Here is a 54,394-nt window from a genome sequence, read left to right on the forward strand (position 1 = left end):
GATCGTCATGCAGCGTCAGGACCTGAACCCCCGAGTCACCTTCGATCTTGAGCTCGTAATGCGTAGGTCTCGGGTTCGAATCCCGAAGGCGGCTCGGATCAGCCCCAGGACTCACTCGCCGTGACCTGGGGCTTTTTCATGTCCGGGTCCGGCGTGGGACGCCTCATCCGGCATTCTGCCGGGGCAGGGGACCGTTATGGAGGATCACGCCTCGCGTCAGAAGATTCACGCCGTCCCCCGACAGTTGAACCAAGGCGCTGTGGGGCGGATGGAGGGAGTCCGTGGCCCTTCCGTAGCAGTTGATCCAGTCGAGGCGTAGGGATGCCGGGTCGCCCAGTGCCTCGTCGTTCAGTCGAGGCCTGAACAGCCGGCCGGTGCGCACGACGCCGCCTACGCAGCGGACAGCGCATGTCGCGGTCCCGGCGCTCCTTTCCTCTACCGCGTAGATCTGGAGTTCGCCGGGAGTGCTGTCATCCATTCGCGTCAGCCTCTGTCGTTGTCCTACGTCGTTCCGTGGTGAAGAACTCCAGCGCGTTGCCGGTGCAGCGCTCGCCGCAGGCGGGGCTGTCGAAGCCGGGATCGGTTCGTCGGCCGTGACAGGTTCTCCCGCCGGAAAGTACTGCGTGTCCCACGCGCCAAGAGTCACTGTCGATCTGCTCATGGCCTGGTCTTATTGCGGGGCGTCGGAGAACGGGTGGACGGTTTTTCCCCAAGTGAAGGTGAGTTGGTCTCGTGAAACTTCGTACGTGACGGCAGCGCCCGAGTGCTCGATGTCGAACTGTGTATGCAGCCACCTGTCCATGGCCAGAGCCGCCGCCTCGGACCGGTAGTCGCTCAGGGGATAGTCGAGTGAGGATGCGCGAATGAAGACTCCATCGGGCAGCAGTTCACTCAGGGCGGGTGCGTTGAGGGAGACTCCGAAGGCCAGCCAGGCGGCGTCCTTCCAGTGCAGGCCGGATGCAGGCAGGCCGAGCCAGACCTTCTTGTGGATCTGCATGCTGTGTGGCGGGATGCCGTTCTCGACAGGAGCGGATTCTGCCCGCAGGTCCACCGCGAGATTGCCCATGCCTGCGGTGCCGCGATGACGGAACTTGAATACGTGGGTCACGATGTCCTTCAGTCCCCGAAGTTGGGGCGATCGAAAATGCGCCGGTGGGAATAGTGTTCGTCGCCCATTCCTATGTGGCCTCGGATGTAGTCGAATTCGTGAGGATTTCCTTCTGGCAGGTAGGCCCGGCGGCCACAGGCTCCGCCCGGCAGGTCGCCGGGGCTGCTCGTCAGGTCGCCCGGTCCGAGGGGTCCGGGGCGACGCCCCGGAGGAGGTTGGCGATCAGCCGGTCCGCGAACTCTCTGCTCAGTGGTTGCGCGGGCATCAGCAGCCGGTGGTAGACGGCGCCCCAGAGCTGATCGACGATCGTCTCCAGGTCGGCCTCCGCACGGATCTGGCCCACCTGCTGTGCGCGGGTGAGGCGTTCGACGGCGAGGGCGCGCCGCTGAACGACGTAGTGGGCGGAGAGCGCCTCCGCCAGGCCGGGGTCGCCCTGGGCGGCTCCGATGATTCCGGCGATGACGGGGCCGTTGCGGTTCAGGAGATCGACGAAGCTGTGCAGCTGCGTGGTCAGGTCACGTCCGATGTCGCCGGTGTCGGGGAAGGCGAGGGTCTCCTTGAAGGTGTTGAAGTAGGCGTCGAAGGCCAGGGCGCCGGGGGAGGGCCACCACTTGTAGAGGGTCATCTTGCTGACGCCCGCGCGCGCGGCGACCTTCGAGAAGGTCAGGGCGTGGACCCCCTCGGTGAGCAGTAGCTCGGCTGCCGCCGTCAGCGTCGCGTGGCGGACGTCCTCCGCCCGGCGGCGTCCGCGCCCCGGCTTGAGCGGGTCGGTTCTCTCGGCCTCTGGTCGCTCCATGTGCCCGCTCCTGGTCCGGCGTGGCCGACCGGGTGGCGCGGCCCTGGGAGGGATTATATGGACTCACTGACCATATCTATATGGACGATGAGTCCATATAGCGGTAGTGTACTCACCGTCCACAAAGATGAGAGGGAGGTCGCTATGGCCGCCGTTGAGGAATCCGCCACCCGTGTGGCGATCGTGACCGGGGGCTCCGGCGGGATCGGCGGCGCCGTCGCGTCCGCGCTGGCCGCGCGGGGCACGGCGGTTGTCGTGCACTACTCCGGGGGCCCCGAGCGCGCCGGAAAAGTGGTGGCCTCGATCCAGGAGGCCGGTGGTCAGGCCGTCGCCGCCCGCGGCGACATCGCGGACGAGGCGGAGATGGCGGCCCTGTTCGACACCGCGGAGGAGCGCTTCGGCGGGGTGGACGTGGTGGTCAACACCGCCGGGATCATGCTGCTCGCGCCGGTGGCCGAGATGGACCTCGACGCCTTCGACCGGATGCACCGGGTCAACGTGCGCGGCACGTTCGTCGTCTCGCAGCTCGCCGCCCGGCGGCTGCGCCCCGGCGGAGCGCTGATCAACTTCTCGACCTCGGTCACCAGGCTCCAGCAGCCCACGTACGCCGCCTACGCGGCGAGCAAGGGTGCGGTCGAGGCCATGACTCTGATCCTCGCCCGCGAACTGCGCGGCCGGGACGTCACCGTCAACGCCGTGGCTCCCGGGCCGACCGCGACCCCGCTCTTCCTGGAGGGCAAGAGTCCCGAGCTGGTCGAGCGGATCGCCGCCGCCTCCCCGCTGGACCGGCTCGGTGCGGGCGAGGACATTGCGAGCACAGTCGCCTTCCTGGCCGGCCCCGACGGGCGGTGGGTCAATGGCCAGGTCCTGTTCGCCAACGGTGGCATCGCCTGACTGGTCGCGGGGCCCCCGTGTCCGTGGGGCTCCCGTGTTCGCAGGGCTCCCGTGTTCGCAGGGCTCGCGTGTGCAGGCATGCGGGAGTGCGGGTGAGCGGGCCTGTGGGCCGAGTGCGTGACTGCGTGACATGCTTCACCTGGTACATTGCCATGCATGGAACCAGGTGAGGCAAGTGGCCGGGCCTCGGGCAAGGCCGAGAGCCAGCTGCTCAAGGGCGTGCTGGAGTACTGCGTTCTCGCGCTGATGCGGGACGAGCCGAGGTACGGCGTCGAGCTGCTCCGTGAGCTCGGGGCGACCGGTGCGCTGGCGACCAGCCAGGGCACCGTGTATCCGCTGCTGGCGCGGTTGCGGCGGGACGAGCTGGTCGTCACCACCTGGCGAGAGTCGACGTCCGGTCCGCCGCGACGGTATTACGAACTGTCCGGGTCCGGCCGGGCCGCGCTCGCGGAGTTCACCGCGATCTGGCCCGGCTTCCGTGACGCCGTCGACCGACTCCTCACGCCGGGCAAGGAGCTCGGCGCGCACCTGGAAGGGCACACTCTTGAAGACCGATGAAACGCTCGTGCGGGACTACCTCGCGGCAGTCGAGCGTGAGACGTCGATGCTGCCGCCGGCCGCCCGCCAGGAACTCATCGCCGACCTCGGCGAACACATCGAGGTCTCGCTCGCCGAACGGCCCAGCAGCACCCGCGAAATCCTGGACGAGATCGGTGACCCCCGCGCGATCGCCGCGACGGCGTTCCAGGAGCTCGGCGGCGACGCGGGCGCGGCGGGGGCGGCGGCCCGGAAGCCGGGCCGCCGCCGTTCTCCGGTGTGGCTGCCCCTGGTACTCCTGTTGGTCAGCGCAGTCGTGCCTTACCTGGGGCAGGGCGTGGTCCTGGACTGGATAGCCTGCGCGTGCATGGTCAGCGGAGTCGTGATCATCTTCCGCGCCCGCTACTGGACCCTGGCCGAGAAGTGGACCGGGGTGGCCGTGACCTTCATCGTCCCCGTCGTCATGAGGGTCGGCTGGTACGTCTTCGTCCTCCCCGACGACGGAAGCGGTGCGGACCCGGCGCTGCGCTGGACGGTCGTCGCCCTGACGTTCGTCGTGACGCTGGCCGGAACCGGGTACCTGTGGCGGACCAGGCGTCCGTGAACCAGCTGAAGGCCCGCTACTTGAAGGCCCCGATGTTCCGGCCGGCCCACTCGGTGAAGGTGCGGGCCGGGCGGCCGAGGAGCTGTTCGACCGTGGGGCTGACCCGTTGCTCGGCGGGGGTGGGCTCACCGAGGATCGCGAGCGTCGTCACGACCACCGCCTCCGGCATGAACCGCAGCATCTCCGCACGGGCTTCGTCGCGGCTCTGCTCGACGAACGTGACCGGCTCACCGAGCACCTCCGCGAGGTCCCGGGCCCGTTGCCGGGGTGTGCTGAGAGCCGGGCCGGTCAGCTCGTACGTGTTCCCCGCGTGGCCGTCCTCGTGCAGGGCCGCGGCGGCTACCTCGGCGATGTCGGCCGGGTCGACGACCGGCAGGCCCACGTCCGCGAACGGGGCCGCGGCGGTTCGGTGAGCGCGGACCGAGTCCGCCCAGGCGTAGGCGTTGGAGGCGAAGCCGCCGGGGCGCAGGATCGTCCACCGGACGCCCGACTGCCGCACGGCCTCCTCCAGCGACCGCGCCACGCCTCCGTGCGAGGCCGACTCCGGTCGGGTGGCCACGCCCTGGGAGGACAGCAGCACGATCCGGCCCACCCCGGCGGTTCGGGCGGCGCCGAGGATCTCCGGTACGTCCAGGAGGTGGGCGCCCGCCCCCGTGTCGTGCAGGAACAGCGCGTCGGCGCCGTCGAGGGCGGGGCGCAGGCTGCCGGGGCGGGCGAGGTCCGCGCTGTGGTGCCGTACCGACGGGCCGGCCCCGGCGAGCCGGTCCGCCGGGGCGTTCCGGGACACCGCCGTCACGTCCTGGCCGGCTGCGGCGAGTGCCTGGACGAGCGGGCGTCCTACGTTTCCGGTTGCTCCGGTCACGACGATCATGTGGTCAGGTCCTCCGGTTCTTGTGCGGTTGTCACTGCTTCTTCTGTGCCGGGTACGGCGGTCACGGCTTCCGGCCGTACCAGGAGACGAGCCGGTCGATGTCCTCCGCGTCCGCGCCCGTCTCCACCACGGGGCCGAACGGCACCCGGCCGCCGCGCGGTTCGGCCGGCAGGGCGCGCCCCATCGCGGCCAGCGATCCCGCCAGCACCTCCGGGTCCCAGGCGGGGCGCAGGCCGACCGCCTTCGCCAGGTCCCAGGTGTGCAGGGTGAACTCGGTCGTGAACACGGTGGCGGCCGCCGCTCCGGGCAGGGTGCCGAACGGCAGGCGCAGCGGGCGGCTCAGGATCGCGGGGTCCGACCAGGCGTCCTCGGCCTCGCGGGCGGCGCTCTCCCACGCCGCCGCCCGGTCCGCGTCGGTGACGTCGTCCGCGATCACCGGGAAGCCCAGCGGATCACCGCCGCGCCCGATCAGGGCGACCTTGCGCAGCCCGGCGATCAGGTGCCCGGCGAGCTGCCGCACGGTGTAGTCGGGGCAGGGCGTCGGACCGTCCAGCTGTTCCGGGGGAAGTGCGGCAAGGGTTGTCCCGGCCAGGCCGACGGCCTTCCAGAGGGTGGTGCGGGTGTCGGTGAGGTGCGCGGTGTTGTTGGTCATGACCTCATCCTGAAAGCTAAAGTGGCCATCTTCTGGCCACTTTGAATCAGAGAATGATCGGTATGAGAGCTGACCGTCTGGTGGCCCTGCTGCTGTTCCTCCAGTCGCGCGGCCGGGTGACCGTCGCGGAGGTCGCGGTGGAGCTCGGCGTGGCCGAACGCACGGCCCGGCGCGATCTGGAGGCGCTGGCCACTTCCGGAGTTCCCGTCTACTCGCAGCGCGGGCGGGGCGGCGGCTGGTCGCTCGTCGGCGGCGCCCGTACCGACCTCACCGGGCTGACCGCCGACGAGAGCCGCGCCCTGTTCCTGCTCGCCGGGCCCTCCTCCGCGACGCCCGAACTGCGTACCGCCCTGCGCAAGCTGGTACGGGCCCTGCCGGCGACCCTGCGCCCGGACGCGGAGGCGGCCGTACGTGCCGGGGTCGTCGACGCCACCGACTGGTCGCGGACCGAGGTCACCACCGACGCGCCCCGGCTCGACGCGCTCCAGCGGGCGGTGATCGACGGGGTGCGGGTCAGGCTCGGTTACGCGGGTCCCGGCAGGCCCGGGAGCGAGCGGACGGTGCATCCGCTCGGGATCGCGTCCAAGGCGGGCGTGGCGTATCTCGTCGCGGACACCGAGCGCGGCCTGCGGACCTTCCGGCTCAGCCGCGTCACGTCCGTCGAGCCGACCGGGGAACCCGTCGTGCGGCCGGACGGATTCGACCTCGCCACGGCCTGGCGTTCCCTCGCCGGGCCGGTGGAGGACCGCATGCACGCGGTGACGGCGCGGGCTCTGGCGGACCCCGGGACCGAAACGGTCCTGCAACGGCTGTTCGGCGGCCGGCTGCGGATCGGCGCGGTGGGCGCGGACGGGCGGCTGGAGATCGAGGTGGACGGCCCGACACCGGAGGTGCTGGCCGCCCAACTGGCGGGCCTGGGCGCCGGGGTGGAGGTCCTCGGCCCGCCGGGCACGCGGGCCAGACTCGCGGAACTGGCGGCGGAACTGGCGTCCGTGTACGGGGTCCCGGACGGCGGGGGTGCGGACGCGGATGGGGATGGGGATGGGGGTACGGGTGCTGCGGAGGTGGTTCAGGGTCCGGCCGGGTGATCCCGCAGGGCCTTCGCGATCAGGTCGTGGATGAGGTATTCGCCGGGGGCGCGGTTCTCCGTCAGCCGGGGGAGGTCGTCGGGGCCGAACCAGTCGTAGGCGGTGTGCTTGGCCCACTCAAGGGCGGGGCGGCGCAGATCTCCGTCGACCTCGACGAGGTAGTCGGCCTCGTGCCGCGTACCGGCCCCGTCGTCGCCGGTCCAGGTGGTGATCCCGAAGAGGCGGCGGACGCGGCGCAGCCGCCAGCCGGTCTCCTCCGCGATCTCGCGGGCGAGGGCGTCCAGCAGCGATTCGCCGGGCTCCACGTGGCCGCCGACGATGTCCCAGCAGTCGGGGAACAGCCGCCGGTGCGGGCCGCGCCGCTGGGCGAAGGCCTTGCCGTCCGGGTCGAGGACCACCGCGCCGACCGCCCAGACCTCGCCGTCCGCCGGGACCGGGAACTCGACGCCGTCGTCCACGACCACGTTCGCACCCGCACCGGAGACGCCACCGCTGTCGTGGCCGGGTGCGCTCATGACGGTCCGGGCAGGCCCTGGCGGGCGGCCAGCCGTTCCATCAGGGCCGCGCTGCGCGCGAGCGACCTGCGTTCCTCGTCCGAGAGTTCGGCCTCGATGGCCAGGGCCAGCCAGCCGGCCCTGCGGCCGCGCTCCGCTTCCAGCGCGGACCGGCCGGCGTCCGACAGTTCGACCAGGGACTTGCGTCCGTCCGTCGGGTGGGACCTGCGGGTGACCAGGCCCTGATCGAGGAGGAGGCCGACCGCGCGGGCCATCGACTGCGGGCGTACGCGCTGGTCGGCCGCGAGATCGCTGGTGGTCATGGCGCCGTCGCGGTCCAGGACGCCGAGCACGGCGATCTGCCCCACCGGGATCAGGTCCTCGCGCTTCACGCGCCGGCTGAGCTTGCCCATCGCGGTACGCAGTTCGGTGGCGACGGTGGCGGCTTCCGGGGTCGGCATAGGGCACTTTAACCCGGAAACGCCGTCACGCAGCATAACTGAACAGCTGGGGTGCACAGCTATGCTGTACAGCATGACTGAACAGCAATGCTGTACAGTTTCCAGGTGTCGGGCCGAGCGCCAGCGTCGTCGCAGCCAGGGTCCGGCAGGCGACAAGGGAAGGAACTCCCATGCCCGTAAGCACAGTTGAGCCGACCGCCGTCCGTAACGTCACCGCCCGCGCCGTCCTCGACAGCCGAGGCAACCCCACCGTCGAGGTCGATGTCGTCCTCGCCGACGGATCTCTGGGCCGCGCCACCGTCCCTTCCGGCGCCTCCACCGGAGCCCGCGAGGCGGTGGAGCTGCGGGACGGTGACCCCGGGCGCTGGCACGGCAAGGGCGTCGACCGGGCCGTGGCTCATGTGAAGGGCGAGATCGCGGACGCGGTCACCGGGCGCGATGCCGATGACCAGACCGGCCTCGACGCCGCGCTCGTCGCGCTCGACGGCACCCCCACCAAGGCGCGGCTCGGCGCCAACGCCCTGCTCGGGGTCTCCCTCGCCACCGCGAAGGCCGCCGCCGTCTCGCACCGGGAGCCGCTGTACCGCTACCTCGGCGGCGCGGGCGCCCGGGTGCTGCCGGTGCCGATGATGAACATCATCAACGGTGGCGCCCACGCCGACAACCCGCTGGACTTCCAGGAGTTCATGATCGCGCCCGTGGGCGCGGACTCGTTCGCGGAGGCCGTCCGGATGGGTTCCGAGGTCTTCCACACGCTCCGCCGCGACCTGTTGGCCGCGGGCCACTCCACGGGCGTCGGCGACGAGGGCGGCTTCGCGCCCGCGCTGCGTACGGCCGAGGAGGCGCTCGACTTCGTCATGGCGGCGATCGAGCGGGCCGGCTACCGGCCCGGAGCGGACATCGGCCTCGTCATGGACCCGGCCTCCTCGGAGTTCTACCGGGACGGCGCGTACGTGTACACGGGTGAGGGCGTCCGGCGTACGTCCGCCGAACAGGTCGACTACTTCGCCGAGTTGATCGACGCGTACCCGATCGTCTCGGTGGAGGACCCGATGGCGGAGGACGACCTCGACGGGTGGCGCGAGCTGACGGCGCGGGTCGGGGCCGGGTGCCAGCTGACCGGGGACGACGTGTTCTGCACGAACGAGGCGCTGGTGCGGGAGGGCATTCGTACCGGGGTGGGCAACGCGGTCCTGGTCAAGGTCAACCAGATCGGGACGCTGAGCGAGGCGCTCGCGACGGTGGACGCCGCGCGGCGGGCCGGGTGGGCGGCGGTGATCTCCCACCGCTCCGGCGAGACGGAGGACACGACCATCGCGGATCTGGCCGTCGCCACGGGGTGCGGGCAGATCAAGACCGGGTCCCTGTCCCGCTCCGACCGCACGGCCAAGTACAACCAGCTCATCCGGATCGAGGAGGAGTTGGGGGATTCGGCGGTGTACGGATACGCCGCCCGGCCCGCGCCGTCCGCCGGGTGAGGGGCGGCACCGTCCTCAGCGAAGCCGGCGCAGCGCCGCGGTGCGGACCTTCAGGAGATTCGGCACCATGGCGTAGACCACGGCCGGGACGACGATGCCGGTGATGACCAGCGTGCGCAGGAGCATCGGGAAGCCCGCGACGTAGGGGCCGATCGCCAGCTGGACAACGGTGAGGGCCGTGAACACGGCCAGCCAGGTGAGCAGAACCCGCACGTGCACGGAGGGCAGCGGGACCGGCTGTGCCTGGGGCGTGGGAGCGGTGGAGGTGGTGGCGGGCATCGGTGGTCCTTCCGGTGGCGGGGGATCCTGCGGTGCTGCCGCCGGGGCTGTGCGGCTGCCCCCGGTGGCGGGTTCCACTGAACCAACCAACTGGTTGGATGTCAACCATCCAGTTGGTTGGTTCAGTGGTGAACTCGTTCTACGCTGGTGCCATGACCTCGGACACGCCCCCCACCAAGGAACGGCTCCTCGCTGCGGCGAAGGAGGAGTTCGCGGCCCACGGCATCGCCGGGGCCCGCGTCGACCGGATCGCGGAGCTGGCCGGCGTGAACAAGGAGCGGATCTACGGCTACTTCGGCAACAAGCAGAAGCTGTTCGACGCCGTCGTGGGCCGTGCGCTCGACGAGCTGGCCGAGGCCGTCCCGCTCCGGAGCGGCGACGACCCCGCGGAGTACGTGGGGCGGGTGTACGACTTCCACCGGGACAACCCGGTCCTGGTCAGGCTCTTCTTCTGGGAGGGGCTGCACTACCGCGACGGGGTGCTGCCCAACGAGGAGCTTCGCCGCAGCCGCTACGAGGAGAAGATCGCCGTCCTGGCCGAGAGCTTCGGGACCGAGGCGTCTCCACAGGTCGCGGCCTGCCTGCTGAGCCTGATCGGGCTCGCCGCCTGGCCCAACGCGGTACCGCAGCTCGCGCGGCTGATCATCGGTACGGATACGAGGACGGGTACGGGTACTGAGACAGGTGCGGGCGCGGCCGGGCTGGATCTGCGCGGCCACGTGGTGGCGTTCGCCCGGCAGGCGCTGTCCGGGCCGGGGGCCGTGACCGTATCCGGGGCTGTTCCCGGGTCCGGACCCGTCGCTGGTCCGCCGGCGCCCTAACCGCGCAGGTACGCCAGCACCGCCAGCACCCGGCGGTTCGTGGTGTCGTCCAGCGACAGGTCGAGCTTGCCGAGGATGCTGCCGAAGTGCTTGCTGACCGTGCCCTCGCTGACCGTCATCGCCGCCGCGATCGACGCGTTCGACCTGCCCTCCGCCATCAGGGCCAGCACCTCCTGCTCCCTGGCGGTCAGCCGGGACAGCGGATCCCGGCGGTGCCGGATCAGCTGGCGGACCACCTCGGGGTCCACCACCGTGTCCCCGGCGCCGACCCGGTGCAGCGCGTCGACGAACTCCTCGACGTGGCCGATCCGTTCCTTGAGCAGATAGCCGACGCCCCGCCCGTCCGCGGAGTCGAGCAGATCCTCCGCGTAGGCGCGCTGGACGTACTGGCTGAGTACGAGAACGGGCAGGTCCGGCTGGAGGGTGCGCAGTTCGACCGCGGCGCGCAGCCCCTCGTCGGAGAAGCCCGGGGGCATCCGGACATCGGTCACGACGATGTCCGGGCGGTGCTCGGTGACGGCCGCGATCAGCTCGCCGGCCGTTCCGGCTCCCGCCACCACCCGGTGCCCGAACCGTTCCAGCAGGCCGACCAGTCCCTCCCGCAGGAGCACGCTGTCCTCTGCCAGTACGATCCGCACGGTCAGGGCCTCCCGGACGACGGCGTGGACGGGGCGGGCACCTCCAGCCGGAACACCGTGGGCCCGCCGGGGGGACTGGACAGTAGCAGGTGGCCGCCGAGCACCGAGAGGCGGTCGGCCACCCCCTCAAGTCCCGTTCCGCCGCTGGTCACCGCGCCGCCCACGCCGTCGTCCGAGACCTCCACCACCAGCCGGCCCCGCTCGGTGCGGCCGGTCACCCGTGCCCGTCCCGCCCCGCTGTGCTTGGCGACATTGGCCAGCGCCTCGCAGACCGCGAAGTAGACCCCGGTCTTCACCGCTTCGGGCAGCCGGTCCGGCAGGTCGAGGTCCACGTCCACCGGCACCGCGGAGCGGTCCGCGACGTCCTCCACGGCGGCCCGCAGCCCCCGGTCCGTGAGGACCCGGGGGTGGATGCCCTGGATCAGCTCCCTGATCTCCACCAGGGCGACCCCGGCCTCCGCATGGGCCTTGGCCAGCATTCCGGCCAGCGGCTGCGCGGGGTTCTCCAGCCGGGCCAGGCCGAGCGTCATGGACAGGGCGACGAGCCGTTGCTGGGCGCCGTCGTGCAGATCGCGTTCGATACGGCGGCGCTCCGCCTCGAAGGCGTCCACCAGGCGCATCCGGGACCGCCCCAACTCCCGCAGCCTGGAATCGAGTCCGGCATCCGGCGGGGAGAGCAGCTGCCGGGTCAGCGCCGCCCGCCCGGCCGCCAGCAGTCCCAGCGGATATGCGAACACCGGCAGCAGGACCACCCCGGCGAGCAGCGCCGCGAAGGCGGGCGGATAGGAGTGGGCGAGCCAGATCTTGAGCACCCGGACCTCCTCACCGCCGCTCGCCGCCAGTACCGCGGGCGCCGCGATCAGCCCGCCGCAGACCGAGAGGGCCGTCCCCACCGCCAGTGCCTCCAGCGGCCACAGCACCAGGGCGAACAGCAGCGCGTACCCCAACTCCCGCCAGGTGGAACGTTCCTGGAGGCGGGTGCGCAGCCAGGACGGCAGCCCGGTGCCGTCCGGTTCGCGGTGTGCCGGGGGCAGCGGCCGGGGGTCGAGCAGTCGGAGCCTGCGCCGCTCCAGCGCGGCCAGCGGAATGCCGGCGAGTACCAGGGTCAGCAGCAGCGGTATCCCGATCAGGACCACCGACAGCGCACCGCCCACGACCGTCAGCAGGAGCAGGGCGGTGAGCGTCGCGATGCCGAGGGGCACGCTGGTCAGCAGGTAGAGCGCGGCCCGCCAGGGCCACCCGCCGAGGACGTAACGGCGCTGTCGCAGTGCCTGCGGGAGGCCGGGGGAGGAGGGCATGGGGGAACGTTAGGGCGCGTCCCGGAGCCCGGACCACCCAGTGGTGTCGACCTTCGTGGTGGAGCTACCTCCACCATGAGGACTCCTCCTCGCTGCGATGTGCCGGGAGCGCGGAGGCGGTTGGCTCCTGTCCATGAACCAAGCAGCTGTCCGACTCCGTTCGGTCACCCGGTCCTACGGCAGGAAGTCCGGCGCGGTGACCGCGCTGGACGGAGTGAGCCTGGACATCCCGCGCGCCACCTTCACCGCCGTCATGGGCCCGTCCGGCTCCGGCAAGTCGACCTTGCTCCAGTGCACCGCCGGCCTCGACCGGCCGACCGGCGGCCAGGTGTTCCTCGGTGACACCGAACTGACCGGGCTCAGCGAGCGGCGGCTGACGCTACTGCGCCGCAGCCGCATCGGCTTCGTCTTCCAGGCGTTCAACCTGCTGCCCTCCCTCACCGCGGAGCAGAACGTGGCGCTTCCGCTGCGGCTCGCCGGCCGCCGGCCGGGGCGGGCCGAAGTCCTCGACGTACTGGAGCGGGTGGGGCTGCGCGATCGGGCCGGGCACCGGCCCGGGGAACTGTCCGGCGGCCAGCAGCAGCGGGTCGCCCTGGCCCGCGCGCTGGTCACCCGGCCCGATGTCCTCTTCGGCGACGAACCCACCGGAGCGCTCGACTCCACCACCGGTCAGGAGGTGCTCTCGATGATGCGCACCATGGTCGACGACGGCCAGACCGTGGTCATGGTCACCCACGACCCGGTCGCGGCCGCCCGCGCCGACCGGGTGCTCTTCCTCGCCGACGGCCGGGTCCGGGACGAGCTGCACGCGCCGGACGCCGGGGAGATCGCCGCGCGCATGACGGGATTGGCGGCGGTCCCGTGCTGAGTCTCGTGCTCCGGGGCATCCGGACCCGCTGGGTCACCTTCGCCGGCTCCTTCGTCGCGCTGGCCCTCGGCGTGGGGATCGTCGCCGCCACCGGTCTGGCGCTCGCGGCGACGTTCGACGCGCCGCACCAGGGCCCGGAGCGGTTCGCCGCAGCCCCCGTCCTGGTCCGGGGCGAGGACCGGCTGCGGGTGGACACCCCGATCGGCGTCCGTACCCGGCCGCTCACCGATCCGCGCCCGGTCCCGGCGGAGCTCGCCGGGGAGCTCGCCCGCCTGGGCCGTACGGAACTGGACCGCACGTTCCCCGTGACCCTCGGGCCCGCCCGCCCGGCCGGTGACGGCGGGCGGGCCGTCGGCCACCCCTGGCCGGTCGCGGCCGCCGCCCCCTACCGGCTGGCCTCCGGGCGGGCCCCGGCCGCGCCCGGCGAGGTCGTCGTGACGGCGGCGGACGGCTCGGACCCGCATCGCGGGACGGGAGAGCGGATCACCGTCAGGACCCCGGCGGGCAGCGGCACCAGGACGGTGGTCGGGACGGTGCGCCCCGCCCACGGCTCCGCGGGCTTCGAGACCGCCGTGTTCTTCACCGAGGCCGAGGCCGCCAGGATCTCCCCGGACATCGACGCCGTGGTGGTGCACGCGGATCCGGCGGCGGTGCGCGCGACCGTGCGCAGAACCGCGGCCAACGGCTCCGGTACGGGCTCCGGCATGGCGGTCCTCACCGGCGACGAGCGGCGCCTGGCCGACCCCGATCCGGACCGGGACGCGGAGGCGCTCGCCTCGGTCAACGCCCTGCTCGGCACGGCCGCGGGCATCACCTCCTTCGTCAGCGTCTTCGTGATCGCCTCGACGTTCTCGTACGGAGTGGCCCAGCGCCGCCGCGAGTTCGGCCTGCTCCGCACGGCGGGCGCCACGCCCGGCCAGGTGCGCCGGCTGGTGTACGCCGAAGCCGTCCTCATCGGCGTACTCGCGTCGGCGGTCGGCTGCCGGCTCGGCCTGTCCGGTGCGCCCCGGCTCGCCTCCTGGATGGCCGGTGAGGGGCTGGCGCCCCGCTGGTTCGAGATCGGTGACCAGACCTGGCCGCTGCACACCGCGTTCTGGACCGGGCTCTCGGTGGCCCTGATCGGGGCGGTCACCGCCGCGTACCGGGCCGGCCGGACCGGACCGGTCGAGGCGCTGCGCGAATCCGCCGTCGACAGCGGCTCGATGCCGCTGAGCCGGATCCTGCTGGGCCTGGCCGTCCTGCTGACCGGGGCCGTGCTGGTGGCCGTCGCGCTCGTCCAGGACCCCGGCGGGCTCCTCAAGCGGAAGACCTACATCACCCAGCCGATGCTGCTGATCGTCGGGTTCGCCCTGTTCGCACCCGTGCTGGTCCGCCCCGCCATCCGGTCGCTCACCTGGCTGCCGGCCCGGCTGCCCGGCGCCACATGGCTGCTGACCAGGGAGAACGCCTGCGCCGGGCTGCGCAGGACGGCCGCCGTCGCCGCTCCCGTGATCGTCACCGTCGGCCTGGCCGTGTCGCTCATGGGCACGACGGCCACCATCGACGCGGCCAAGTCCGCGGAGGTGCGTACCCAGGCCACCGGGGACTTCGTCGCCACGACCGACGGCGGGGCGGTCTCCGCACGGTTCGTCGAACGGGCCCGGCGCATCCCCGGCGCGGTGGTCAGCGCCTCGCGCTCCACCTCCGTGACCGTTCTGGAGGAGGGCGTGGCGCTCGTCGGCTCGGAGGCCAGGGCGGTGGACCCGGCGGACGCGGCAGCCGTGTCCGCGCTGCCGGTGGTGGCGGGCCGGTTCGCGGACCTCGACGACGGTGGCATCGTCGTCAACGAGGAGTGGCTGACCAGGACGGTCGGCGAGCGCGTCGGCGTCTGGCTGGGCGACGGCCGCAAGGTGACCCTGCGAGTGGTGGCCGTGCTCGCCACCGGAACGGGCGGCAACGGCGTCTACGTCACCCCGCGCAACGCCGCCCGTGCCGCGATCGACCGGGTCGACATCGGGATCCGGGCCGGTGCCGAACGGTCCGCCGTCGCGAAGCAGCTGTACGCGGACGGGCGGGCGACCGGCACCGATGTGCTGACCACGGCTCAGTGGGTGAAGAGCGACCGTCCGGCGACCGGCTCCGCCACCCGGACCGGGATGCTGATGATTCTCGCGATCGCCCTGCTGTACACGGGGATCGCGCTGGCCAACACGCAGGTGATGGCCACCTCCGACCGGGTGCGGGAGCTGGCGGTGCTCCGGCTCGCCGGGGCGACGAAAGCGCAGGTGCTGCGGCTGGTCGGGGTGGAGGCGCTGGCCGTGGTCGCGGTGGGCGCGGTGCTCGGCGGGGTCGTCGCCGCGCTGAACCTGCTCGGCGTGCGCACCGCTCTCGGGCTGCTCGGCGCCGGATCGGGCGTTGTCGTCCCGTGGGGCGCCATCGGCCTCGTGGCGGGGGTGAGCGCGGCGCTGGCCGTGGTCTTCGCCGTGCTGCCCGCGTCCCTCGCGCTGCGCACCCGGCCGGTCGAGCCGGCGGGTACGCGCGACTGACCGGGCCCGCGCGGATGCGGTCGAGCCCTGTGTGAACGGGACGGGGGAGGGGGCGGGGGCGGGTCCGGGGCCTATGCCGACAGTGAGCCGACCAGCTCCGACGCCTTCCCGATGAGGGCCAGTTCGGCCGGGCTCATCGTCGGGTTGGCGGCCCTGCGGGACGCCGCCCCGGCGAGGTGGCGGGCCGGGATGCCGTCGTCGGCGGCCAGCAGCGGCACCAGGATGTCCACCAGCGCGCGGGCGCCCGACGCCGCCGGGTCATGGGGATCGACCGCGACCTGGGCCAGGATCAGCGCGGTCATGGCCCGGTCCAGGGCGGGCGGGCCCTCCTCCGTGTTGCTCCAGTCGATCACCACCGGGCCGCCTGCCGTCAGCATCACGTTGCCCGGGTGCAGGTCCAGGTGGAGGATCCGGTCCTCGGGGTCCGCCGAGAGCCGGGCCGGGACGGTGTGCAGGTCCGCGAGCAGACCGGCCAGCATGACGGAGCCCTCCTGCCCGCCGAGTTCGCCGGACATCAGGGAATCCAGCATCGTCGTACCGCTCAGGCGCTGCAGCACCAGGTCGCCGGGACCGGCGGAGACGGGCAGCGGGCCGAGCCGGGGGACCGGGTAGCCGGAGGCCGAGAGATAGGACATGACGGGCATCTCGCGCCTGGCGTCCAGCCCGTCGCGATAACGCCGCAGGACCCACTGCTCGTCCAGTTCGTATACGTCGGCGGAGCGTCCGGTGCCCAGCAGTTGGCCTATTCGCATGAGGGGAACCTACTCGGGCCGGGCGTGAACGGGGAGGCCGGAGCGCGGGTTTCACCGTATCGCCGCCGGTCACGGCCGCCCCATAACGTGATGCGATGGGGCGGACGGGATCTCCTGGAGCCGGGCGCGCGCGGCTACGTTGTCGGCAATTCCCCCGCAACGAAGGAGAGTTCCATGGATATTTCCGTGGAGAGTCCGGTGGAGAGATCCGTACTCCGAAGACGTGCGCCGGCCGCGTTCGCCGCCGCCGTGGCCGTCGGCGCGCTCGCCCTGGCCGGACTGACCGGCACCGCGTCCGCGGACCCTTCCCCCGCCTCCCCCGCCGCTCCCGTCGCCGGGGCGGACCGGCTCTCTCCCGGTCTGATCGAGGCGATGCGGCGCGATCTCGGGCTGACCGCCGACGGTGCGCGGGCCAGGATCGGCGCGGAGTCCCGTGCGGCGGCCACGGCCGCCGGGCTGCGGCACTCCCTCGGCGCCGGTTTCGGCGGCGCCCGGGTGAGCGGTGACGCGGCGGAACTGACCGTCGCCACCACCGACGCGGCGGACACCGCCAGGATCACGGAAGCCGGTGCGCGGGCCGTCGTCGTATCCCACAGCCTGGCCGAACTCACCTCGGCCAAGGCCGCCCTCGACCGGGTGGCGCGGCAGCGACCGCCGAAGGACGTACCCGCCTGGTACGTCGATGTGCGCACCAACCGCGTCGTCGTCGAGGCCGGCCGGGGCGCCGCCGCCGACAGCTTCCTGGCCGCGGCCGGGGTGGACGGCGATCTGGTGACTGTCGGCCGATCGGCCGGTCAGCCGCGCACGTTCACCGATCTCCGGGGCGGTGACGCGTACTACATGAACGGTACGGGCCGCTGTTCCATCGGCTTCCCCGTCAAGCGCGGCACCCAGGGCGGCTTCGTCAGCGCCGGGCACTGCGGCACCCCGGGTGTCACCACCAGCGGCTACAACCAGCAGGCCCAGGGCTCCTTCCAGGGCTCCACCTTCCCCGGCCGCGACTACTCCTGGGTCGCCGCGAACACCGGCTGGACCCCCCGCCCGCTGGTGAACGGCTACGGCAACGGCGATGTGACGGTCACCGGTTCCACCGAGGCGCTGGAGGGCTCGTCGGTCTGCCGCTCGGGCTCGACGACCGGCTGGCACTGCGGCACCGTCCAGCAGCGCAACAGCAGCGTCACCTACCAGGAGGGCACCGTCTCCGGGGTGACCCGTACCAACGTGTGCGCGGAACCCGGCGACTCCGGGGGCTCGTTCATCTCCGGCAGTCAGGCCCAGGGCGTCACGTCCGGCGGCACCGGCAACTGCACCCAGGGCGGTACGACGTACTTCCAGCCGGTCAACCCGGCACTCCAGGCGTACGGGCTGACCCTGGTCACCAGCGGCACCCCGACCGATCCGACCGACCCGACCGATCCGCCGACGGAGCCCGGCGGCAGCTGGGCGGCCGGCACGGTGTACGCGGCGGGCGACGTGGTGACGTACGGCTCCGCCAGTTACCGGTGCCTCCAGGGGCACCAGGCCCAGACCGGCTGGACGCCCCCGAACGTCCCCGCGCTGTGGCAGGCGCTGTAGCACCCGGCACCGCAGACCCCGCACCCCACCCCGAGGAGTCCGCCATGTCCCCCGACCCCGTCGACCGCTTCTCAGAGGACCGGCCGATCAGCCGCAAGACCCTGCTCAAGGCGGCCCTGGTGGCCACCGCGGTCCCGCTGTTCGCCGGGACCGGGGTGGCGCTGGCCCGTGACACCGGCTCCAGCGGCCTGCCGCTGGCCCCGACACCGGACTGTGACGACGGCGACGGCCCGACCCACGACCAGATCGAGGGCCCGTACTTCAAGCCCAACTCCCCGCTCCGCACCAGCCTGGTGAGCGCGGGCACGCCCGGTGTCCGGCTGACCGTCAGCGGCTATGTCTTCGGGCGGGCCTGCGAGCCCGTGCCCGGAGTGCTGCTCGACTTCTGGCAGGCCGACACCAACGGCGCGTACGACATGAGCGGGTTCGCCTTCCGCGGCCACCAGTTCACCGACGCGGCGGGGGCCTTCACCCTCTCGACGATCGTGCCGGGGCTGTATCCCGGCCGCACCCGGCACATCCATGTGAAGGCCCAGGCGCCCGGTTCCGCCGTCCTCACCACCCAGCTCTACTTCCCGGACGAGCCGCGCAACAGCACCGACACCATCTTCGATCCGGCACTCCTGATGAACGTCAGGTCCGTCGGCTCTGGCAAGGAGGGGACCTTCGACTTCGTCCTCGACATCGCGCAGGACCCGACTGATCCCACCGATCCGCCGACAGACCCGCCGACCGAGCCGGGCGGCGGCTGGGCGGCCGGGACGCTGTACAGCGCGGGAGACCGCGTCACGTACGGCGGGAGCCCGTACCGCTGTCTACAGGCGCACACCGCCCTGACCGGCTGGGAGCCGCCGAACGTCCCCGCCCTGTGGGAACGCGGCTAGAGCCTTTCGTGCCAGGCGGGTGCCCCGTCCTCCCCGGGGCACCCGCCGCCGCAGGCCCGCCGGGTCACTTGGCGTCCGAGTACCGCCGCACCACCGCCGTGGTGAACGGGAAGCGGACCGGTGTCTCACCGAAGGCGATCCGGCCGGCCAGCTCCCCGGCGGCCCGGATCGCCTCCACCACCGTCTCCGCCTCCTCCAGGGGGCAGTGCACGATCACCTCGTCGTGCTGGAAGAAGACCAGTTCGGCCCGGAGCCCGGCGGCGGTCAGCGAGTGGCGCAGCGCGGCCAGGAGCAGCAGCGCCCAGTCGGCGGCGCTGCCCTGCACCACGAAGTTACGGGTGAAGCGGCCGCGGGCACGGGCGTCGGAGGAGGCGTAGCCGGGCGTGAAGCCGCCGTCCGCCGGGGACCCGGAGCCCTCGTCCGGGAGGTCGTCGCCGCCCTCCTGCGGTATTCCGGCCTCCCCGTCGTCCCCGCTGCCGGCCGCGGGCGGACTGGTCCGGCCGAGCCAGGTCCGTACGAGACGGCCCTCCTCGCCGGCCTTCGCGGCGTCGTCCACATAGGCGACGGCGTGCGGGAACCTGCGGCGCAGGGCGGCCAGATTCTTCAGGCCGTCCCCCGAGGTCTGGCCGTAGACGGCGCCGAGCAGCGCGATCTTGGCGTGGTCGCGGTCGCCGTGGAAGGCGCGGTCGGAGAGCGCGGTGTAGAGGTCGCCGTCGTGCCCGGCCACCTCCATCAGGCCCCGGTCGCGGGAGATCGCGGCGAGCACCCTCGGCTCCATCTGGTCGGCGTCCGCGACGACCAGCCGCCAGCCCTCGTCGGCGACGACCGCCCGCCGGATCACCTTGGGGATCTGCAGCGCCCCGCCGCCGTTGGTCGTCCAGCGGCCGCTGACCGTGCCGCCCGGCTGGTACCCGGGGCGGAAGCGGCCGTCGCGCACCCAGTCCTGGAGCCAGCTCCAGCCGTGCGCCGTCCAGATCCGGTACAGCTTCTTGTACTGGATGAGGGGCTCCACCGCCGGGTGGTCCAGCCCCTCCAGCTCCCAGCGCCGGGTCGACCTCACCTTGATCCCGGCCCGGCCGAACGCCCGCACCACGTCGGCGGGGAGGTCCGGGCGGACCCGGTGGCCGAAGGCGGCGGACACCTCGTCCGCCAGCTCGGCCAGCCTGCGGGGCTCGCCGCCGCCCGCGTACCGCTCGCCCAGCAGCTCCTGGAGGACGTCCCGGTGGACGTCGGCCCGCCAGGGCAGCCCCGCGCGGTTCATCTCGGCGGCGACCAGCATGCCGGCCGATTCGGACGCCGTCAGCAGGCGCATCCGGTCCGGCCGGTCCGTGGCGTCGTGCCGGGCGAGCTGGTCCGCGTACACCCGGAGCAGGCCGTCGAAGGGCAGCTCGGTGCCGGAGCGGGGTTCGAACAGGGAGGACTGGGAGCCGGGCACCGCCTGGCGCGGCGCCGGGTCGGGCGGCACCGGGGCGCGCAGCAGCCGGGCGTGGGCGGCGGCCGCGGAGCGGGGTTCACCGAGCCGGCCCTCGTGCCCCAGGAGGAGGGACTCGGCGGCCTCGATGTCGTAGCAGCGCGCCACGGGCACCCCGGCGGCGAGCAGCAGGGGGTAGATCTCGGTGGTCGAACGCCACACCCAGCGGGTCACCGCGGGGCGGCTGCGGACGGCCTCCGCCAGGTCGGGTTCGGTCACGGCGGGGGCGGTGGGCAGACCCGCGGCGTCCAGCGGGACGAGGCGGGCGCCACCGCTCTCCGTGGCGGCTACCGCCCAGCGTTCGGTCATATGGCCGAGTCTGGCACCCCCCACTGACAGCGCGAGGCGGCTGGCACGGGCGGGTCGCAGACGGGAAGATCGGGAAGAGCGGCACAGACCCTGCTCCGGGCCCCGGAGCACCCACCGAGGGGACAGGCGCGATGGAAGCGATCGTTTTCGAGGAGTTCGGCGGACCCGAGGTCCTGCATCCCGCCCGGGTCGAGGACCCGCATCCCGGTCCGGGGCAGGTGCGGGTGAAGGTGATGGCCGCCGGGGTGAATCCGATGGACTACAAGATCCGGCGCGGCTGGATGCGGGAGATGTTCCCGACCTCGCTCCCGGCGATCCCGGGCGTCGAGTTCGCCGGTGTGGTCGACCGGACCGGCGAAGGGGTCACCGGGGTCGAGGTCGGCGACGAGGTGTTGGGCCGCAGCGCGACGGGTTCCTACGCCGAGTACGTGCTGGCAGAGGCCACCCGCGTCGCGCCCAAGCCGGCCGGGCTGAGCTGGCAGGACGCCGCCGCGCTGACCATCGCGGCGGACACCGCCCAGCGCGTCCTGGACGAGCTCGCGGTGGGCGAGGGCGACACGCTGCTGCTGCACGGGGCGGCCGGGGCCGTCGGATCGGCCGCGGTGCAGCTGGCGGTGGCCCGGGGCGCGACGGTGATCGGCACGGCGTCCGCCGCCAACCACGACTACCTGCGGGTGATCGGCGCGACTCCGGTGGAGTACGGGGACGGGCTGGTCGGCCGGGTCCGCGAAGCCGCTCCCCAGGGTGTGGACGCGGTCTTCGACGTGGCGGGGCGCGGAGCGCTGCCGGACTCCATCGAGCTGCGCGGCGGCACCACGGACCGGATCGTCACCATCGCGGACCCGGCGGCGGCCGAGCACGGCGTCCCCTTCTCCGCGGGTTCGCCCGGCTCCTCCGAGCAGCTGGCCGAGCACGCCCGGCTGGCGGCGGACGGCGAGCTGCGGGTGCCGGTCGAGCGGGCCCTGCCGCTGGTCGACGCGGCCGACGCGCAGCGGCTGAGCGAGGCGGGGCACGTACGGGGGAAGCTCGTCCTCCTGCCGTGACCGGCGCCGGACGGGCGGCGGCCCGCGACCGGCGGAGTTCGTCCACAGCCTGTGGACGAACTCCGCCGCCTCTGTCGTCTCTGTCACCCCCGTCAGCTGCGCCGCCTCCGCCGATCGGGCCACGCCTACGCTGACCTCATGGAACCGGTGATCGACCAGGCATTCGCGGCCGCCCTCTACTCGGACGGCGACGCCGGTCTCGACACCGGGGCCTCGCTCCTCGCGGCGGACCCGGCGAGCGACGGCGAGCTGCTGCGGCGCGGGGAGGAGTTCGTCCGGCGGGCCTGGGAGCGCGGCTGGCTGCCGGCCGATCTCGTACGGGTCGTCCGCCGCGAACTCGACGAGCACGGGGCCGCGCTGGCCGCCGGGCTGATCGTCTCCGAGGTGCGGCGGTACGAGCGGCTGCCGCCCCGCTGGCAGTCCCAGCTGGACGAGCTGCCGCCGGCGCCGCGGCCGGGCCGGCCCGACCGGTTCTCGTACGCCTCCGAGCTGCTCGGGCTCTACCGGCTGCTGCTGCGGCTGCCCGCCATCGAACCCGTCGGGCCCCCGCCCGGCGCGCCGCGCGACGGGCTGAGCCTGCCGCCCGCGCACGACGAACCCCGCATGCTGACCCGAATCAGGGCACTGCTGGCCAAGGCGGAGGCGACCGGGTTCCCCGAGGAGGCGGAGGCGCTCACCACCAAGGCGCAGGAGCTGATGGCCCGGCACAGCATCGACGAGGCGCTGCTCGCCGCCCGTACCCACAGCGACCGCGCGCCGGGCGCCTGCCGGATCGGGGTGGACGCCCCGTACGAGACGGCGAAGGCGATCCTGCTCGACGCCGTCGCCTCGGCGAACCGCTGCCGGGCCGTGTGGAACAGCGACCTCGGCTTCTCGACGGTCGTCGGCTTCGAACCCGACCTGGAGGCCGTGGAGCTCCTGCACACCTCGCTGCTGGTGCAGGGCACCGTGGCGATGACCAGGGCGGAGGCGGGCCAGCGGGCCGGCGGGCGTAAGCGGACCAAGACCTTCCGGCAGTCCTTCCTGATGGCGTACGCCCAGCGGCTGGGCCGCCGGCTGGCGGAGGGCACCGCCCGCGCCACCGCGGAGGCCGACGCGGAGGGCGCCGCCGCCGGACCGTCCACCGCGACGGACCCCGGTCTGCTGCCCGTGCTGGCCGCCCGCGACATGGCGGTCACGGACACCGCGGAGCGGATGTTCCCGCGGACCACGACCACCCGGGTGCGCGGCGCCGTCGACCCGGACGGCTGGACCCACGGCACGGCCGCCGCCGACCGGGCCAGGATGGGCGCGGACGCCCCGGGGATCCCCGGCCGGAGCCGCCGGATCCCGCGCGCGTAACAGCCGGGGCCGCCGCACCCCGCGCGCGTGGCCCCGGAAACCTCTGCGGACCCCGCGCGTCACCTCAGTAACTCTGATATCCCCGACAACTCGGGCATAACGGTAAATCCGGTTAGGCTCTCGGCATGAGCTGGCTCCGGGCGCTGAAGGAGACCGCCCGCTCGGGGCTGACGATCGAGCGGCGGCGCCTCGAACCGCTGATCGCGATCCGGGGCGCGGCCGGTCTCGCGCTGGTGATCGGGGTGACCCTGGCCCTGTTCGGACCGGTGGTCGCGGCCGGCGCCGCCTTCGGCGCGTTCCAGGCGGCCATCGCCACCTTCCAGCGCAGCTGGCGTCCCCGGCCGGTGCTCGCCCTGGTCTCCGGCGCGAGCCTCGCCGTCTCCACGTTCCTCGGTTACATCACCGGCTCCCATCTGCCGCTCTTCATGCTCCTGCTGGTGCTCTGGACCTTCGTCGCCGGGCTCGCCTGGGCGGCGGGTCCGACCGGCGGCATCATCGCCGCGTCCAACGTCGCGATCATGCTGGTGACGATCACCCTGCCCACCTCCGTCGCCCAGGCGGCCCTGCACGGGGCGGTGATCGCGTTCGGCGGGGTGGTCCAGGCGGCGCTGATCGTGGTGTTCCCGGTCCGCAGATGGGGTGCCCAGCGCGACGCGCTGGCCGACGCGCTGGCCGCGGAGGCGGACTACGCCCGCAGGCTGCGCCACGACCCGGTCGCCCACTTCGACCCGCTGCCGCTGATGGAGGCCCGCAGCGCGGCCGCCGTCACCCCGCGCCAGGCCCGCCGCCGCCCGGCCGAACTGCACGGATCGCGCGGGGTCGCGGAGCGGATCAGGCCGGTGCTCGCCTCCCTCGCGGACCCGGCCATGGGCGTACCGGCCGAGGGCCCGGAGCGCGACCGGGTCCGTGAGCTGCTCGCCGCCGCCGGATCGCTGCTCGACGCGGCGGCCAGGGCGATCCGGCACGGCGATCCGGTGCGGCTCCCCGCGTCCGCGGTCGCCGCGCTGAAGACTCCCGACACCGGGTCGCTGCTCGCCGGTCCACCGCTGCGCGCCGCCGACCGGCTCGCAGAGCTGCTCTCCGACGTGATCGAGGCGGCAGAGGGCGACGGCACCAAGGAGGAGCGGGCCCAGGCCGAGAAGTCCGCCGACGCCGTCGCGGCGAGCCGGGGCCGACGGCAGCCGGAGGGTCAGCGGCGTCCCACCCTGCTGCGGCTGGTCCCGGTCGTGATCGGCTCGATGCGCCGCGAACTGCACCAGGGCTCCCCGATCCTGCGGCACGCCATCCGGGTATCCGCCGTCGCCGCCGGCGGATATCTGCTGGGCACCGTGCTGCCCTACGGCCACGGCTACTGGGCGCCGATGACGGCCGTGATGGTGATGCGGCCGGAGTTCTCCCGGACGTACGAACGCTCCGTGGCCCGGTTCGGCGGCACCGTCGTCGGGGTCTTCGTCGCCACCGTGATCGTGCAGAGCGCCCACCCGGGCGTGGGGCTGTCCGCCGTACTCGCCGTGGTCTGCGCCCTGCTGATGTACCTGCTGATGCGCACCGGCTACTCGGTCGGACAGGCCTGCGTCGCCGCGTACGTCGTCTTCCTGCTGGGCATGGCGGGCGACGACTGGTCGCAGACCGTGCTGGAACGGCTCGTCCTCACCCTCGGCGGCGGCCTCCTCGCGATGATCTCCTACGCCGTCTACCCGGCGTGGGAGACCCCCAGGCTGCGCAACCGGCTCGGTGACTGGCTCAAGGAGGACGGCCGGTACGCCGCCTCGGTCGTGGACCAGTACGCCGATCCGGCGGACCGGGGCCACGACGACGTGCGCGAGGCGCTGCTGCGCACCCGGGCGGCCCGGGTCGCCTGGCAGGAGGCGGTGGCGACCGCCCAGCACGAACCGGTGCGCCACCGGGGGCTGTCGCACGCCGCGGCCGGTGACACCCAGCACGCCCTGTCCCAGCTCGGCCGGGTCGCGATGCTGATGGAGGCGCACCTCCCGGAGGGCGGCGCCACCCCCGTACCGGAGGCCGGTCCGCTGGCCGAGGCGTTGCGCCGGGCCACGGACCAGGGTGCGAAGGCGGTGCGGGAGCGGCGGGTGCCGGACTGGGGGCAGGTGCGGGACGCGCTGGCGGAGTGGGACGAGCGGGAACGGCTGCGCGACGGAGTGGCGGACCCGGTCGTGCGCAACGGGGCCGGTCTCCTGCTCGAAGCGCTGGAGGAATTCTCCCGGGGCCTGGGCGACGGGCCCCGGCCCGGCGACGCGGCCAAGTGACGTAGCGGGCCGGGGAGTCGCGGGCCGGATGCTGCCGGGCCGGGTGTTACGGGGTCGGCAGGCCGGGCAGTCCTTCGAGCGAGTCGGCGTCGGTCTTGCCCAGGGAGTCCTTGGTGCCGCCGTCCCACGCGACGACAACCGTCTTGCCGTCGTTGGACTCGACGGTTCCGGCGGTCCGGTCGGTGTCGCCGTCGGCACAGCTGAGTGCCAGCGTCACCTTGTCCGCTGCCTTGGCGCTGCCCGAGCAGACATGGGAGTCGGCGACGACGACGGCCTTGCCGTGCGCGACGGACAGCACCACGGCCTTGCCGTCGGTCTGCCCGGCCCAGGCGCCCTCCAGCGCCTTGAGCCCTTCGGTGGACGTGCCGCCGCCGGACGCGCCGTCCCCGCCGCCCGCCGAGGAGCCGTCGCTGTGGTCCGGCGCCGGCGCGGAGGCGGAACCGGAGTTCTTGTCCGCGTCGGGCTTGTCGTTGTCACTGCCGCAGCCGGTGAGCGCGAGCGCGGTCAGCAGGCCGGTGGCGACAACTGCACCGGTACGTACGAGTTTGCGCATCGGGAATTCCCCCTGGGTGACGAAAGACCATCCAAGCTACCAGTGGGTCACGACGGGCTTCGGACGGCCAACTCGGGGAATCGGGAGCGGAACGGGCCCGTCGTCCGTCTCTCTTATGGGCTCGCTCCCACGGGAAGCTGTAATCAAGGGAACACCCCGCGTGCACGTGCATCTGCGCATGCATCCGCTCATGCATGGGAATTTGAACACAGCTATGATCCGAGACAGTTGACACTTGCACCTTGCAACTCGGGAGCGTCCTGTGCACCACGTGTACAACGGCATGGCGGCGACAGAGCTTCGCGGAGTCGCCTGGCAGAAGAGCAGACACAGCAACTCGCAGGGATCCTGCGTCGAGTTCGCGAAACTGCCCGACGGAGATGTGGCGATGCGTAATTCGCGCCATCCCGACGGGCCGGCGCTGGTTTACACGCCGGCCGAGATAGAGGCACTGCTTCTCGGCGTCAAGGACGGGGAGTTCGACCACCTCATAGCGGAGGGCTGAGCTCCGCCCGGTCGCGCCTTTCCGCGCCCCGCGACTCCCCGGCCCGGAGCGTCACGCCGGGTCCGACAGCCGGAAGAGCGCCCAGACGACCTTTCCGCGCAGGGCCGCGCCGGAGGCGCTGTCCGCGCCGAGCGCGGGCGAGGGGTGCCAGCCCCAGGAGTCGCTGAAGGACTCCACCAGGAACAGCCCGCGGCCCGATTCCGCGGAGTCGGCTGCCTCCGACGCCACCGGGCTCGCCTGGCTCGGGTCCCGTACCGCGCACACCAGCCGCGAGGTCCAGCGCATCAGGTGCAGCCGTACCGGCGGGTCCTGCGATTCGCGCGGGACGTCGGAGGGCAGCGCGTGCCGCAGGGCGTTGGTGACCAACTCGGAGACCACGAGGGCGACATCGTCGAACCGCTCGCTGAGACCCCAGCCGGTCAGGGTCGACCTGGTGAACTGCCTCGCCCCGCCGACGGCCTCGTAACGGGCGGGCAGGGTGCAGGTGGCCGATCCGGAGACGGCGGAGGGATCGATGGGGGGAAGCCCCTGCCGTAACGGCTCGAAATCGAGCATCGTCGTCGATCCATTCGTCCCCATGCGAGGCACTCCCGGGATTCGCGGCTGTCTCGGTACTGCGGGTACTCGGGTACAGCGGCACAACACGAACGAGCACGCAGGTGCGCGACGCCCATGGTTCCGAATGCGCAGGGCAGATGCAAGGGCAGATGCACGTGCACGCGCCTGACCTGTCCGACCCCGTGCCGGTTCTGGCTCATTTCTTCCCTGGGGCAGTTTTGGAGTCTTGGGCAAGTCTTCCCATTTCCGTAATCGAATGAGTACGGGCTGAAGCGTTTTGATGGCAGAATCCGCCCCTGGGGTTCAGGGGGAGCCCCGATGCCAGGGAAGCGATGGGGAGGGTTGGACCAGTGGCGGCAGGCGAGTCGAGTGGATCCGTGGTGCGGCGCATCCTGCTGGGCTCACAGCTCAGACGGCTGCGTGACTCGCGCGGTATCACCCGTGAGGCGGCCGGCTACTCCATCCGGGCTTCCGAATCGAAGATCAGCCGCATGGAGTTGGGACGGGTGAGCTTCAAGGCCAGGGACGTAGAGGACCTGCTCACGCTCTACGGCGTCACGGACGAGGTGGAGCGCGAATCCCTGCTCGGCCTGGCCCGTGAGGCCAACGTGGCGGGCTGGTGGCACAGTTTCGGCGATGTGCTGCCCGGCTGGTTCCAGACGTATATCGGTCTGGAGGGGGCGGCCTCGCTCATCCGGATCTACGAAGTCCAGTTCGTCCACGGCCTGTTGCAGACCGAGGGCTACGCCCACGCGGTCGTCTCCCGGGGCATGCGCGGCGCCCCCGCCGCCGAGATCGACCGCCGGGTCGCGCTGCGGCTGGAGCGCCAGAAGGCGCTCGTCGCGGAGCGGGCCCCGAGCTTCCACGCGGTGCTGGACGAGGCGGCGTTGCGCCGTCCGTACGGCGGCCGCGAGGTGATGCGCGAGCAATTGCGGCATCTGATCGAAATGTCGGAACAGCCGAACGTGACTCTCCAGGTGATGCCCTTCAGTTTCGGCGGACACGCGGGCGAGAGCGGTTCCTTTACGATGCTGCGATTCCCGGAATCCGATCTGTCGGACATTGTCTATTTGGAGCAGCTGACAAGTGCGCTCTATCTGGACAAGGCCGAAGAAGTCGCCCAGTACGAAAAGGCGATGGTGCGGCTCCACGCGGACAGCCCGGGTCCCGAGGAGAGCCGGGATCTGCTCCGTGGTCTACTCCAACTCACCTGATATTTCAGTACCATGACATCCCCACAGGAGTCTGCACCTGCAGTAAGGGATCGCATGTCCTTCTTCCACGAACTGGCCGACCAGTACATCGACGGTGAATGGCGCACCGGGACCGGCTCGTGGGACATCATTGATTTCAATCCCTACAACGGGGAAAAGCTCGCGGCGATCACCATCGCTACCGAGGCGGAGGTCGACCTCGCCTACCGTGCCGCGGAGCGCGCCCAGTCGACCTGGGTCAGCAGTAGCCCGTACGAGCGCGCCCGGGTGATGGAACGGGCCCTGCGCATCACGGAGGAGCTGGCCGACGAGATCGTCGAGGCGATCATCGACGAGCTGGGCGGCACCCGGACCAAGGCGTTCTACGAACTGCGCGCCGCCCAGGAGTTCCTGCGCGAGGCCGCCCGTCAGGCGCTGGTGCCCGGCGGCCGGATCCTGGCCTCTCCGGTGGACGGCAAGGAGAACCGGATCGTCCGGCAGCCCGTCGGGGTCGTCGGCGTCATCAGCCCGTTCAACTTCCCGTTCCTGGTGACGATGAAGTCGGTCGCGCCGGCCCTGGCGCTCGGCAACGCGGTCGTCGTCAAGCCCAACCAGAACGCCCCGGTGGCCGGCGGCGGGCTGGTCGCGAAGATCTTCCACGACGCGGGACTCCCGGCCGGACTCCTCAACGTCCTGGTCACCGACGTGGCCGAGATAGGCGACGCGTTCATAGAGCACCCCGTCCCCAAGGTGATCTCCTTCGCCGGTTCGGACCGGGTCGGCCGTCACGTCGGCGCGACGGCGGGCGCGCTCTTCAAGCGCACCATCCTCGAACTCAGCGGCAACAGCGCCTTGGTGGTGCTCGACGACGCGGACATCGACTACGCGGTCGACGCCGCCGTCTTCAGCCGCTTCGTCTACCAGGGCCAGGTCTGCATGGCCGCCAACCGCATTCTGGTGGACCGGGCCGTCGCCCCGGAGTTCACCGAGAAGTTCACCGCCCGGGTGGCGGCGCTGCGGACCGGCGACCCGCGCGACCCGGACACCCAGATCGGCCCGGTCATCAACACCTTCCAGGCCGACGCCCTGACCGCCCTGGTCGACCAGGCGGTCGCCGAGGGCGCCACGGCGCTCGTCCGGGGCCGCACCCGGGGCAACCTCGTGGAGCCCACCGTGCTCGCCGGACTCGCGGAGGACTCCCCGCTGCTCTCCCAGGAGATCTTCGGCCCGGTCGCGCTGCTGGTCACCTTCGACGGCGAGGCGGAGGCCGTACGGATCACCAACGACAGCCCGTACGGGCTCAGCGGTGCCGTGCACACCTCGGACGTGGAGCGCGGGGTGCGGTTCGCCCGGCGGATCCGCAGCGGGATGTTCCACGTCAACGACGCCACCGTCCAGGACGACCCGCTGGTCGCTTTCGGCGGCGAGAAGGACTCCGGTACGGGCCGGCTGAACGGCGACGCGACGGTGGACGCCTTCACCACCCAGAAGTGGATATCCATCCAGCACGGCCGGAGCGTCTTCCCGTTCTGAACCCGAGTCCTTTTCCGGTACGAATCACGCACCGCTACTCTCATCAAAGTTGAGTAGAGAGGTGTGTGGGTATGTCCGCGATCCGGCTGCTGGTCCTGTGTGCCGTGCGGCAGCACGGCCGGGCGCACGGCTATCAGATCCGCAACGACCTGGAGTACTGGGGCGCCCACGAGTGGTCGAGCGCCAAGCCGGGCTCGATCTACCACGCACTGAAGCAGATGGCGAAGCAGGGCGTCCTGATCGCCCACGAGGTCGCCCCGAGCACGGCCGGCGGCCCGCCGCGCACCGAGTACGAGATCACCGAGCAGGGTGACGCGGAGTACTTCGCGCTGCTGCGCGCGGCGCTCACCTCGTACGACCAGAAGCTGGACGTGCTCTCCGCGGGACTGGGCGGCATCGTCGACCTGGAGCGGGCGGAGGCGGTGTCGCTGCTCAAGGAGCGGGTGGCGGGGCTGGCCAGGTGGCGGACGTCGGTCACCGAGTTCTACACGCCGGAGGCGGGCCCCGAGTCGATCGGCCACATCGGCGAGATCATGAACATGTGGGTGCACTCGGCGGACGCGGGCGCCGAGTGGACGCGCGGGCTGATCGCCCGGATCGAGGGCGGCGCGTACACCTTCGCCGGCGAGGGCGAGCCGTTCGTCGGCGTCCTGGCCGAGGGCGAGGAGAATCCGTACGCGACCGGGGTGCCCGACCCCGGGGACGCTCACTAATCAAGTTTGACGAATGCGGTACGAGCGGTTACCTTTCCCTCGCTAGTCAAATTTGACTACGAGAGGGTGTGACGATTTTGACCGACGCGATCGTCGTCGAAGGAGTGCACAAGCGATACGGCGCGAAGCGGGCCCTGGACGGCCTCGACCTCGCGGTCGCCCGCTCCACCGTGCACGCGGTGCTCGGCCCCAACGGCGCCGGGAAGACCACCGCGGTCCGCGTCCTGTCCACGCTGCTGCGGCCCGACGGGGGCCGGGCCCGGGTGGCGGGGTACGACGTACGGCGGCAGCCGGGCCGGGTCCGGAGCCGGATCGGGCTGCTCGGGCAGCACGCGGCGGTCGACGAGCGGCTCGGCGGCCGGCAGAACCTGGAGATGTTCGGGCGCCTGTACCACCTGGGCGCACGCCGGGCGGGCGTCCGGGCGGACGAGCTGCTGGAACGGTTCGGCCTCGCGGACACCGGCCGCAAGGCGGTCGCGGCGTACAGCGGCGGCATGCGGCGCCGGCTCGACCTGGCCGCCTCGCTGATCACGGACCCGGAGGTGCTCTTCCTGGACGAGCCGACGACCGGGCTCGACCCGCGCGGCCGGGCCGAGGTGTGGGCGGCCGTACGTTCCCTGGTCGGCGGCGGCACGACCGTACTGCTGACCACGCAGTATCTGGAGGAGGCCGATCAGCTCGCGGACCGGATCTCGCTGATCGACGGCGGACGGGTGGCCGCGGAGGGTACGGCCGACGAGCTCAAGGCGAGGGTCGGCGGCGACCGGATCGACGTCGTCGTCCGCGACGCGGCGGAGCTCGACCGGGCGGCCGGCCTGCTCACCGGCGGCGCGGTGCTGGACCGGGACCGCAGACTGGCCGGCGCACCGGCCGGGGACCGGATCGCGACGCTCACCCGGACCGTGAGGGCGCTGGCGGAGGCGGGCATCGAGGCGGAGGACATCGCGGTGCGCCGGCCGACGCTGGACGAGGTGTTCCTGACCCTGACCGGGCACACGGCGGACGAAGCGGAGGTGGCTCCATGAGCGCGGTGGGCTGGGCGGTATCCGACTCCTGGACGATGACCCGGCGCGAACTGGCGCACTGGGCGCGGCAGCCGGTGCAGGTCGTCGTGGGGCTGGTCTTCCCCGTGATGCTCCTGCTGATGTTCAACTACCTGGTCGGCGGCGGCCGGGGCGTCGAGGGCGACACCGCCGAGTACCTGGTCCCCGGCATGCTCGCGCTCACCATGGCCTTCGGCCTGGAGTCGACGATGCTCGCGGTCACCCAGGACCTGGAGAAGGGGGTCGTCGACCGGTTCCGCTCGATGCCGATGGCCTCCGGTGCGGTGCTGGTCGGCCGGTCCGTCGCGGACATGCTCCAGTCGGTGGCGGCGCTCGCGGTGATGGGCGCGGTGGGGTACGCGATGGGCTGGCGGTGGCACGACGGGGCGGCCGCGGCGCTGGGGGCGGTGGGGCTGCTCCTGCTGCTGCGGTTCGCGATGCTGTGGCTCGGCATCCTGCTGGCGCTGGTGGCGGGGCGGCCGGAAATGGTGCAGGCGGTGCAGATCCTGGTCTGGCCGGTCGGCTTCCTCTCCAATGTGTTCGCGGCCCCGGAGTCGATGCCGGGGTGGCTGGGCGCGGTCGTCGAGTGGAACCCGATGTCGGCGACGGCCACGGCGGTACGCGGCCTGTTCGGCAACCCGGGCGGCGGCGGGGACTCCTGGGCCGCCGCCCACGCCGGACTCCTGGCGGTGCTCTGGCCGTTGGCGCTGCTGGCGGTGTTCTTCCCGCTGGCGGTACGGCGGTTCGCGCGGCTCAGCCGGTAGGGCGTGTTTCGAAAGTAGCGTCGTCCGTCCGAAGGGCGGGCCCGGCGCCGCCGGGCAGACGGGACTTTCGAAACACGCCCTGGGGCGCTCAGTGGTGGAACGACGTCGCCGGCCCGTGGTCCCGGCTCAACGGATGGTCCTGCGCGCGTAGTTCGGGCAGCAGCAGCCGCAGGTCCTCCAGCAGCAGTTCCGCCAGGTCGGAGGAGAAGCCGTTGCGGCACACGATCCGCAGCACCGACAGATCCTCCCGGTTGGCCGGGAAGGTGTACGCCGGCACCAGCCAGCCCCGCTCGCGCAGCCGCCGGGACACGTCGAAGACGTCGTACGCCGTCACTTCCGGCGCGGTGGTCAGCGCGAACACCGGCAGCTGGTCGCCCCGGGTGAGGAGGCGGAAGTCGCCCAGGGCCTCGATCCGTTCGGCGAGGCCGCGCGCCACGTCCCGGGACGCCTGCTGCACGGCCCGGTAGCCCTCCCGGCCCAGCCGCAGAAAGGTGTAGTACTGCGCGACCACCTGCGCGCCGGGCCGGGAGAAGTTCAGCGCGAACGTCGGCATGTCGCCGCCCAGGTAGTTGACCCGGAAGACCAGCTCCTCCGGCAGCTCGGCGGGCGAGCGCCACAGCGCCCAGCCGACCCCCGGGTAGACCAGCCCGTACTTGTGCCCGGAGGTGTTGATCGAGGAGACCCGGGGGAGCCGGAAGTCCCAGACCAGGTCCTCGTCCAGGAACGGCGCCACCATCGCCCCGGACGCCCCGTCCACATGGACGGGGATGTCCAGGCCGGTGCGCTCCTGGAGGGCGTCGAGGGCGGCGCAGAGCTCCGCGATGGGCTCGTACGAGCCGTCGAAGGTGGAGCCGAGGATGCCGACCACGCCGATGGTGTTCTCGTCGCAGAGCTCTGCGGCGGCCTGCGGGTCGAGGTGGAAGCGGTCGCCCTCCATCGGGACCAGGCGCGGTTCGACCTCCCAGAACGTGCAGAACTTGTCCCAGCAGACCTGCACGTTCACGCCCATGACCAGATTGGGCCGGGCGGTCGCCGGATACCGGTCGGCGTTACGGAGGGCCCAGCGGCGCTTCAGCGCGAGCGCGGCCAGCATGCAGGCCTCGCTGGAGCCGGTCGTCGAACAGCCCACCGCCGTCGCGGGGTCCGGGGCGTTCCACAGGTCCGCGAGCATCGCCACACAGCGCCGTTCCAGCTCGGCGGTGCGCGGGTACTCGTCCTTGTCGATCATGTTCTTGTCGCGGCACTCGCTCATCAGCACCCCGGCCTGGGGTTCCATCCAGGTGGTGACGAAGGTGGCGAGGTTGAGCCGCGAGTTGCCGTCGAGCATCAGCTCGTCATGGACCAGGCGGTACGCGGTGGCGGGCGGCAGCGCGCCGTCCGGCAGCTTGTGGCGGGGTGGCGCCGACTCCATCCCGGCGGTGGGATCGGCCTCCCCGAAGAACGGGTTGAGGGCCAGCCTGCGCTGTTCCGCGGACGGTTCGCTGCGGGGTGAGCCCTTGTGGAGCGGCATCGGCCGGCCTGCCCTTCGTCGGTTCCTGGCCGCGAGGCCGTACGAATCCGACCATACGGACACTCCGGGTGCCGGGCGCGCCGGACGGGTCCGCCCGGGTCACCGCAGCGGTGTGCCGTCCTTCTTCAGCTGCATCTGCGGACGCCCCGTCACCAGCAGCCAGGCCGGGAGCGTGGCGACGCAGAGCAGCGGGATCAGGTTCATGTCGGAGGCCAGTACCGCGGCCGTGAACAGGCTGAGCCAGCCCTGCCGGGTGACCGCGAGCAGCACCCCGAGCACCCCGCACGTCACCGCGACGGCCACCGGCACCCCGTCGACCAGGGCGTGGGCGCACAGGCCGAGCGACACCCCGACGAACACGGCCGGGAAGATCCGCCCGCCCCGGAATCCGCAGGTCGCCGCGATCAGCAGGGCCGCGGTCTTCACCACCGCCATGAGCGCGAACCGCCCCGCCGACCAGCCGTCCGGGTCGGCCGCCAGCTCCTTCACCTCGTCCAGCCCCTTGAACAGGGTGAGAGGCCCGCCCAGGGCGCCGAGCAGGCCGAGCAGCAGCCCGCCCAGGGTCAGCGCCAGGACCGGACTCCGTACGGCGCGGAAGGCGCGGTGCGCGTACGGGAACGCGTACACCGCCGCCAGCCCCAGCACCGCACCGGCCGAGGTGATCACGACGGCGGAGAGCAGGTCGCTCCAGTGCGTGTGGGTGTAGGCGGGCAGCGAGAGGTCGAAGCTGGGGTGGGCGGCCAGCGTCATGGTGAGGGAGCCCGCCGCGCCGGCCGCGAGCGGCCCGAAGAGCCGGTCCCAGAGCGCGCCGGTTCCGGGCCGGGAGGCCAGCGTCTCGGTGAGGATCAGCGCGGCGGCGATCGGGGTGCCGAACAGCGCGCCGATGGTGCCCGCCGCGGCGAGCGCCAGCCACAGCTCGGCCGGGGCGCCCGGCGCGAACCGGCGGCCCGCCCAGAAGGCCAGCGCGATGTTCGCCGCCGTGATCGGGTTCTCCGGGCCCAGGCTGACCCCGCCCGCCAGCGCCACCACCGTGACCAGCAGCAGCCCCGGCACCACACCCGGCGGCAGCGGCGGATCGACCAGGCCCATGGTCGCCGGATCGGGACCGGCCCGGCCGGGCACCGCCCGGATGACCAGCCCGGCCACCAGTCCGATCGCGGTGAGCATCACGATCACCCACAGCGAGGAGTACCGGCCGATCGACAGCGCGTCGGGCAGCGTCTCCCAGAGCACGTCCTGCAACCGGTCCGCGAGCAGGCTGACCCCGAGCAGTACGAGGGCGGAGACCACTCCGACGGCGAGCGCGGGGACGATGAGCGGCAGCAGCCTGCGTGCGGGGGCCGGTTCGGCGGAGACAGCGGAATCGGTGGACATCGGCTCACCATAGCCAGGCAAAAGCCTTATAACCCTCAGAACGGGCGGGGTGCGGCTCCCTTTCGGAGTCGCACCCGGCGCCCCGCGGGAGTTGCACCTCACGTCACGTCAGGGCGCAGGCTCTGTCACGTATCCAGCACACGGAAAGGGGCGCGGGGCCATGGAGCACGCCGTGGGGCAGGTCGCCGGGTTCGCGGGGGTCACGGTGCGCACGCTGCACCACTACGACGCCATCGGGCTGCTCTCGCCCAGCGGGCGCAGCCACGCCGGTCACCGGCGTTACAACGACGCCGACCTCGACCGGCTCCAGCAGATCCTGTTCTACCGGGAGCTCGGCTTCCCGCTCGACGGGATCGCGGTCCTGCTCGACGACCCGGAGGCGGACCCGCAGGAACACCTGCGCCGCCAGCACGCGCTCCTGACCGGGCGGATCAGCGAACTGCGGCGGATGGCCGCAGCGGTCGAGACAGCCATGGAGGCACGGAAGATGGGCATCGATCTCACTCCGGAGGAGAAGTTCGAGGTCTTCGGGGGCAAGGACCCGGAGCAGCACGCCGAGGAGGCCGAGCGGCGCTGGGGCGGCACCGAGGCCTACGCGGAGTCGCAGCGCCGGGCCGCCCGCTACACCAAGGAGGACTGGAAGCGGATGCAGGCGGAGGTCGCCTCCTGGGGCGAGCGCTACGACGCCCTGATGGCGGCCGGTGAGCCGGCCACCGGCGAGCGCGCGATGGACCTCGCGGAGGAGCACCGGCTCCACATCACGACCTGGTTCTACGACTGCACGCCGCAGATCCACCGGGGTCTCGGAGAGATGTACGTCGCGGAGCCGCAGTTCAAGGCGTTCTACGAGTCGATGCGGACGGGCCTGGCCGAGCACCTGCGCGACGCGATCAACGCCAACGCGGCCCGCCGGGAGTAGCCGGCCGCGCGGTTACGGGGACGGGCGCGGGGTGCCCGTCCCCGTATGGCGTTCAGAGCTTGCTGATCACCGCGGCCGTGCCGTACGCGCAGACCTCGGTGCCCACGTCGGCGGCCTCCGACACGTCGAAGCGCATCATCAGCACCGCGTTGGCGCCCCGTGCCCGCGCCTGTTCCACCAGCCGTTCCATGGCCTGGTTGCGGGTCTCGACGAGCGTCTTGGTCAGCCCCTTCAGCTCGCCGCCGATCATGGACTTCAGTCCGGCGCCGATCTGGCTGCCCAGGTGCCTGGACCGCACGGTCAGGCCGAACACCTCACCGATGACCTGGGTCACCTGGTGGCCCGGCACGTCGTTGGTGGTGACGACCAGCACATCGGCCTGTGCCGTCTGGCCGCCGCCGTAATCCTCGATGCCCATGGGTGTGACACCTCCTGGAACCGAGTTTTGCCCCGGTTCGCCCGGTGTGCATCTCCACGGGGGCCAGTGGAACCCGGAGGCGCTCCGTCGCGTTGATAGCTTTGGGCGGCCACGCAGCCGTCATCCACCACATCCTGGAGCCCGGACCCTTGAATACGCTTGCGCTCGGACCGAGCTGGCTGGACCCGGACTATCTCATCGGTGAGTTCGGGCTGATCGGCGTGCTGGTCATCGTCTTCGCCGAGTCCGGGCTGCTGATCGGGTTCTTCCTGCCCGGCGACGCCCTGCTGTTCACCACGGGCCTGCTGGTGACGACGGATAAACTACACAATCCACTCTGGCTGGTCTGTGTGCTGGTCGCCGTGGCGGCGATCGTCGGTGACCAGGTGGGCTATCTCTTCGGCCGCAAGGTCGGCCCGGCGCTGTTCAACCGTCCGGACTCCCGCCTCTTCAAGCAGGAGAACGTCGAGAAGGCCCACGAGTTCTTCGAGAAGTACGGGCCGAAGTCGCTGATCCTGGCCCGCTTCGTGCCCATCGTGCGCACGTTCACCCCGATCATCGCCGGTGTGAGCCGGATGAACTACCGCTCGTTCATTACGTTCAACATCATCGGCGGCGTCATCTGGGGCGTCGGGGTGACGGTCCTGGGCGCGGTCCTGGGCAAGATCGAATTCGTGCACAAGAACATCGAAGCGATGCTCATCCTGATCGTGCTGATCTCGGTGGTGCCGATCGGTATCGAGTTCCTGCGCGCCCGCAGCAAGTCGAAGAAGGAAGCGGCCGGGCGGGACGACGAGGACCAGGACCCGGCCGCCGGTGGCTCCACCGGCACCGGGCGCCGAGGCCGTCACGCCAAGCGCTGACGCCGCCCCCGGCCCCGCCCCGACCCCGCCGGATCAGAAGCCGCGCGTCCGCTTGGCCGCGCGGCGGTTCGCGCCGCCGATCGCGCCCGGCACCCGCATGAACAGCCGGGAGATCTCGCTTCCCAGGTTCACCCCGATGGCGATGGCCCCGGCCGTCGCCACCGCGGTCGACAGCGAGGCGAGGCCCCGGTCCAGCTCGTTCTGCGCGATGCCCAGCAGCCCGAAGTACGTCGCGGAACCGGGCAGCAGCGGGCCGATCGCGGCCGTGATGAACGGCAGCGAGGACGTATAGCGGTACCGGGAGAACAACTGCCCGAACAGCCCCACCAGACCGGCCGCCACCGCCGTGGCCGCCACCGGCGAGATGTTGCCGGTATTGGCCATCGCCCCGAAGATCACCCAGGCCACACCGCCGTTCAGGGTCACCGCCAGCACCGTGGACCGGTCCTGCTGGAGCAGGATCGCGAAGGCCAGGCTCAGCAGCATCGACGCCAGGATCTGGAGCCACGGCCGGTCGTGCGAGATCAGCCGCTCCTCCGGATTCAGCTCGGCCCCCAGCTGGAGGCCCCCGTACAGCACCAGCAGCACCCCGGCGACGATGCCGATGAAGAAGTACATGACCTCCAGCAGCCGGGCGGCCGCGGTGATGTAGTAGCCGGTCAGACCGTCCTGCACCCCCGCCACCAGGGCCCGCCCCGGCAGCAGCGCGAACAGCCCACCGGTGATGACGGCCGACGGCCGTACGTCCGACCAGTGGGTCAGGGTCAGCGCCACCCCCATCGCGGCGGGCGGCATCGCCGCCACCACGAACTGGTAGAACTCCGGCAGCCCGCGCCCGGCACACAGCCAGGCCAGCCGGTCACCGAGCATCGCGCCGAGCGCCGCGATCAGGAAGACCACGAACCCGCCGCCGACCAGCACAGAGGCCGCGCCCGCCAGCCCGCCGGCGGCCAGCGTGAGCACCCAGCCGGGGTACGGGTGCCGGTTCCTGCGGATCTCCGCGAGGCGCCGGTAGGCCTCCTCCAGGGAGACCTCGCCCTCCTCGGTGGTGATGTCGTCGATGAGCCGGAAGACGGCGGCCAGCCGGGTGTAGTCGGTGCCCCGGCGGCGCACGGTACGGCTCGCCGTCACCGGATCGTCGACCAGCGAGGGCTGGTGCGAGATCGACAGCAGCGTGAAGGTGACGGTCGGCTCGCAGCGGTCCAGCCCGTAACTGCGGGTCACGGCGAACATCGCCGCCTCGACGTCCTCCGCGCCCTCGCCGCCGGCCAGCAGCAGCTCCCCGATACGCAGCGTCAGGTCGAGCACGCGCGGCACCGCCGGGCCCGCGTCGTCGTGCTTCTGGACCGGCTCGGGCGCCGGGCGCTCGGCCACCGGCATCCGCAGCATCGTGCGCATCCGGTCCTGCCAGGGCGCTTCCTTGGTCAGCCGGATCATCGGGATGCCGTGCGCGGGCGTGAAGGCGGGGGAGTCCCGGGCGCTGTAGGTGCGCGGCGGGGCGAACGCAGAGCCGATCGTGTCCGAGCCCGTTCCGGAACCCGATCCGGAACCGGAAGCGGAACCCGTACCGGAGGAGCCGCCCGGCCCCTGCGGCTCAGGTGTCAGACCGGCCGGAAGGGCGAATTCCGACGTCGGGTGGTCCTCCTCCGACGGCGACGCCGACCTCCCCACCCCGGCGGGCTGGGAAAATGCGCTGCGTGCCTCGTCGGACTGGGGCTTCTGGTCCTCCGGACCGCCCGGTTCCGCCACCACTGACCTCACTCATCATCGGCTGCGCGTCTTCGGTAGCGCTCCTGCCCAGTATGGCCGCGGAGATGGGCGGCCACGCGAAACGGGCGGCACACCGGTGAAGGTGTGCCGCCCGTCGCTGGAGCAGATGCACAAACGGAACCGCGAACGGAACGTCAGTGCGCGCCGCCCTGCGCCTCAAGGCGCTTGTACGAGTTCTCGATCTCGGCCTCGGCCTCGGTGCGGCCGACCCAGTCGGCGCCCTCGACGGACTTGCCGGGCTCCAGGTCCTTGTAGACCTCGAAGAAGTGCTGGATCTCCAGGCGGTCGAACTCCGACACGTGGTGGATGTCGCGCAGGTGCTCCACCCGGGGGTCGGAGGCCGGCACGCACAGCAGCTTGTCGTCGCCGCCGGCCTCGTCCGTCATCCGGAACATGCCGATGGCGCGGCACTTGATGAGGCAGCCGGGGAACGTCGGCTCCTCCAGGATGACCAGCGCGTCCAGCGGGTCGCCGTCCTCGCCGAGGGTGTTCTCGACGAAACCGTAGTCCGCCGGGTAACTGGTCGAGGTGAAGAGCCGACGGTCCAGACGGATCCGGCCGGTCTCGTGGTCCACCTCGTACTTGTTCCGCGAACCCTTCGGAATCTCGATAACGACGTCGAACTCCACGGGTGGCTCCTCCATGATCAACACATACGACTGATGGTTAAGTGTCCCTCACGGAGATGTGTGCTCGCGAAAGGGGCTGGTCAACGGTGGGCGATCCGGTGAAAAGACCGTCGGTCAAGCCGTTCGGCAAGCTGAACGGGGTGGCCCTGAAAGATCACCTCGGCCTGCGGAACGGGCTGAGCAACTGGCAGTTCACGGCCGTCTCCGCCGCCCTCGGCCTGGCGCTCGCAGCCGGCGTCGTCCTTGCCGCCGGTCCCTGGGACTCGGGTCAGCGTAAGGCCGAGCAGGACTGGGCCGCCGCCCGGGACGCCACGGGTGGCGCACATCACGACCCCGGCACGCCCGCCGGACCGGCCCCGGCGCCCAGCGCCCCGGCCGTGCTCGCCGCGCTCGGCACCACCGCGGACCGGTCCACCACCCGGACCCAGGACGGCGTGGCGGCCGGACTCGGCCCCGTACTGGACCCCCTGCTGAAGGACCCCGCGCTCGGCGACCGGCGCGGCGCCGTCGTCATCGACACCGCCACCGGCAGACGGCTGTACGGGAAGGGGGCCGACGCCCCCATGACCCCGGCCTCCACGGTCAAGATCGCCGCCACCGTCGCGGCCCTGACCGCGCTCGGCCCCGACCACCGCGTCCCCACCACCGTGCGGGCCTCCGCCGACTCCCGCACCGTGACCCTGGTCGGCGGCGGCGACCCCACCCTCGACCGGGCGGCGCTGCGCACCCTGGCCGCGGACACCGCCCGCGCCGTCAAGGCCGCCGGGGTCCACGAGGTCCGGCTCCGGTACGACACCTCCGGCTACTCCGGTCCCGCACTCCACCCGATCGGCCCCAACGAGAACATCGCCCCGCTGAGCGCCCTCATGGTCAACGAGGGCCGCCTCGACGACACCGCGAGCGGACCCGCCCAGCGCAGTACGGACCCCGCCCGGGACGCCGCCGACGCCTTCGGCGAACTGCTGGACCAGGCCGGCGTCCACATCAAGTCCGGTCCGGAGGCGGGCCGGGCGGCCGCGAAGTCCCGTCCCGTCGCCAAGCACCTCTCCGCCCCGCTGTCCGGACTCATCGAGCGGGCGCTGACCAACAGCGACAACGACATCGCGGAGGCGCTCGCCCGGCAGACCGCGCTGGCCGCGGGCGAACCGGCGGACTTCGCGGGCGGCCGACGGGCCGTCACCGCCCAGCTGAAGAAGCTGAAACTGCCGCTCAAGGGCGTGGTCCTCGCCGACGGCAGCGGACTCGACCGCCACGACAAGGTCACCGCCGCTCTGCTCGCCGGACTGCTCGCCCGTACGGCCGATCCGGACCACCCCGAACTGCGCTCCGTCCTCTCCGGGCTCCCGGTGGCCGGTTTCAGCGGCACGCTGAGCGGCCGCTACACGACGAAGTCCGGCGGCACCGGCCTGATCCGCGCCAAGACGGGCACCCTCACCGGCGTCAACACCCTCGCCGGCACCGTCGTGGACCCGCACGGCAGGCTCCTCGCGTTCGCCTTCCTGGCATCGGGCACCACAGACCCGTCCGCGGCCCAGTCCGCCCTCGACTCGCTCGCCACCGCCCTGGCCGCGGGCAAGGGCTGAAGGCCGCCCCGCATTTGCCGCTCGGTCCGGGGACCGAGCACGTACGGTTGACGCATGACGAGCATCGGTGGTGCGGGGATGGTCGACTGGAAGCTCGCGGTTGCGACCGCGACCCGATTTGTGCGGCCGGGGCCGGAGATCAGCCGCGAGGAGGCCCGCGAGGTCGTCGCGGAGCTGCGCAGGCACGCCAAGGCCGCGGAGGAACACGTCCGCGCCTTCACCCGGATGATCCCGGAAGGGACCGAACCGGAGGACACCCCGGTCCTGGTCGTCGACCGGGCCGGCTGGATCAAGGCGAACGTCGCGGGCTTCCGCGAACTGCTGCGCCCCCTCCTGGACAAGATGGAGGAACGCCGCGGCGGCGGTGCGGGCGGCGCCGTGCTCGGCGCGGTCGGCTCCAAGGTGACCGGGGTCGAGGTGGGGATGCTGCTGTCGTTCCTGGCCTCCCGGGTCCTCGGCCAGTACGAGACGTTCGCCCCCGCCAGCCGTGACCTCCCCGCCTCGGCCGAAGGCGGCGGCAGGCTCCTGCTCGTCGCCCCCAACATCGTCCACGTCGAACGGGAACTGGAGGTCGACCCGCACGACTTCCGCCTCTGGGTCGCCCTCCACGAGGAGACCCACCGCACCCAGTTCACCGCGGTGCCCTGGCTCCGCGACCATCTGCAGGGCGAGATCCAGTCATTCCTGGACGAGACCGACGTCGACCCGATGACCGTGCTGGAACGGCTCCGGGAGGCCGCCCAGTCGCTGGCCGGCGGCCGGCCGGAGGGTGAGGAGGGCGAGGACGGCGGACGCAGCCTCGTCGAGGTCGTCCAGACACCCGCCCAGCGCGAGATCCTCGGCCGGCTCACCGCGGTGATGTCCCTGCTGGAGGGGCACGCGGACTACGTGATGGACGGCGTCGGCCCCGAAGTGGTGTCGTCCGTCGGGGAGATCCGGGAGAAGTTCCAGCAGCGCAGGGCCCGCGGCGCGAGCCGGCTCGACCAGGCGCTGCGCAAGCTCCTGGGCCTCGACGCGAAGCTGCGCCAGTACCGGGACGGCGAGCGGTTCGTCCGCGCCGTGGTCGACGAGGTCGGCATGGACGGCTTCAACCGGGTCTGGACCTCGCCCAACACCCTCCCGACCAAGGCGGAGATCGCCAGGCCGGCGGAGTGGATCGCGAGGGTGCACCGTAAGGCAGAGTCATGATCACGGCGCGAACAGGGGCTCGCGGCCACAGTCGAACGCGCCGGTAATCACCCATCCGAGGGACCGTAGGGGCATGGGAAGGCGTGCAATGCTCGTTGAACGGCATTGCTCTGTCACCATCGACGCACTCTGAGTGACGGCACTCTTTCCTGTCCCGGCACTCCGAAGCTCCTCTCCGAAACTTCACGAAGGGCACCGGACATGGGTCCCCATCCTGCGGTCGCGGCGATACGCCTGGCGGTCCGCCGCGTACTCCACGACGTCATCACCGATTTCGCCGAACAGACCGAACGAGCTCCGCACGCCGGACGCGCCCCGCACCCCGAGCTCGCCGAAGTCGGCGCCGGCCGGCGGCGCGCCGCACTTCCCGAACGACCCGATACCCCGCTGGTGCTGGTGGCATGCTCCGGTGGCGCCGATTCCATGGCGCTCGCCTCCGCCCTCGCCTTCGAGGCCCGCAAACTCCCCGTCAGGGCCGGCGGCATCACCGTCGACCACGGCCTCCAGGACGGCTCCGACGCCCGGGCCGCCGAGGTCGTCGGCCGCCTCACCGCCATGGACCTCGACCCGGTCGAGGCCGTCGCGGTACGGGTCGGCCACGACGGCGGACCCGAGGCCGCCGCCCGCGACGCCCGCTACGCCGCACTGGACGCGGCGGCCGAACGCCACGGCGCCGCCGCCGTCCTCCTCGGCCACACCCGCGACGACCAGGCGGAGACGGTGCTGCTGGGGCTCGCCCGCGGCTCCGGCATCCGCTCCCTCTCCGGCATGGCCGCCGCGTCCGGCCCGGCCGGCCGCTACCGCCGCCCCTTCCTCCAGCTCGACCGGCAGACCGCCCGCAAGGCCTGCCTGGTCCAGTCCCTGACCGTCTGGGACGACCCGCACAACATCGACCCCGCCTACACCCGCTCCCGGCTGCGTCACGAGGGCCTGCCCGCCCTGGAGAAGGCGCTGGGCAAAGGAGTCGTCGAGGCTCTCGCCCGTACCGCGCAGCTCTCCCGCGACGACGCCGACGCCCTGGACACCTGGGCCGCGGAGGCCGACCGTGACGTACGCGACGAAGCGGGCCGCCTGGAGTGCGCCAAGCTCTGCGTCCTGCCGCCCGCCGTCCGCCGCCGGGTACTGCGCCGGGCCGCCATAGAGGCGGGCTCCCCGGCCGGTTCGCTCTTCGCCCGGCACATCGAGGAAGTCGACCGCCTCATCACCGGCTGGCGCGGCCAGCAGGCCATCAACCTGCCCGGCCGCGTCGAAGCCCTGCGCCAGGGTGGCAGACTGGTGATTCGGCAGAGCTGACGCACAAGCGGCTGACATGCAGGCGAGCGGCCGCGCGGGTCCGGGACACCACCCGGACCGGCAGGCAAAGAAAGAGACGCGGGTGAACGAGAAGGACATGGGTACCGACCTTCAGTCGGTGCTCCTCACCAAGGAAGAGATCGACGCGAAGCTCGTCGAACTGGCCGCGAAGATCGACGCGGAGTACGCGGGCAAGGACCTGCTCCTCGTCGGTGTCCTCAAGGGCGCGGTGATGGTCATGGCGGACCTGGCGCGCGCCCTGTCCACCCCCGTCACCATGGACTGGATGGCCGTCTCCTCGTACGGAGCGGGCACCCAGTCCTCCGGTGTCGTCCGGATCCTCAAGGACCTGGACACCGACATCAAGGGCAAGCACGTCCTGATCGTCGAGGACATCATCGACTCGGGTCTGACCCTGTCCTGGCTGATGTCGAACCTGGGCTCCCGCGAGCCCGCCTCGCTGGAGATCTGCACCCTGCTGCGCAAGCCCGACGCGGCGAAGGTCGCGCTCGACTGCAAGTGGGTCGGCTTCGACATCCCCAACGAGTTCGTCGTCGGCTACGGGCTGGACTACGCGGAGAAGTACCGCAACCTCCCCTTCGTCGGCACGCTCGCCCCGCACGTCTACGGCGGCTGACCAGGACCCGCGCAACCCGTACCGACTCCGGGGAACCCTCACGGATTTCCCGCCGTTGAGCCTTCGAAGGCGGGTTTGACAGACGTCCCCGGCGGTCGTCGGTGACAATGCTGGGGTACCGTCCGAGGAACAGTCTTTACTCACACGCAGCATTTACCTACGGGCAGGAGGGACGGGGCGACTTCGCTCCGTATGGATGGACGTGAAGCGATACTTCCGTGGGCCGGTCATGTGGATCGTGCTGGCCGTCCTCGCCGTGGTCGTGTTGATGCAGGTCGTCGGCTCGTCCGGCGGCTACAAGACGGTGGACACCGGCAAGGTGATCCAGGCGATCAGTAAGAACCAGGTGGAGCAGGCCAAGCTCACCACCGGTGACGATCAAATCCTCAAGATCGAGATGAAGGACGGCCAGAAACTCTCTGGCGAGTCCGGCAGCAAGTTCCAGGCGAGCTACATCGGCGACCAGGGCGTCGAGCTGGCCAACACGCTGCAGAAGAAGTTCGAGAGCGGTGACATCGAGAAGGGTTACACCGTCTCGCCGTCGAAGCAGTCCCCGTTCGTCTCGATCCTCTTCTCGCTGCTGCCCTTCGTTCTCATCGTGGTCGTCTTCCTGTTTCTGATGAACCAGATGCAGGGTGGCGGCTCCAAGGTCATGCAGTTCGGCAAGTCCAAGGCCAAGCTGATCACCAAGGACACCCCCAAGACGACGTTCGCCGATGTGGCGGGCTCGGACGAGGCGGTCGAGGAGCTCTACGAGATCAAGGAGTTCCTCCAGGAGCCGGCGAAGTTCCAGGCCGTCGGCGCCAAGATCCCCAAGGGTGTCCTGCTGTACGGGCCTCCCGGTACGGGTAAGACGCTGCTCGCACGCGCCGTCGCCGGCGAGGCGGGCGTCCCGTTCTACTCGATCTCCGGTTCCGACTTCGTCGAGATGTTCGTCGGTGTCGGTGCCTCCCGGGTGCGCGATCTCTTCGAGCAGGCCAAGGCGAACGCCCCGGCGATCGTCTTCGTCGACGAGATCGACGCGGTCGGCCGGCACCGCGGTGCCGGTATGGGCGGCGGTCACGACGAGCGCGAGCAGACGCTGAACCAGCTGCTCGTCGAGATGGACGGCTTCGACGTGAAGGGCGGCGTCATCCTGATCGCCGCCACGAACCGGCCGGACATCCTCGACCCGGCGCTGCTGCGTCCGGGCCGCTTCGACCGGCAGATCGCGGTCGACCGGCCGGACATGATCGGCCGGCTGGAGATCCTCAAGGTCCACCAGAAGGGCAAGCCGGTCGCACCGGACGTCGATCTCGGCGCCGTTGCCCGTCGTACGCCCGGCTTCACCGGTGCCGACCTGTCGAACGTGCTGAACGAAGCCGCGCTCCTCACGGCGCGCAGCAACCAGAAGCTCATCGACAACAACATGCTCGACGAGGCCATCGACCGCGTCGTGGCGGGCCCGCAGAAGCGGACCCGGATCATGTCCGAGAAGGAGAAGAAGATCACCGCGTACCACGAGGGCGGACACGCCCTGGTCGCGGCGGCCTCACCTCAGTCGGACCCGGTCCACAAGATCACGATCCTCTCCCGCGGCCGCGCCCTCGGTTACACGATGGTGCTCCCGGAGGAGGACAAGTACTCCACGACGCGCAACGAGATGCTCGACCAGCTGGCTTACATGCTGGGCGGGCGCGCGGCCGAGGAGCTGGTCTTCCACGATCCGACCACCGGCGCTGCGAACGACATCGAGAAGGCCACCGCAACGGCCCGCGCGATGGTCACGCAGTACGGCATGACGGAGCGGCTCGGCGCGATCAAGTTCGGCGGCGACAACACCGAACCCTTCGTGGGCCGCGAGATGGGCCACCAGCGCGACTACTCGGAAGAGGTCGCCGCGCTGGTCGACGAAGAGGTCAAGAAGCTCATCGAGACCGCGCACAACGACGCGTGGGAGATCCTGGTCGAGAACCGAGACGTTCTGGACGCACTGGTTCTCCAGCTCCTTGAGAAGGAGACCCTCGGCAAGGCGGAGATCGCCGAGATCTTCGCTCCGATCGTCAAGCGTCCGGCCCGTCCGGCGTGGACCGGGTCCGCCCGGCGCACGCCGTCCACCCGGCCGCCGGTCCTCTCTCCGAAGGAACTCGCCCTCACCAACGGCGCCACCACGGCGAACGGCTCCCCGGTCGCGGACATCGCCCCGGCCACCGAGTCGATCCCCGAGGATCGTCCCGAGAGCTAGATACCGGCCCCGTGCGACCCCCGTCACAGGGGTTCGCACGGGCCCGGAATGGAAGCCGCGTCCTCCAGGTTTTAGCCTGTGGGGGCGCGGCTTTCGTATATCTGCGCGAATGTCCACGCAGCTGACAGCTCAGAGGAACGAGGCACAGATGACCGACCCGGTGACGCTGGACGGCCAGGATCCGATCGGTGAGTTCGACGAGAAGCGGGCGGCGGCGGCCGTACGCGAGCTCCTCTTCGCCGTGGGCGAGGACCCGGACCGGGAAGGCCTGCGGGAGACCCCGGGGCGGGTGGCGCGGGCGTACAAGGAGATATTCGCGGGCCTGTACCAGCAGCCCGAGGACGTCCTCACGACCACCTTCGACCTCGGCCACGACGAGATGGTGCTGGTCAAGGACATCGAGGTCTTCAGTACCTGTGAACACCATCTGGTGCCGTTCCACGGGGTGGCGCACGTCGGGTACATCCCGGCGACCAGCGGCAAGATCACCGGCCTGTCGAAGCTGGCCCGGCTGGTGGACGTCTACGCCCGGCGTCCGCAGGTCCAGGAGCGGCTGACCACGCAGATCGCCGAGTCACTGATGACGATCCTGGAGCCGCGCGGCGTCATCGTCGTCGTCGAGTGCGAGCACATGTGCATGTCGATGCGCGGTATCCGCAAGCCCGGTGCGAAGACGCTGACCTCCGCGGTGCGCGGACAGCTCCGTGACCCCGCGACGCGGGCCGAGGCCATGAGCCTGATCATGGCCCGCTGACCGGCTGAGGGTCCTGGGAGCGGGGTGGGCGGTTACGCCCCCGCCGCGTTCTTGTTGTCGTCCTCGTCGTCCGGGAGCTTGCAGACGCGTTCCAGGAAGAGGGCGGCCGCTATCACCGCGATTCCGGCCAGGACCGCGAAGCCGGCGTAGATCGCCTGGTCGCGGCGGGCCGGCATGTCCAGGGAGCCCAGCAGGAAGACGCCGACGCCGCCGTACATCCCGGCGACCAGGGCGACGACCAGGGCGCTGGCCTGGCCGAAGACCACGGCGCGGGCCGCCATCAGGGGCTCGACGCCCTTCGCGCCCGGCCGGCGCTCGCGCTGGGCGCGCAGCCGGGCGCGGATGGAGAGCGCCGTCGCCAGCAGGACGACGGCGATCACCGCGAGCACGATGGGGGCGGCCAGCGGGACGCTGGGCAGGGTGCCGAGGGCGTCCCAGAGGCGGGCGCCGCCCCAGGACAGCACCCCGGCTGCGGCGAAGAGGCCCGCCAGTACTCCGAGCCGTAGTTGCTTCACCGGGTGAGCCGCCCTTCGCCGCCTGTGATCTGTGCCGCCGTGATCTTCCTGCTGTTCCTCAGAGCCTAACGACTACTCGGGCAGCCGGAGTTCCAGGTCGGCCCGGGGCATGACGCTGCCGCGGCCGACCCCGGCCAGCAGATCGGCGACCGGGCCGACGCCGGGCAGCTGGGCCGCCGGGTCCACGTCGTGCCAGGGGGCCAGGACGAAGGCGCGCTCGCGGGCCCGCGGGTGCGGGAGGGTGAGCGCCGGGTCGTCGGAGACCACATCGGCGTACGCCACGATGTCGACGTCGATCGTGCGCGGGCCCCAGCGCTCCTCGCGGACCCGGTCGAAGGCCTCCTCGATGGCCTGGCCGCGCTCCAGGAGGGAGGACGGGGGCAGCGTGGTCTTCACGACGACGACCGCGTTGAAGTACGACGGCTGGGAGCCGGGGTCGACGCCCCAGGGCTCCGTCTCGTACACCGGGGAGACCGCCTTGACCCGGAGGCCGGGGGTGTCCTCCAGGGCGTCGATGGCGCCCTGAAGGGTCTCCAGGCGGTTTCCGAGGTTGGAGCCCAGGGAGATCACGGCGCGTTTGGGGTTGGAGAGGGTGATGTCCGCGGCGTCCACCTGTTCGACCACGGAGGCGGGAACCGGCTGTACGGTCGGGTCGCTCTGCCCCTCGGTAGAAAATGCAGTCATGCTCGGCTCCGGGTGATGGTGATGGTGACGTCGTCGAAGGGGACGGTGATGGGCGCATCCGGCTTGTGCACCACGACCTCCACCTCCTCGATGCCTTCGTGCTTGAGGCACTGCTGGGCGATGCGCTCCGCGAGCGTCTCGATCAGATCGACCGGTTCGCCCTTGACGACGTCGACGACCTCTTCCGCGACCACGCCGTAGTGCACGGTCTTCGTCAGGTCGTCGGCGGCTGCCGCGGGGCGGGTGTCGAGGCCGAGCACCAGGTCCACGATGAACGTCTGTCCCTCTTCCCGTTCCCGGGGAAAGACGCCATGGTGCCCACGGGCCTTGAGGCCGCGCAGCGCGACACGATCCACGCGAATCACTCCTGATGTTGTTGGTCGTAGAGGGCACGGGCCGCGTGCGGGCGGCGTCCTGCCCTCATTGGAATCTACCTGCGGGCACCGACAGCACTCGCCTGTGGGGCCCGCGGCGGACCGCACAGGGCCGGGTAGCCGCAGATACCCCGATGTGCCCGATTCCAATCCCGGGGAGTCGCTGTTCGGTCCTCCACCGGGCTTGTACCCATTCAGGAGGGGGACTCTTCGTCCTCTTCCTCACCGGTTTCGGCCAGTACGGGCGAGCCGTGGTGGGACCAGAGCTTCCAGCCGTCCGGAGTGCGCCGGAACACATTGGTGGCGACCACCAGCTGGCCCACCAGCGGCCCCAGTGAGCTGCCCTCCTCCGCGGGTCCGCCGCTGAGGATGTTCTCCGTGCAGGTGACCAGGGCGGTGTCGCCCGTCATGGACACCCCGACGTCGGTCAGGAAGAACTGGATGTACTCGGTGTTCGCCATGATCAGCGCGTAGCTGCGCAGCACCTCGCCCCGGCCGGTGAGCACCGGCCAGCCCGGGTGGACGCAGGAGACGGTGAGGTCGTCGCCGGGCAGCCAGAGCCCGGTGAGCTCGTCGAGGTCGCCGCGCTCCATCGCCTCGTAGAAGGCGGTGTTGGCCAGCTCGACCGCCTCGATGTCGGCGGCCGCGTCCGCGTGCTCGTCCCGCGACTCGTTCACGCGGCTCCCTCGACGGCGCGGGCGACGCGTACGGCGTCGGCGGTGGCCCGTACCTCGTGGACCCGGACGGCCCAGGCGCCGGCGCGGGCGGCGAGCGCGGAGATCGCGGCGGTGGCCGCGTCGCGTTCGCGGGCGGGCGGCGGGGCGGCGCCGGGACCGGCCAGCACATGGCCCAGGAACCGCTTCCGGGAGGCGGCGACCAGCAGCGGACGGCCCAGTGCGTGCAGGGCGTCCAGCCGGGCGATGAGCGAGAGGTCGTGGCCGGCGTCCTTGGCGAAGCCGAGGCCCGGGTCGATCACGATGCGTTCGGGGGCGACGCCACCGGAGACCACGGCGTCCATCCGGGTCCGCAGCTCCGCGACGACCTCCGCGACGACGTCCCCGTACACCGCGCGGCTGTTCATCGTCTCGCTGAAGCCGCGCCAGTGCATGACGACGAAGGGCACCCCGGCGGCGGCGACGACCGGGACCATGTCCGGGTCCGCGAGCCCGCCGCTCACGTCGTTGACGAGGACCGCGCCCGCCTCGACGGCCTGCTCCGCGACCCGGGCCCGCATGGTGTCCACGGAGACCGTGACCCCTTCGGCGACGAGCCCGCGGACCACCGGGACCACCCGGCGCAGCTCCTCGGACTCGTCCACCCGGCTGGCTCCGGGGCGGGTCGACTCACCGCCGACGTCGACCAGGTCGGCGCCCTCGCCGACCAGGTCGAGGCCGTGCTTGACGGCCGTCGTGGTGTCGAACCAGCGGCCCCCGTCGGAGAAGGAGTCGGGGGTCACATTGACGACACCCATGACCGCGCAGCGGTCCCACTCCGGCAGGCCCTGGACCGTGCCTCGTCCACGCAACGTACTCATACGACCAGCCTAGGCCGTGCCGGGACCGCTCACGCCGCGTGGACGCCCTGCTCCGGTGCGGAGGGCCGGGTGTGCGCGCAGGGCCGCCGTCCGCCCGAGGGGAGCCGGCGGGCCAGTGGGCGGGGCAGCGCGAAGCTGACGAAGCCCTCGGCCTGCATCGCGGCCAGCGAGATCCGGGGCAGGTCGCGGGCGGTGCGGTAGACCACGAACCGGGGTTCCCAGCGGGGCCGGAACTTGGCGTTGAACTTGTACAGCGACTCGATCTGGAACCAGCGCGACAGGAAGATCAGCAGGCCGCGCCAGACGCGCAGCACCGGTCCGGCGCCCAGCTTCTCGCCGCGGGCCAGCGCGGAGCGGAACATCGCGAAGTTCAGCGAGACGCGGGTGATGCCGAGCCGGGGCGCGGCCTGGAGGGAGGCGACGATCAGCAGCTCGTTCATCCCCGGGTCCGCGGCGCGGTCGCGGCGCATGAGGTCCAGGGACATGCCGTCGGTGCCCCAGGGGACGAAGTGGAGCACCGCCTTCAGGTCGCCGTACGGGGATTCGGTGCTCTGTTCGTCGGGCTTGTGGGCGGTCGCGATGAAGCAGTCCCCGTCGGCGCCGTCACCGATCCGGCCCAGCGCCATGGAGAAGCCGCGCTCGTTGTCGGTGCCGCGCCAGTCGGCGGCGGCCCGCCGGATGCGGGCGAGCTCGGCCTCACCGATGTCAGCCACGCGCCGGACCCGGGTCTCGTAGCCGCCGCGCTCGATGCGCTTCACCATCTGGCGGACGTTGCGCATCGCCCGTCCGGCGAGGGAGAAATCCGCGACATCCACCACCGCCTCGTCCCCGAGTTCGAGGGCGGCCAGTCCGGTCTCGCGGGTCCAGACCTCGCCGCCGGTCTCGCCGCAGCCCATCACGGCGGGGGTCCAGGAGTGGGCCCTGGCCTCGTCCATGAACCGTTCGATGGCGCCCGGCCAGGCCTCCACGTCGCCGATCGGGTCGCCGCTGGCCAGCATCACCCCGGAGACCACGCGGTAGCAGACGGCGGCCTTGCCGCTGGGGGAGAACACCACGGCCTTGTCGCGGCGGAGCGCGAAGTGGCCGAGCGAGTCGCGGCGGCCGTGCCGCTCCAGCAGTGCGCGCAGCCGGGCCTCGTCGTCCTCGGTGAGGCGGGCGGCGGGGTGTTCGGGGCGGAACGCGAGGTAGATGGTGGTGACGGCGGTCAGCAGGCCGAGCGCGCCGAGCGAGTAGCCCACGGTCCAGGAGGTGACTCCGGCGTACTCGACCGGGCCCTCGAAGCCGAACAGGCCGTACAGCACGTGCTGGAGCCGGTCGGCGATGCTGGGGTTGCCGACCAGCCGGCCGGGGTGGACGCTGACGATGACCAGGCCGAGGCCGAGCGAACCCGCGCCGAGCAGGACGAAGTTGGCCAGGGCCCGCCAGCGGCTGCGCGGGTCGGGGAGCGCCGCGAACTCACTCCGGTGGCGTACCAGCAGATAGCAGAGCGTCAGGGAGACGACCGCGCCCAGCACCGAGTGCCGGTACACGAACTGGGACAGCGCACCGGCCGGGAGCAGCACCACGGCCGCCCGCCAGGCCCGTCGTTTGTGCCGCTTGAGGCCGTGGGCCAGGAGCAGCAGCAGGACGCCCGCGCTCAGTGAGAGCGCGGCGGCGAAGGGGCCGAGGGCGCCGGGCAGTACTTCCGCGAGGGTGTGCATCCGGCTGTGGCGGAAGCGGGGGAAGACCCCGGCGGCGACGTCGATCAGGCCGACTACGGTGCAGGCGGTGCCGACGAGCACCGGTACGGTCTCTGGTCGCGGTCCGCGCACGAACTTGCGTGCGCTATTCGGAACCGATCCCGATTTATCCCCATCTAGCGTGACAGACATCGCTTCCCATGGTTCCGCGAGAGATGTGTGGAGTACGCCGGCCGGAGCCCGGCGGACGCTGTGCGACCTCTAGGACGAGCCTTCCGGGTGGAGGGTTCACCCGTATCCGGGAAATTTCCAGACAGAAAGTTCAATCGTCATGGGCCTTACCGGCAAGGCAGTGCTGATCCTGGCGATCGCACTGGCCGTCGTGCTGTTCGCCGCCACGATCTGGCTCTGGCCGAGGTTCGCCCGGCGCAGTGTCCCCATGGTGTTCGGCAGGGTCGGCCTGCTCCTGGCGACCCAGGTGGCGGTCTTCGCCTCGGTCGGCCTGATGGCCAACAACTCGTTCCTCTTCTACGGCTCCTGGGCGGACCTGTTCGGCCAGAAGCAGGACCTGGGCGTGGTGACCGACCACGCCGCCGGGACCCTGGCCGCGAAGAACATCGTCCGGGTGGGCACGCAGCGGCCCGACGTGCCGGGCGGTTCGCTGGCCACCAGGGGCGGCCGGATCGACAAGGTGGTGATCGCGGGGCGGCACTCCGGGATCGAGAGCTCGGCGTACGTGTATCTGCCGCCGGAGTACTTCCAGGAGGCGTACGCCCGGCGCAAGTTCCCCGCGGTGGTGGTGCTCACGGGCTACCCGGGCACTTCGGAGAACCTCCTCAAGGGGCTCCGCTACCCGCGTACGGCACTCGATCAGGTGAAGGCCGGGCGGTCGCAGCCGATGATCCTGGTGATGCTGCGGCCGACGGTCGCACCGCCCCGGGACACCGAGTGCGTGGACATAAAGGGCGGCCCGCAGACCGAGACGTTCTTCGCGCGGGATCTGCCGCGCGCGGTCTCGGCCGCCTACCGGGTGGGCAGCCGGGCCCGCAACTGGGGCATCATCGGCAACTCGACCGGCGGCTACTGCGCGCTGAAGATCGGGCTGCACCACCCGGACCGGTTCACGGCGAGCGCGGGGCTCTCCGCGTACTACAAGGCGGCGGAGGACCCGACGACCGGCAACCTCTTCCACGGCGACCAGGGGGCCCGGGACCACGCCGACCTGCTGTGGACCCTGGACCACCGGCCGATGCCCGACTCGTCCTTCCTGGTGACGTCCTCCCGCCACGGCGAGGACAACTACGCCGACACGAAGAAGTTCCTGGCCAAGGTGAAATCGCCGGCGCAGGCCTCCTCGATCGTGCTCGGCAGCGGCGGGCACAACTTCAACACCTGGCGCCGGGAGATCCCGGCCGCGCTGGAGTGGATGAGCAGCCGGCTCAGCGAGAACTGAACCGGCGCCGCACCCTCAGGAGCCCGCGCCCGCCCCGCCCGCCCCGCCCGAGACGCTCGCGACGCTCTCCACGGCCACCTCCGCGCGCGGCACGGCCCGGTCGTCCGCGTCGATCGAGCGGCGCAGCGCCTCGTGGAGGCGGGCCGGGGTGAGCACGCCGAGGAACCGGCCCGCGCTGTCCTCGTCGATGACCGCGATCCAGCCGGCGTCGTGCTGGAGCATGGTGGCGAACGCCTGCTTGAGCGGGGCGCCGACGGGCAGCCATGCCTCCATCCGGCGGGCGTGCTCGCGGATCGTGCCCCCGGTGGCGGTGAGCGCGTCGCCGGCCGGGATCCAGCCGTGCAGATGGTCGTCGCCGTCCAGGACGACGGCCCAGCGCGCGCCCTCCGCGCGCAGCCGTTCGGTCGCCGTGGCCAGCGTGTCGTCGAGGTGGACGACCGGCGGCTGGTCGAGGTCGCTCTCCTCGATGGGGGTGACGGAGAGCCGCTTGAGCCCCCGGTCGGCGCCGACGAAGTCCGCGACATATCCGGTGGCGGGGGCGCCGAGCACGGTGGCCGGTGTGTCGAACTGCTCGATCGAGCCCTGCCCGTAGACGGCGATACGGTCCCCGAGGCGGACCGCCTCCTCGATGTCGTGCGTGACGAACAGCACCGTTTTGCGGACCTGCGCCTGGAGCTTGAGGAATTCGTTCTGCAGCCGTTCCCGGACGACCGGGTCGACCGCGCCGAAAGGCTCATCCATCAGCAGTACCGGCGGGTCCGCCGCCAGCGCCCTTGCCACGCCCACGCGTTGGCGCTGACCGCCGGACAGCTGTTCCGGATATCGGTCACCATAAACGGAAGGATCGAGTCCGACCAGGTCGAGGAGTTCCGCGGCGCGTTCGCGTCCCTTTCCGCGTTTCCAGCCCAGGAGATGGGGCACGGTAGCGGTGTTTTCGAGGACCGTCCGGTGCGGGAACAGCCCGACCTGCTGGATCACGTAGCCGATACGGCGCCTCAGTTGGACGGGGTCGATGGCCGATATGTCGTCCCCGTCGAGGAATATCCGGCCCTCGGTCGGTTCGATCAGCCGGTTCAC

Annotated in this window: 53 protein-coding genes (1 of these 53 cut by a window edge); 28 read left to right on the forward strand and 25 right to left on the reverse strand. The window is 71.8% G+C overall.

Going from position 1 to position 54,394, the window contains the following annotated elements:
- Window positions 1–670 precede the first annotated feature (670 nt).
- Both ACFVQ0_RS34885 and ACFVQ0_RS34890 read right to left on the reverse strand, forming a co-directional pair.
- Complete coding sequence (locus ACFVQ0_RS34885) at window positions 671–1,108, reverse strand: hypothetical protein (protein ID WP_390093197.1); 438 nt, start codon at window positions 1,106–1,108, stop codon at window positions 671–673.
- Window positions 1,109–1,277: 169 nt separating this feature from the next.
- Window positions 1,278–1,904 (reverse strand): TetR/AcrR family transcriptional regulator, encoded by a 627-nt coding sequence (locus ACFVQ0_RS34890; RefSeq protein WP_390093198.1) that lies wholly within the window; start codon window positions 1,902–1,904, stop codon window positions 1,278–1,280.
- Between the two features lie 144 nt (window positions 1,905–2,048).
- On the opposite strand from ACFVQ0_RS34890, the gene ACFVQ0_RS34895 reads away from it, so the two are divergent.
- The 3 genes from ACFVQ0_RS34895 (at window position 2,049) to ACFVQ0_RS34905 (ending at window position 3,939) form a co-directional block, all read left to right on the forward strand.
- Window positions 2,049–2,798: an SDR family oxidoreductase gene (locus tag ACFVQ0_RS34895; protein WP_390093199.1), complete on the forward strand. Its 750-nt coding sequence runs from the start codon at window positions 2,049–2,051 to the stop codon at window positions 2,796–2,798.
- 156 nt (window positions 2,799–2,954) lie between these two features.
- Window positions 2,955–3,356, forward strand: coding sequence for a PadR family transcriptional regulator (locus ACFVQ0_RS34900; RefSeq protein ID WP_390093200.1), 402 nt, complete (start codon window positions 2,955–2,957; stop codon window positions 3,354–3,356).
- A complete protein-coding gene (locus tag ACFVQ0_RS34905) occupies window positions 3,343–3,939 on the forward strand; it encodes an HAAS signaling domain-containing protein (protein WP_390093201.1) in 597 nt (198 codons plus the stop codon). The genes ACFVQ0_RS34900 and ACFVQ0_RS34905 overlap by 14 nt, the downstream gene beginning before the upstream one ends.
- Before the next feature lie 16 nt (window positions 3,940–3,955).
- Here the strand turns inward: ACFVQ0_RS34905 and ACFVQ0_RS34910 are convergent, their stop codons facing one another.
- Together ACFVQ0_RS34910 and ACFVQ0_RS34915 are read right to left on the reverse strand one after the other, a co-directional pair.
- Window positions 3,956–4,810 carry an NAD(P)H-binding protein gene (locus ACFVQ0_RS34910; RefSeq protein WP_390093202.1) on the reverse strand — a complete coding sequence of 285 codons (855 nt, stop codon included), beginning with the start codon at window positions 4,808–4,810 and terminating at the stop codon, window positions 3,956–3,958.
- Between the two features lie 61 nt (window positions 4,811–4,871).
- Window positions 4,872–5,462, reverse strand: a complete 591-nt coding sequence (locus tag ACFVQ0_RS34915) for a TIGR03086 family metal-binding protein (protein ID WP_390093203.1) — start codon at window positions 5,460–5,462, stop codon at window positions 4,872–4,874.
- Between the two features lie 62 nt (window positions 5,463–5,524).
- Between ACFVQ0_RS34915 and ACFVQ0_RS34920 the strand changes: the two genes are divergently transcribed.
- Window positions 5,525–6,550, forward strand: coding sequence for a helix-turn-helix transcriptional regulator (locus ACFVQ0_RS34920; protein WP_390093204.1), 1,026 nt, complete (start codon window positions 5,525–5,527; stop codon window positions 6,548–6,550).
- Here ACFVQ0_RS34920 and ACFVQ0_RS34925 read toward each other — a convergent pair.
- Both ACFVQ0_RS34925 and ACFVQ0_RS34930 read right to left on the reverse strand, forming a co-directional pair.
- Complete coding sequence (locus tag ACFVQ0_RS34925; RefSeq protein WP_390093205.1) at window positions 6,532–7,065, reverse strand: NUDIX hydrolase; 534 nt, start codon at window positions 7,063–7,065, stop codon at window positions 6,532–6,534. The genes ACFVQ0_RS34920 and ACFVQ0_RS34925 overlap by 19 nt on opposite strands.
- The gene (locus tag ACFVQ0_RS34930; RefSeq protein WP_390093206.1) at window positions 7,062–7,505 is read right to left on the reverse strand and encodes a MarR family winged helix-turn-helix transcriptional regulator; all 444 of its coding nucleotides are present in this window, start codon (window positions 7,503–7,505) and stop codon (window positions 7,062–7,064) included. The genes ACFVQ0_RS34925 and ACFVQ0_RS34930 overlap by 4 nt, the downstream gene beginning before the upstream one ends.
- 170 nt (window positions 7,506–7,675) lie before the next feature.
- Here ACFVQ0_RS34930 and eno point away from each other — a divergent pair, with 170 nt between their 5' ends.
- Window positions 7,676–8,983, forward strand: coding sequence for a phosphopyruvate hydratase (gene eno / locus ACFVQ0_RS34935; protein ID WP_390093207.1), 1,308 nt, complete (start codon window positions 7,676–7,678; stop codon window positions 8,981–8,983).
- Between the two features lie 15 nt (window positions 8,984–8,998).
- On the opposite strand, the gene ACFVQ0_RS34940 is transcribed toward eno, so the two are convergent.
- The gene (locus tag ACFVQ0_RS34940) at window positions 8,999–9,262 is read right to left on the reverse strand and encodes a hypothetical protein (RefSeq protein WP_390093208.1); all 264 of its coding nucleotides are present in this window, start codon (window positions 9,260–9,262) and stop codon (window positions 8,999–9,001) included.
- A 152-nt stretch (window positions 9,263–9,414) separates the two neighbouring features.
- Here ACFVQ0_RS34940 and ACFVQ0_RS34945 point away from each other — a divergent pair, with 152 nt between their 5' ends.
- On the forward strand, window positions 9,415–10,083 hold the full coding sequence (locus ACFVQ0_RS34945; protein ID WP_390093210.1) for a TetR/AcrR family transcriptional regulator: 669 nt from the start codon (window positions 9,415–9,417) through the stop codon (window positions 10,081–10,083).
- Here ACFVQ0_RS34945 and ACFVQ0_RS34950 read toward each other — a convergent pair.
- Both ACFVQ0_RS34950 and ACFVQ0_RS34955 read right to left on the reverse strand, forming a co-directional pair.
- Complete coding sequence (locus ACFVQ0_RS34950; protein WP_390093211.1) at window positions 10,080–10,721, reverse strand: response regulator; 642 nt, start codon at window positions 10,719–10,721, stop codon at window positions 10,080–10,082. The genes ACFVQ0_RS34945 and ACFVQ0_RS34950 overlap by 4 nt on opposite strands.
- A gap of 2 nt (window positions 10,722–10,723) precedes the next feature.
- Window positions 10,724–12,019: a sensor histidine kinase gene (locus ACFVQ0_RS34955; protein WP_390093212.1), complete on the reverse strand. Its 1,296-nt coding sequence runs from the start codon at window positions 12,017–12,019 to the stop codon at window positions 10,724–10,726.
- Window positions 12,020–12,152: 133 nt separating this feature from the next.
- Here ACFVQ0_RS34955 and ACFVQ0_RS34960 point away from each other — a divergent pair, with 133 nt between their 5' ends.
- Together ACFVQ0_RS34960 and ACFVQ0_RS34965 are read left to right on the forward strand one after the other, a co-directional pair.
- Entirely contained in the window at window positions 12,153–12,887 is a 735-nt protein-coding gene (locus ACFVQ0_RS34960) for an ABC transporter ATP-binding protein (RefSeq protein ID WP_390093213.1), read from the forward strand.
- Complete coding sequence (locus ACFVQ0_RS34965) at window positions 12,881–15,412, forward strand: ABC transporter permease (RefSeq protein WP_390093215.1); 2,532 nt, start codon at window positions 12,881–12,883, stop codon at window positions 15,410–15,412. The genes ACFVQ0_RS34960 and ACFVQ0_RS34965 overlap by 7 nt, the downstream gene beginning before the upstream one ends.
- A gap of 71 nt (window positions 15,413–15,483) precedes the next feature.
- Here ACFVQ0_RS34965 and ACFVQ0_RS34970 read toward each other — a convergent pair whose 3' ends face one another.
- Window positions 15,484–16,164, reverse strand: a complete 681-nt coding sequence (locus tag ACFVQ0_RS34970; protein WP_390093216.1) for a phosphotransferase — start codon at window positions 16,162–16,164, stop codon at window positions 15,484–15,486.
- 198 nt (window positions 16,165–16,362) lie between these two features.
- Between ACFVQ0_RS34970 and ACFVQ0_RS34975 the strand changes: the two genes are divergently transcribed.
- Together ACFVQ0_RS34975 and ACFVQ0_RS34980 are read left to right on the forward strand one after the other, a co-directional pair.
- A complete protein-coding gene (locus tag ACFVQ0_RS34975; protein ID WP_390093287.1) occupies window positions 16,363–17,739 on the forward strand; it encodes an alpha-lytic protease prodomain-containing protein in 1,377 nt (458 codons plus the stop codon).
- 44 nt (window positions 17,740–17,783) lie between these two features.
- Window positions 17,784–18,623 (forward strand): carbohydrate-binding protein, encoded by an 840-nt coding sequence (locus tag ACFVQ0_RS34980; RefSeq protein ID WP_390093217.1) that lies wholly within the window; start codon window positions 17,784–17,786, stop codon window positions 18,621–18,623.
- A gap of 64 nt (window positions 18,624–18,687) precedes the next feature.
- Here ACFVQ0_RS34980 and ACFVQ0_RS34985 read toward each other — a convergent pair whose 3' ends face one another.
- Window positions 18,688–20,403, reverse strand: a complete 1,716-nt coding sequence (locus ACFVQ0_RS34985) for a bifunctional 3'-5' exonuclease/DNA polymerase (RefSeq protein WP_390093218.1) — start codon at window positions 20,401–20,403, stop codon at window positions 18,688–18,690.
- 131 nt (window positions 20,404–20,534) lie between these two features.
- Here ACFVQ0_RS34985 and ACFVQ0_RS34990 point away from each other — a divergent pair, with 131 nt between their 5' ends.
- The 3 genes from ACFVQ0_RS34990 (at window position 20,535) to ACFVQ0_RS35000 (ending at window position 25,054) form a co-directional block, all read left to right on the forward strand.
- Window positions 20,535–21,446, forward strand: coding sequence for an NADP-dependent oxidoreductase (locus tag ACFVQ0_RS34990; RefSeq protein WP_390093219.1), 912 nt, complete (start codon window positions 20,535–20,537; stop codon window positions 21,444–21,446).
- A 138-nt stretch (window positions 21,447–21,584) separates the two neighbouring features.
- Entirely contained in the window at window positions 21,585–22,787 is a 1,203-nt protein-coding gene (locus ACFVQ0_RS34995) for a DUF2786 domain-containing protein (RefSeq protein WP_390093220.1), read from the forward strand.
- Between the two features lie 125 nt (window positions 22,788–22,912).
- On the forward strand, window positions 22,913–25,054 hold the full coding sequence (locus tag ACFVQ0_RS35000; RefSeq protein ID WP_390093221.1) for an FUSC family protein: 2,142 nt from the start codon (window positions 22,913–22,915) through the stop codon (window positions 25,052–25,054).
- Window positions 25,055–25,100: 46 nt separating this feature from the next.
- Here the strand turns inward: ACFVQ0_RS35000 and ACFVQ0_RS35005 are convergent, their stop codons facing one another.
- Window positions 25,101–25,607, reverse strand: coding sequence for a hypothetical protein (locus ACFVQ0_RS35005; RefSeq protein ID WP_390093222.1), 507 nt, complete (start codon window positions 25,605–25,607; stop codon window positions 25,101–25,103).
- Window positions 25,608–25,869: 262 nt separating this feature from the next.
- Between ACFVQ0_RS35005 and ACFVQ0_RS35010 the strand changes: the two genes are divergently transcribed.
- Window positions 25,870–26,112 carry a DUF397 domain-containing protein gene (locus tag ACFVQ0_RS35010; RefSeq protein WP_073733643.1) on the forward strand — a complete coding sequence of 81 codons (243 nt, stop codon included), beginning with the start codon at window positions 25,870–25,872 and terminating at the stop codon, window positions 26,110–26,112.
- A gap of 51 nt (window positions 26,113–26,163) precedes the next feature.
- On the opposite strand, the gene ACFVQ0_RS35015 is transcribed toward ACFVQ0_RS35010, so the two are convergent.
- Window positions 26,164–26,691: an ATP-binding protein gene (locus tag ACFVQ0_RS35015; protein WP_390093223.1), complete on the reverse strand. Its 528-nt coding sequence runs from the start codon at window positions 26,689–26,691 to the stop codon at window positions 26,164–26,166.
- Between the two features lie 311 nt (window positions 26,692–27,002).
- Here ACFVQ0_RS35015 and ACFVQ0_RS35020 point away from each other — a divergent pair, with 311 nt between their 5' ends.
- The 5 genes from ACFVQ0_RS35020 (at window position 27,003) to ACFVQ0_RS35040 (ending at window position 31,916) form a co-directional block, all read left to right on the forward strand.
- Complete coding sequence (locus tag ACFVQ0_RS35020; protein WP_390093224.1) at window positions 27,003–27,884, forward strand: helix-turn-helix domain-containing protein; 882 nt, start codon at window positions 27,003–27,005, stop codon at window positions 27,882–27,884.
- A 54-nt stretch (window positions 27,885–27,938) separates the two neighbouring features.
- The gene (locus ACFVQ0_RS35025; RefSeq protein ID WP_390093225.1) at window positions 27,939–29,396 is read left to right on the forward strand and encodes an aldehyde dehydrogenase family protein; all 1,458 of its coding nucleotides are present in this window, start codon (window positions 27,939–27,941) and stop codon (window positions 29,394–29,396) included.
- 71 nt (window positions 29,397–29,467) lie between these two features.
- Window positions 29,468–30,109 (forward strand): PadR family transcriptional regulator, encoded by a 642-nt coding sequence (locus tag ACFVQ0_RS35030; RefSeq protein WP_390093226.1) that lies wholly within the window; start codon window positions 29,468–29,470, stop codon window positions 30,107–30,109.
- Window positions 30,110–30,186: 77 nt separating this feature from the next.
- A complete protein-coding gene (locus tag ACFVQ0_RS35035; protein ID WP_390093288.1) occupies window positions 30,187–31,134 on the forward strand; it encodes an ATP-binding cassette domain-containing protein in 948 nt (315 codons plus the stop codon).
- Window positions 31,131–31,916, forward strand: coding sequence for an ABC transporter permease (locus ACFVQ0_RS35040; protein WP_390093227.1), 786 nt, complete (start codon window positions 31,131–31,133; stop codon window positions 31,914–31,916). The genes ACFVQ0_RS35035 and ACFVQ0_RS35040 overlap by 4 nt, the downstream gene beginning before the upstream one ends.
- 88 nt (window positions 31,917–32,004) lie before the next feature.
- Here the strand turns inward: ACFVQ0_RS35040 and ACFVQ0_RS35045 are convergent, their stop codons facing one another.
- Entirely contained in the window at window positions 32,005–33,426 is a 1,422-nt protein-coding gene (locus ACFVQ0_RS35045) for a glutamate decarboxylase (protein ID WP_390093228.1), read from the reverse strand.
- A 99-nt stretch (window positions 33,427–33,525) separates the two neighbouring features.
- Window positions 33,526–34,800 carry an ion channel protein gene (locus ACFVQ0_RS35050; protein WP_390093229.1) on the reverse strand — a complete coding sequence of 425 codons (1,275 nt, stop codon included), beginning with the start codon at window positions 34,798–34,800 and terminating at the stop codon, window positions 33,526–33,528.
- Window positions 34,801–34,960: 160 nt separating this feature from the next.
- Here ACFVQ0_RS35050 and ACFVQ0_RS35055 point away from each other — a divergent pair, with 160 nt between their 5' ends.
- Entirely contained in the window at window positions 34,961–35,719 is a 759-nt protein-coding gene (locus tag ACFVQ0_RS35055; protein ID WP_390093230.1) for a MerR family transcriptional regulator, read from the forward strand.
- Between the two features lie 52 nt (window positions 35,720–35,771).
- On the opposite strand, the gene ACFVQ0_RS35060 is transcribed toward ACFVQ0_RS35055, so the two are convergent.
- Window positions 35,772–36,137 carry a YbjQ family protein gene (locus tag ACFVQ0_RS35060; RefSeq protein WP_390093231.1) on the reverse strand — a complete coding sequence of 122 codons (366 nt, stop codon included), beginning with the start codon at window positions 36,135–36,137 and terminating at the stop codon, window positions 35,772–35,774.
- A 149-nt stretch (window positions 36,138–36,286) separates the two neighbouring features.
- Here ACFVQ0_RS35060 and ACFVQ0_RS35065 point away from each other — a divergent pair, with 149 nt between their 5' ends.
- Entirely contained in the window at window positions 36,287–37,000 is a 714-nt protein-coding gene (locus tag ACFVQ0_RS35065; RefSeq protein WP_390093232.1) for a DedA family protein, read from the forward strand.
- Between the two features lie 33 nt (window positions 37,001–37,033).
- Here the strand turns inward: ACFVQ0_RS35065 and ACFVQ0_RS35070 are convergent, their stop codons facing one another.
- Together ACFVQ0_RS35070 and ACFVQ0_RS35075 are read right to left on the reverse strand one after the other, a co-directional pair.
- Window positions 37,034–38,752: a threonine/serine exporter ThrE family protein gene (locus ACFVQ0_RS35070; RefSeq protein ID WP_390093233.1), complete on the reverse strand. Its 1,719-nt coding sequence runs from the start codon at window positions 38,750–38,752 to the stop codon at window positions 37,034–37,036.
- Between the two features lie 152 nt (window positions 38,753–38,904).
- Complete coding sequence (locus ACFVQ0_RS35075) at window positions 38,905–39,399, reverse strand: inorganic diphosphatase (protein WP_024491916.1); 495 nt, start codon at window positions 39,397–39,399, stop codon at window positions 38,905–38,907.
- Between the two features lie 86 nt (window positions 39,400–39,485).
- On the opposite strand from ACFVQ0_RS35075, the gene dacB reads away from it, so the two are divergent.
- The 6 genes from dacB to folE all read left to right on the forward strand — a co-directional run bounded on the left by dacB (window position 39,486) and on the right by folE (window position 47,078).
- Entirely contained in the window at window positions 39,486–40,982 is a 1,497-nt protein-coding gene (gene dacB, locus ACFVQ0_RS35080; RefSeq protein ID WP_390093234.1) for a D-alanyl-D-alanine carboxypeptidase/D-alanyl-D-alanine-endopeptidase, read from the forward strand.
- A gap of 54 nt (window positions 40,983–41,036) precedes the next feature.
- On the forward strand, window positions 41,037–42,170 hold the full coding sequence (locus tag ACFVQ0_RS35085; RefSeq protein ID WP_390093235.1) for a zinc-dependent metalloprotease: 1,134 nt from the start codon (window positions 41,037–41,039) through the stop codon (window positions 42,168–42,170).
- 201 nt (window positions 42,171–42,371) lie between these two features.
- A complete protein-coding gene (gene tilS, locus ACFVQ0_RS35090; RefSeq protein WP_390093236.1) occupies window positions 42,372–43,463 on the forward strand; it encodes a tRNA lysidine(34) synthetase TilS in 1,092 nt (363 codons plus the stop codon).
- 97 nt (window positions 43,464–43,560) lie between these two features.
- The gene (hpt, locus tag ACFVQ0_RS35095) at window positions 43,561–44,100 is read left to right on the forward strand and encodes a hypoxanthine phosphoribosyltransferase (protein WP_037777945.1); all 540 of its coding nucleotides are present in this window, start codon (window positions 43,561–43,563) and stop codon (window positions 44,098–44,100) included.
- A gap of 196 nt (window positions 44,101–44,296) precedes the next feature.
- On the forward strand, window positions 44,297–46,324 hold the full coding sequence (ftsH, locus tag ACFVQ0_RS35100; protein ID WP_390093237.1) for an ATP-dependent zinc metalloprotease FtsH: 2,028 nt from the start codon (window positions 44,297–44,299) through the stop codon (window positions 46,322–46,324).
- A gap of 148 nt (window positions 46,325–46,472) precedes the next feature.
- Window positions 46,473–47,078, forward strand: a complete 606-nt coding sequence (gene folE / locus ACFVQ0_RS35105) for a GTP cyclohydrolase I FolE (RefSeq protein WP_390093238.1) — start codon at window positions 46,473–46,475, stop codon at window positions 47,076–47,078.
- Between the two features lie 32 nt (window positions 47,079–47,110).
- Here the strand turns inward: folE and ACFVQ0_RS35110 are convergent, their stop codons facing one another.
- The 6 genes from ACFVQ0_RS35110 to ACFVQ0_RS35135 all read right to left on the reverse strand — a co-directional run bounded on the left by ACFVQ0_RS35110 (window position 47,111) and on the right by ACFVQ0_RS35135 (window position 52,056).
- Window positions 47,111–47,593: a DUF3180 domain-containing protein gene (locus ACFVQ0_RS35110; RefSeq protein ID WP_390093239.1), complete on the reverse strand. Its 483-nt coding sequence runs from the start codon at window positions 47,591–47,593 to the stop codon at window positions 47,111–47,113.
- A 72-nt stretch (window positions 47,594–47,665) separates the two neighbouring features.
- Complete coding sequence (folK, locus tag ACFVQ0_RS35115) at window positions 47,666–48,277, reverse strand: 2-amino-4-hydroxy-6-hydroxymethyldihydropteridine diphosphokinase (RefSeq protein ID WP_390093240.1); 612 nt, start codon at window positions 48,275–48,277, stop codon at window positions 47,666–47,668.
- The gene (folB, locus tag ACFVQ0_RS35120) at window positions 48,274–48,633 is read right to left on the reverse strand and encodes a dihydroneopterin aldolase (protein WP_390093241.1); all 360 of its coding nucleotides are present in this window, start codon (window positions 48,631–48,633) and stop codon (window positions 48,274–48,276) included. The genes folK and folB overlap by 4 nt, the downstream gene beginning before the upstream one ends.
- 212 nt (window positions 48,634–48,845) lie before the next feature.
- The gene (locus tag ACFVQ0_RS35125; RefSeq protein WP_311304865.1) at window positions 48,846–49,328 is read right to left on the reverse strand and encodes a nuclear transport factor 2 family protein; all 483 of its coding nucleotides are present in this window, start codon (window positions 49,326–49,328) and stop codon (window positions 48,846–48,848) included.
- Entirely contained in the window at window positions 49,325–50,122 is a 798-nt protein-coding gene (gene folP / locus ACFVQ0_RS35130) for a dihydropteroate synthase (RefSeq protein ID WP_390093289.1), read from the reverse strand. Before folP ends, ACFVQ0_RS35125 begins: the two co-directional genes overlap by 4 nt.
- Window positions 50,123–50,214: 92 nt before the next feature.
- Window positions 50,215–52,056 carry a phosphatidylglycerol lysyltransferase domain-containing protein gene (locus ACFVQ0_RS35135; protein ID WP_390093242.1) on the reverse strand — a complete coding sequence of 614 codons (1,842 nt, stop codon included), beginning with the start codon at window positions 52,054–52,056 and terminating at the stop codon, window positions 50,215–50,217.
- A 139-nt stretch (window positions 52,057–52,195) separates the two neighbouring features.
- Here ACFVQ0_RS35135 and ACFVQ0_RS35140 point away from each other — a divergent pair, with 139 nt between their 5' ends.
- Window positions 52,196–53,317 (forward strand): alpha/beta hydrolase, encoded by a 1,122-nt coding sequence (locus ACFVQ0_RS35140; protein WP_390093243.1) that lies wholly within the window; start codon window positions 52,196–52,198, stop codon window positions 53,315–53,317.
- Window positions 53,318–53,332: 15 nt separating this feature from the next.
- Here the strand turns inward: ACFVQ0_RS35140 and ACFVQ0_RS35145 are convergent, their stop codons facing one another.
- Window positions 53,333–54,394, reverse strand: the 3' portion of a protein-coding gene (locus ACFVQ0_RS35145; protein ID WP_390093244.1) for a betaine/proline/choline family ABC transporter ATP-binding protein. Its footprint extends 141 nt past the window's final position; 1,062 of the gene's 1,203 nt are visible here — the last part of the coding sequence; its start codon lies off the right edge, out of view; its stop codon occupies window positions 53,333–53,335.

The organism is Streptomyces sp. NPDC057900 (assembly GCF_042887885.1).
In the GTDB taxonomy this organism is placed as follows: Bacteria; Actinomycetota; Actinomycetes; order Streptomycetales; family Streptomycetaceae; genus Streptomyces.

What these genes read in the sequence shown, in the direction of transcription:
- ACFVQ0_RS35045 (WP_390093228.1), bottom strand. Translation starts at nt 33,426, where the DNA reads ATGCCGCTCCACAAGGGCTCACCCCGCAGCGAACCGTCCGCGGAACAG.
- ACFVQ0_RS34945 (WP_390093210.1), top strand. Translation starts at nt 9,415, where the DNA reads ATGACCTCGGACACGCCCCCCACCAAGGAACGGCTCCTCGCTGCGGCG.
- hpt (WP_037777945.1), top strand. Translation starts at nt 43,561, where the DNA reads ATGGGTACCGACCTTCAGTCGGTGCTCCTCACCAAGGAAGAGATCGAC.
- folP (WP_390093289.1), bottom strand. Translation starts at nt 50,122, where the DNA reads ATGGGTGTCGTCAATGTGACCCCCGACTCCTTCTCCGACGGGGGCCGC.
- ACFVQ0_RS35000 (WP_390093221.1), top strand. Translation starts at nt 22,913, where the DNA reads ATGAGCTGGCTCCGGGCGCTGAAGGAGACCGCCCGCTCGGGGCTGACG.
- ACFVQ0_RS35005 (WP_390093222.1), bottom strand. Translation starts at nt 25,607, where the DNA reads ATGCGCAAACTCGTACGTACCGGTGCAGTTGTCGCCACCGGCCTGCTG.
- ACFVQ0_RS35025 (WP_390093225.1), top strand. Translation starts at nt 27,939, where the DNA reads ATGTCCTTCTTCCACGAACTGGCCGACCAGTACATCGACGGTGAATGG.
- ACFVQ0_RS34940 (WP_390093208.1), bottom strand. Translation starts at nt 9,262, where the DNA reads ATGCCCGCCACCACCTCCACCGCTCCCACGCCCCAGGCACAGCCGGTC.
- ACFVQ0_RS35140 (WP_390093243.1), top strand. Translation starts at nt 52,196, where the DNA reads ATGGGCCTTACCGGCAAGGCAGTGCTGATCCTGGCGATCGCACTGGCC.
- ACFVQ0_RS34955 (WP_390093212.1), bottom strand. Translation starts at nt 12,019, where the DNA reads ATGCCCTCCTCCCCCGGCCTCCCGCAGGCACTGCGACAGCGCCGTTAC.
- ACFVQ0_RS34915 (WP_390093203.1), bottom strand. Translation starts at nt 5,462, where the DNA reads ATGACCAACAACACCGCGCACCTCACCGACACCCGCACCACCCTCTGG.
- ACFVQ0_RS35020 (WP_390093224.1), top strand. Translation starts at nt 27,003, where the DNA reads ATGGGGAGGGTTGGACCAGTGGCGGCAGGCGAGTCGAGTGGATCCGTG.
- ACFVQ0_RS34970 (WP_390093216.1), bottom strand. Translation starts at nt 16,164, where the DNA reads ATGCGAATAGGCCAACTGCTGGGCACCGGACGCTCCGCCGACGTATAC.
- folE (WP_390093238.1), top strand. Translation starts at nt 46,473, where the DNA reads ATGACCGACCCGGTGACGCTGGACGGCCAGGATCCGATCGGTGAGTTC.
- ACFVQ0_RS34925 (WP_390093205.1), bottom strand. Translation starts at nt 7,065, where the DNA reads ATGAGCGCACCCGGCCACGACAGCGGTGGCGTCTCCGGTGCGGGTGCG.
- ftsH (WP_390093237.1), top strand. Translation starts at nt 44,297, where the DNA reads ATGGACGTGAAGCGATACTTCCGTGGGCCGGTCATGTGGATCGTGCTG.
- ACFVQ0_RS35040 (WP_390093227.1), top strand. Translation starts at nt 31,131, where the DNA reads ATGAGCGCGGTGGGCTGGGCGGTATCCGACTCCTGGACGATGACCCGG.
- ACFVQ0_RS34990 (WP_390093219.1), top strand. Translation starts at nt 20,535, where the DNA reads ATGGAAGCGATCGTTTTCGAGGAGTTCGGCGGACCCGAGGTCCTGCAT.
- ACFVQ0_RS35030 (WP_390093226.1), top strand. Translation starts at nt 29,468, where the DNA reads ATGTCCGCGATCCGGCTGCTGGTCCTGTGTGCCGTGCGGCAGCACGGC.
- ACFVQ0_RS34900 (WP_390093200.1), top strand. Translation starts at nt 2,955, where the DNA reads ATGGAACCAGGTGAGGCAAGTGGCCGGGCCTCGGGCAAGGCCGAGAGC.
- folK (WP_390093240.1), bottom strand. Translation starts at nt 48,277, where the DNA reads ATGACTGCATTTTCTACCGAGGGGCAGAGCGACCCGACCGTACAGCCG.
- ACFVQ0_RS34920 (WP_390093204.1), top strand. Translation starts at nt 5,525, where the DNA reads ATGAGAGCTGACCGTCTGGTGGCCCTGCTGCTGTTCCTCCAGTCGCGC.
- ACFVQ0_RS34930 (WP_390093206.1), bottom strand. Translation starts at nt 7,505, where the DNA reads ATGCCGACCCCGGAAGCCGCCACCGTCGCCACCGAACTGCGTACCGCG.
- ACFVQ0_RS34910 (WP_390093202.1), bottom strand. Translation starts at nt 4,810, where the DNA reads ATGATCGTCGTGACCGGAGCAACCGGAAACGTAGGACGCCCGCTCGTC.
- ACFVQ0_RS34960 (WP_390093213.1), top strand. Translation starts at nt 12,153, where the DNA reads ATGAACCAAGCAGCTGTCCGACTCCGTTCGGTCACCCGGTCCTACGGC.
- ACFVQ0_RS34995 (WP_390093220.1), top strand. Translation starts at nt 21,585, where the DNA reads ATGGAACCGGTGATCGACCAGGCATTCGCGGCCGCCCTCTACTCGGAC.
- ACFVQ0_RS34895 (WP_390093199.1), top strand. Translation starts at nt 2,049, where the DNA reads ATGGCCGCCGTTGAGGAATCCGCCACCCGTGTGGCGATCGTGACCGGG.
- ACFVQ0_RS34985 (WP_390093218.1), bottom strand. Translation starts at nt 20,403, where the DNA reads ATGACCGAACGCTGGGCGGTAGCCGCCACGGAGAGCGGTGGCGCCCGC.
- ACFVQ0_RS35015 (WP_390093223.1), bottom strand. Translation starts at nt 26,691, where the DNA reads ATGGGGACGAATGGATCGACGACGATGCTCGATTTCGAGCCGTTACGG.
- ACFVQ0_RS34980 (WP_390093217.1), top strand. Translation starts at nt 17,784, where the DNA reads ATGTCCCCCGACCCCGTCGACCGCTTCTCAGAGGACCGGCCGATCAGC.
- ACFVQ0_RS35055 (WP_390093230.1), top strand. Translation starts at nt 34,961, where the DNA reads ATGGAGCACGCCGTGGGGCAGGTCGCCGGGTTCGCGGGGGTCACGGTG.
- ACFVQ0_RS35060 (WP_390093231.1), bottom strand. Translation starts at nt 36,137, where the DNA reads ATGGGCATCGAGGATTACGGCGGCGGCCAGACGGCACAGGCCGATGTG.
- ACFVQ0_RS34890 (WP_390093198.1), bottom strand. Translation starts at nt 1,904, where the DNA reads ATGGAGCGACCAGAGGCCGAGAGAACCGACCCGCTCAAGCCGGGGCGC.
- ACFVQ0_RS35050 (WP_390093229.1), bottom strand. Translation starts at nt 34,800, where the DNA reads ATGTCCACCGATTCCGCTGTCTCCGCCGAACCGGCCCCCGCACGCAGG.
- ACFVQ0_RS35085 (WP_390093235.1), top strand. Translation starts at nt 41,037, where the DNA reads ATGACGAGCATCGGTGGTGCGGGGATGGTCGACTGGAAGCTCGCGGTT.
- tilS (WP_390093236.1), top strand. Translation starts at nt 42,372, where the DNA reads ATGGGTCCCCATCCTGCGGTCGCGGCGATACGCCTGGCGGTCCGCCGC.
- eno (WP_390093207.1), top strand. Translation starts at nt 7,676, where the DNA reads ATGCCCGTAAGCACAGTTGAGCCGACCGCCGTCCGTAACGTCACCGCC.
- ACFVQ0_RS35135 (WP_390093242.1), bottom strand. Translation starts at nt 52,056, where the DNA reads ATGTCTGTCACGCTAGATGGGGATAAATCGGGATCGGTTCCGAATAGC.